The organism is Colwellia piezophila ATCC BAA-637, from assembly GCF_000378625.1.
GTDB classification, from domain to species: domain Bacteria; phylum Pseudomonadota; class Gammaproteobacteria; order Enterobacterales; family Alteromonadaceae; genus Colwellia; species Colwellia piezophila.
Window position 1 is genome coordinate 230686 of sequence record NZ_KB905167.1, and the last position, 57671, is coordinate 288356.

Genomic DNA, 57671 nt, shown 5'->3' on the forward strand with positions numbered 1-57671 from the left:
TATCCCGAAATTGATGACAACATAGAAATTGATATCAACCCCGCAGATTTACGCATTGATACTTACCGTGCATCGGGCGCAGGTGGTCAGCATGTCAATAAAACTGACTCAGCCATTCGTATCACCCATGTTCCTACGGGCGCAGTGGTGCAATGCCAAGCCGATCGCTCTCAGCACAAAAACCGTGCGACGGCAATGAAGCTTTTAAAAGCTAAGTTGTATGAATTAGAAATGCAGAAGCAAAATGCCGACAAACAAGTATTAGAAGATGGTAAGTCTGATATCGGTTGGGGCAGTCAAATTCGCTCTTATGTTTTAGACGATAGCCGTATTAAAGATTTACGCACTGGTGTTGAAAACAGAAATACTCAAGCCGTATTAGACGGCGATATAGACAAGTTTTTAGAAGCCAGTTTAAAGTCTGGTTTGTAGATACCTTTCAGCAGCCACGTTGAAAATAACGGTAATATAAAATAAGCAAGCCGTGTTCAAACTGTGTGACACGGTGATAGATACACGTTTTTAGCAGCCAGTTTGAAGTCTGCTTTGTAGGCATAAATAGAGATTAACCAACATTGAGGTAAGCGCCTTTGCGTGTTTACGTCATTGCCGAAGTATATTGTCGGGAATCCATTAATACTTTATGGGTTCCTAGCTAATATCGGCATGACGCAGTTACCTCGATAAGGTGTGAATCACACATTAAAAAATTAAAGATAACCACGAGAAATAAAATGACAGATAAAGCCAAGAATACACCCGTAGCACAAGATGAAAATAAACTGATTGCTGAGCGCCGTGTAAAGCTTGAAAAGATTCGCTCTAATTGTTCAGCTAATGGTTTTCCTAACGATTTTAATCGTGAACATTTAGCCGCTGACATTCAAGCTGAACATGGTGAAAAAACCAAAGAAGAACTTGAAGAACTACAGGTTACTTACGCTATCGCCGGTCGTGTTATGGCAAAACGTGGACCATTTTTAGTGATACAAGACGCGTCAGGTCGTATTCAAGGTTATGCTGAAAAAACCGTACAGAAAGAAATAAGAGCTAAATGGGGTTCGTTAGATATTGGTGACATCATTGGTATTAGAGGTATTTTACATAAATCAGGTAAAGGCGATCTTTACGTGAATATGAATGAATACTCATTGTTGACTAAATCACTACGTCCATTACCTGAAAAGTTTCATGGTTTATCAGATCAAGAAACTAAATATCGTCAGCGTTATATTGATTTGATTATCAATGAAGAGACCCGTAATACCTTTAAAATGCGTTCAAAAATTATTTCAGGGATTCGACAGTTTTTAGTTGAACGTGATTTTATGGAAGTAGAAACACCGATGCTGCAAATCATACCAGGTGGCGCAACCGCTAAACCGTTTATGACGCATCACAATACTTTTGATCTTGATATGTATTTACGTATTGCGCCAGAGCTTAACTTAAAACGTTTAGTGGTCGGCGGTTTCGAACGTGTATTTGAAATTAACCGTAGTTTCCGTAATGAAGGTATTTCAACACGTCATAACCCTGAATTCACCATGATTGAATTTTATCAAGCTTATGCTGATTTCAATGACATGATGAACCTTACAGAAGAAATGTTACGCACTGTTGCCCAAGATGTACTTGGTACAACAATGATTCGTAATACCGTTAAAAATGCTGATGGTGAAGTAGTGGAAGAGAAATTCTACGATTTTGGCCAGCCATTTGTACGTTTATCTATGGTAGATGCCATTTTAACTTATGGTAAAGATCATCGCGCCGCTGAGCACCTTGATGAAGCCGTATTACGTGACCCAGAAAATAACTTTGATGCAATTAAAGCGATGGCGAAAGCGGTTGGTGTTAAAGAAAACAGTGCGTCTAAAGTATGGGGACCAGGTAAATACATTTGTGAAATTTTTGAAGAAGTTGCCGAGCACTTATTGGATCAACCTACCTTTATCACCGAGTACCCGTGGGAAGTTTCACCACTAGCACGCCGTAACGATAATAATTCATTTATTACCGACAGATTTGAATTCTTTGTTGGTGGTCGTGAATTAGCCAATGGTTTCTCTGAGCTTAACGATGCAGAAGACCAAGCAGCACGTTTTAAGAAACAAGTTGAAGAAAAAGATGCTGGAGATGATGAAGCTATGCATTACGATGCGGATTACATAACAGCCTTAGAATACGGTTTACCACCAACGGCTGGTGAAGGCATTGGTATCGACCGTTTAGTGATGTTGTTTACTGATTCACCCACAATTAAAGATGTTATTTTATTCCCGCATATGCGCCCTGAAGCAGAGTAATAAACGCGTTTTGAATAAAACCGTTATTTGAAAATAGTCAAATAAGCATGATGAAGCCCGTAGTTATTAGCATAAAATCGCTAGTAACTACGGGCTTTTTTTTTGGTATTTTAAAAGGATGTAAGGCAGGTTTTATTACATACTCTCACTGTGAGTGGTCAAGTTCTGTTTTACATAATATTAACAATGCAGTAGGCTAAACTCGAAAATTTTTTTGTTCAGTTACCTACAACGAAATTGGCAAAAATAATAAATAAAAATTAACGCAAGGAATAATAATGTTAACAATAAAAAATTTATCCAAGACTTACGATAACGGAGTAAAAGCTCTTGATAACGTCAACCTAGTAATCCCTAAAGGGGTGTTTGGGTTACTGGGTCCAAATGGTGCTGGAAAGTCATCCTTAATGCGCACGATTGCAACGTTACAAGATGCAGACAGCGGTAGTATTGACTTTGATGGTGTTGATGTACTCAATGATCCCCAAGCTTTAAGGCAACGTTTAGGTTACTTACCGCAAGATTTTGGCGTTTACCCCCGCATCAGCGCTTATGAACTACTTGACCACCTCGCTATTTTAAAAGGCTTGAAAAATAAAGCTGAGCGCAAAGAAGCTGTCGAAGGCTTATTGGCACAAACCAACCTATATCAACACAGAAAAAATGCAGTGAGTGGTTTTTCAGGCGGTATGCGACAGCGTTTTGGTATTGCTCAAGCATTATTAGGCGATCCAGATTTACTTATTGTTGATGAACCAACGGCAGGTTTAGATCCTGAAGAACGTAACCGCTTTCATAACTTATTAGTAAGCTTAGGTGAAGAAAAAGCCATTATTTTATCGACCCATATCGTTGATGACGTGAGTGAACTTTGTCCTAATATGGCGGTGTTAGCGTCAGGTAAAATTATATTACAAGGTAATCCCATTGAGTTAACCAATAAATTAAATGGTCAAATTTGGCGTAAAGCCATTCCACAAGCTGAGGTTGAGGCAATAGAGCAAGACTTTAATGTTATCTCCAAACGTTTATTTGCCGGGCAAACCATCATTCATGTTATTGATGAGAATGCTCCCTTTGGATTTGAGGCGGCCCCAGCGAATTTAGAAGATGTTTATTTCTCTACCCTAAATGATCATCGTGCCAATAACCAAGATGCAGTGACAGTAAGTCAAGTCGCTTAATTGCCTAACAAAGCATAAGGAACCTCTCATGTTAATGAAAATGTTCGCCTTTGAATGGCGCTATTTTACTCGACAACCCTCTTTTTACGTTACCAGTTTAATATTTTTTTTACTGACTTTTTTTGCGACCGTTAGTGAAAATATACAAATAGGTGGTGGTGGTAATGTTTTATATAACGGTCCGTTTTCAATTGCGCAAACGTTATTGATTATGGGCTTGTTTGCCATGTTTTTGGTGGTGAATTTTGTCGGCAGTACGGCAACAAGAAATGACACTAGCCAAATGTCGGAACTGCTTTATAGTAAACCTATTAACCCATTGAGTTATCAGCTTGGGCGGTTTTTAGGCTCATTTGCCGTGGTGGCAACAGTCTTTGCTTTTGTTCCATTAGCAATTTTATGTGGTACCTTGCTTGGTGGTTTAGTTGGCTGGGTTGATCCTGAACGCATAGGGCCAACCAATCTTAGTCATTACTTTACCGCCTATTTTTACCTGTCGTTACCGACACTGTTAGTGCTGTCTTGTTTTTTCTACGCTATTGCCATTAAATTCCGCTCAATGATGGCGGTGTATCTCTCTGCTGTAGGTTTGTTTATTTTATATTCTATTTCAGGGCAGTTTTTGAATGAGCCTGAATATCGTGTTATGGCGGCATTACTTGATCCATTTGCTTTTAATACCTTTGGTGAAGTAACCCGTTATTGGACTATGTTTGATAAAAACAATAGCTCAATTGAACTCAGCGGTCTTTTGCTTGAAAACCGCTTACTTTGGTTAGCCATCTCTGTGGTTATTATGGCTGTGTTTGGAGGTTTTCGTGCGAAAGTGCGTCTGTCGCCAGCTAAAGTGAAAAAGCAGACTAAAAAAGCACAACACAAAGCGGAGCAACAAGAACAGTTGCAAACGATGAAAATCCCGCAACTTTTGCATAATAATATTTCTACCAAAAGCTCAGGAATTCAAACCGCGGCACATTTACGTTTACGCATCTTATTTGAAATAAAGCAGGTGATATTCAGTGCACCATTTATGGTGTTAGCGGTGTTAACGGTTTTCTTGCTCGTTGCGCCCTTGGTTGATCCCCAAGGCATGTTTGGAACACCTAACTGGCCATTTACTCAAGCAATGGTTTCCCTCATTGCTAACTCGACCGGCTTATTAATGATGATAGTGCTGGCTTATTACAGTGCTGAAATTGTCTGGCGTGAGCGTAACTCCGGTATGGGTGATATTGTTGATTCAATGCCAGTAAATAATATTACTTTTTGGCTATCAAAAATTATCGCTATTAGCTTAGTGCTCGTTTTGCTTTATGTCTTTGGAATTGGGGTTACGGTACTAAATCAAATAATGCGTGGTCATGAACATATAGAGTTCTCACAATATATTATTCGGTTAGGTTACATTAATTTATTACCCTTAATTTTAACCGCGGTATTGGCATTTTTCTTACAGGTGATTAGTTCAAACAAATATGTAGGTATGTTGCTATTTGTGCTTTATATCATCAGTACCATCACGTTAAGTAATTTTGGCTTTAGCCATAACATGTTTCAATTTGCTAGCGTACCACAAGTTTTTTATTCTGATATTAATGGTTATGGTACATTTTTAGCCAGTCATCATTGGTATATGCTTTACTGGACTGGTTTAACCTTGGTACTGGCAAGTTTAGCTTATGCTTTATGGCATCGAGGGCCAGCTCAAGGCTTGAAAGCTCGTCTAGCTAAGGTGGGGTATTATTTGGCAGTACCTGGAAAGTTAACGATTATGGCGGGTTTAGTGATCTTTATTGGTGCGGGTAGCGTAATTCATTACAACACCCGTATTGTGAATGAGTATATTATTGCTGACGATTTAGAAGACCTTCAAGCTGAATATGAACACAAGTATGTTGAGCATTTAAATGCCACGATTCCTACCATTATCAAGACACACGCTAAAGTTGATATTTACCCGAAGCAACGCCGCATAGAAGCGGTAGCTGAGCTAAGTTTAACCAACACCTCAGATAAACCGATCGAGAAGTTTTTAGTGTCTAAACCTAGGTTTAGTAAAACATGGCAAGTTGAAATTGAAGGTGGCGAGTTAGGCGCATTAGATGAAAAGTATAATACGGCTTGGTTTACTTTTAAGCAGCCTTTAATGCCAGGTGAAGTACGCCAGGGTAAGTTAACAGTGACGCGCGAGCATCACGGTTTCTCTGATGGTAATAATGATTTTACCTTACTGGAAAACGGTACTTTTATCGATAACTTCACCTTGTTTCCAACCTTTGGTTATCGCCAAGATTGGCAGTTAACTGATCGTCATGACAGGCGTAATCATGATTTAAAACCACTTCAACGCGCGAACAAGCTCGAAGACAGTCGTTTTTACAATGAAAGTTTTTTTGGTAAAGGCGTAGGTTTTATTGACTTTGAAGCAACTATATCAACGTCGGCTGAACAATTTGCCATAGCGCCTGGGTATTTGCAAAGTGAGCAGCTAATTGATGGCAGAAGAGTGTTCCATTATAAAATGGATGCACCTATGGTGAACTTTTATTCTTTTCTATCGGCAGAGTTAGCGTCGAAAAAAGAGCAATATAAAGGTATTGATATCGAAGTTTATTATCATGAAAATCACAGCATGAATGTTGATCGTATGATTGAATCAGTGCGTGATTCAATTGATTATTTCACTGAAAATTTTGGTCCTTACCAACATAAGCAAATGCGCATTATTGAATTCCCAGGTTATCGTTCATTCGCGCAAAGTTTTGCTAATACGGTGCCATATTCAGAGAAAATAGGTTTTATTAGTGATTTACGTGATCCTGAAAATATTGATCCCGTCTATTATGTTACCGCGCATGAAGTTGCTCACCAATGGTGGGGACATCAAGTGGGTGCCGCTAATGTTCAAGGCAGTGCTATTATTTCAGAAAGTTTGTCGCAATATAGTGCCTTGATGGTCATGGAGAAAAAATACGGTGAAGATAAAATTCGTAAGTTTTTGAAATATGAATTAGACCGTTACCTTCGTGGTAGAAGCGTAGAGTTTTTAGAAGAAATGCCCTTGTATCGTAGTGAAAATCAGCAGTACATTCACTATCGTAAAGGCTCTGTGGTAATGATGTCACTAAAAGATCGTTTAGGAGAGCAAAGGTTAAATTCGGCCTTAGAAAAGTTCTTACAGGACTTTAAATATCAAAGCACACCTTATCCAACCACCTTAGATTTAATGGCTTACCTTAATCAAGATACTAATGAGCAAGAAAAGACCTTTATTAGTAACCTGTTTGAGCATATTAGTTTGTATGATCTAAAAACTACTGATGTAACCGTGTCAGAGGTGGATGGAATGGATGATTTCTATGATGTAACGCTAACTATTGAAGCTGCTTTAAAGAGAGCTGATGGTCAAGGTAAGGAAACCGAAGTAGAGTTTACTGATGAGATTGATATTGGCTTATTTAGTGCTGATCCAGAAGACCTTAGCGCTAAAGATTTTGTTTTATATCTAGCTAAGCATCAAATAAAAACCGGTAGTAATGAAATAAAGATCAGAGTGAAAGGTAAACCTACCTTTGCCGGCGTTGATCCTTTTATCAGACTGGTGGATAGAGATAGTGCTGATAATATTTATCGCTTATAAGCTTTAACGGTAAAAATGCCCAACAAGATTGATTCGCTATTTGTTGGGCATTTTAGTTTATTAGCCATTAATCCTTTTTTTTTGGCCCACTTTTAAGTAGATTAGAGCCATTCTAATAATTATAAAAATCCCTCCCTTATCTAGTGGGGGTTAAAAACATCAACGAGAATAATAAATGAGTGTTTCAAGAGGCGGATTTAGTTCGCGTTTCGGTTTTATTATGGCCGCGTCAGGCTCTGCTGTAGGCTTAGGTAATATTTGGGGTTTTCCAACCCAAACAGCAAGCAATGGTGGTGCTGCCTTTGTTTTAGTGTACTTAGTGTTAGCATTTTGTTTAGCTTATCCCGCGTTTATGGCTGAGTTGTTAATTGGTCGTTATGGTCAAGCCAATGCGGTGACCAGTATGCAAAAAATGTCACGTAATTTATGGCAAAAACGTTTTGCCTTTGTTATCGGCTTTGGCGGCATTATTTGCGCGGCACTTATTTTAAGTTTTTATGGTATTTTAGCTGGCTGGATGATGGCCTATGCCGTTGAGCCCATCAGCCAATTACTTGGTTTTCAGCAAGCTTCAAGTTGGTTAACGGTACAGTCTGTGCCTCGAGACTTAATATTCAGCGCATTGTTTATGATGTTAACCATAGGGATAATTCGCCGTGGTGTTGAACAGGGTATTGAAAAATGGTCAAAACGTTTGATGCCAATGTTGATCGGTTTACTTATTTTATTGATCATCTATGTCTTTACCTTAGACGGTTCACGTGAAGGTTTCGCCGCGTATTTAAATCCAGATATTTCGCGTATTTTTGAGCCAGAACTACTGATAAGCGCCTTAGGGCAAGCATTTTTCTCGCTGTCGTTAGGCACCAGTGTCATGATCATTTATGGCTCTTATATTTCTAAAAAAGAAAACTTAGTAACCTTAGGCGCGCAAGTGACCTTAATTGATGTTTCTATTGCCTTTTTAGCGGGCTTACTTATTATTCCTGCCATGTATGTTGCGCAGGCGCAAGGTGTCGAAATTTTTGCCGATGATGGCAGTTTAATATCAGGCCCTAACTTAGTCTTTGATGTATTACCTAGCTTATTTACTGGTATGGGTGATATTGGTGTATTTGTTGCCTTTGCCTTTTTTGTTTTAATGTCTATAGCGGCATTAACATCATCAATTTCTATGTTAGAGGGACCCGTATCTTTTGTGGTTGAACGTCATCATATTGAACGTAAAAAAGCCACTACAGTGATAGGTATAGCTATTTTACTCTTAAGCGCATTAATCGTGGTAAATTTTGAATTGTTATTTGGTTTAGTGATCAGTATTTCTACGGTATACGGCCAACCTATTATTGCTATGTTATGTTGTGTTTTTGTTGGTTGGATTTGGTATAGAAATGAAATTTTAGCGGAAATCAAGCAAGGTAATGAAGATGTCGAGCACAGTTTCTTCTGGAAAATCTGGCCTTGGTATACTAAGTTCGTTTGTCCGACAGCGATAGCTTTAGTTTTTTTGCATTCTTTATAGCTAGTTATCAATACGGCCGTAGCCTTGGTGCTTTTGTTACTTACGATGAGTTCATTTGTCCGACAGCGATAGCTCTAGTATTTTGGCACTCGTTATAGATAATTGCGCGATTAGTTTATATTCAAGATAAGCCGCCTACGATTTATTGATAACCTGTAGGCGGGAACTTGTTCGCGCTAAAGCCTTGGCCAGTTTAACAGCCAAGGTTTTTTTATTGCTGCTAATTGCTTATGAACTTCATTATTTAAGTAATAATGCCCGTTACTCGGCAGTGAAGTAAACTCAAAAGACTTGCCTAAATAACTAAACTTGAGTGCATAGGCATGTAGGTAACCTCTATCGACTTTCGATGTCGTGTAATAAAGTGGGTCGCCAACGATGGGGGTGCCAATGCTAGCAAGTGCGACGCGTAATTGGTGGGTTTTACCCGAATGCGGTTTAAGTAGGTATAAGCGTTGCTTATTCGCAATGCTATAGGAAAAAAACTGGGTAATTGCGGGGTTTTCCATGCTGCGTAATAACTTGAACATACCACGGCGACTTTTCGCCATATCACCCTTGATTAAGCCCTGTTTTTTACTTGGTTTTTTATCGCCAATGGCAAGATAGTACTTTTCAATGTCATGATCATTAAATAGCTGACCAAAGGTTTGCGCACCCACTAAGGTTTTAGCAAAAATAACTAAACCTGAAGTCATCTTATCTAATCGATGTATAGGATAGAGTTCTGCTGACTTATTCTGGTTTTGTATATGTCTTTTAACGAGCGAGAAAAGCCCCGAGCCGATATCACCTTCATCATGAAAATTTGTGCCTGCCTCTTTATCAACCACAATAAAATCAGCATGTTCTGCAATAGTTTTAAACATTAAAATTAACCGAAAAGTATTTATGTTTGCTATGATAATTGAAACTTCAATATTTTACTCATTTTACAGGATGTTATTTTGCTAAAATCCCCTAAGAATCACCTTTCTACCCAGATATTAGGTAAATTTAAATCTACATTTAAAGTCACGGCAATTGCCGCAAGCACGGCCTTATTATTTGCTTGTAGTAGCCAAGAAACGACAACGTTACCTTCGGGGGTTAGTTTGGTTGAGACTGTTGTAGCTCAGCAAGGTACGCTTAATATACCTTTTAAAAAGTATAAGCTAGCGAATGGCTTAACGGTGATCTTACATCAAGATAATTCAGATCCGCTAGTGCATGTTGATGTTACTTATCATGTTGGCTCGGCTCGCGAGCAATTGGGTAAATCAGGCTTTGCCCACTTCTTTGAACATATGATGTTTCAAGGTTCACTAAATGTTGCTGATGAACAGCACTTTAAAGTTGTCACCCAAAGTGGTGGTAACCTCAATGGTACGACTAACTCCGACCGAACTAACTATTTTGAAACGGTGCCGAACAATCAGCTAGAAAAAATGTTATGGCTTGAGTCAGACCGCATGGGCTTTTTACTCGAAGCCATTACGGCTGAAAAATTTGAGATCCAACGTGCGACCGTAAAAAATGAGCGTGGTCAAAATGTTGATAATCGCCCTTATGGCCGATTAAATGAAACCGTTAATCAAATGATTTTCCCACGTGAACATCCATATTCATGGCCGACAATTGGTTATATATCAGATTTAGACCGTGGCACAGTAACAGACTTAAAAGAATTTTTCTCTCGTTGGTACGGACCTAATAATGCAGTGCTTACTATTGGTGGTGATATCGATGAAGCGCAAACACTTGCTTGGGTAAATAAATATTTTGGCGAATTAAGCCGAGGCCCAGCGGTAGAAAATATTGCTAAAACCTCGGTAACCTTGAGTGAGAACCGTTATTACTCATTTACCGATAATGTATCTTTGCCACTACTTTATATCAGCTTTCCAACTGTTTATGGTATGCATGAAGATGAGCCAGCTTTAGATGTATTAGCGAATATTTTAGGTGGTGGTCCAACATCACTGCTGTATAAAAACTTAGTTAAATCCGGTGTCGCTGTGCAAGCCGGTGTTAGCCACCCATGCCGTGAGCTAGCCTGTGGTATGAACTTTTTTGCTTTACCAAACCCGCAACAAGGTTTGTCATTAGCAAAAATTGAACAAGTGATTAATGAGACTTTAGTTGAGTTTGAGCAACGTGGTGTCAATGCCGATGACTTATTAAAAACCAAAGTGGGTATTGAAACCGGTACCATTTATGGTCTGCAAAGTGTGTCAGGAAAAGTCTCTAACTTAGCCCATTTTCAAACTATGTTGGGCAATGCGAATTACACTGAGCAACAAGTGGCTCGTTATAATAACGTGACCAAAGCGGATGTAATGCGAGTCTTCAAGCAATATATTCAAGGCAAAGGTGCTGCGATATTATCGATTGTACCCCATGGGCAAGAAGCCTTAGTGGCAAAGGCGAATAACTTTACCTTACCGGATGTAAGTAATCCGCCAACACTGGCGCAACTTGATACGCCATTGATGAAAAATACCAGTAACTTTGATCGTAGTATTATGCCGGCCTCAGGTGTTAATCCTCAAATAAAAGTACCTAGCTTATGGCGTGAAAAGTTTACTAATGGCATTGATATCATTGCCACTAAAAACAGCGAAACGCCAACAATAAGCTTGTTATTAAGTATTGATGGCGGTGTATTGCTTGATTCAGTCGATAAAGCCGGTTTAGCGAGCTTAACTGCCAGTTTGATGAACGAAGGAACTACAGTTCATAGTAAAGAAGAGTTATCGAATGAATTGGCCATACTCGGCAGTGATATATCTATTGGTGCTGGTGGACGTAATACCTATATCAAAGTGAATAGTTTGGTGAAAAACCTCGATGCCACACTCGCGTTAATGAATGAAATGATGTTTAAACCTGCCTTTAAGCAAGAAGATTTTGACCGCGTTAAAAATCAGTTAATTCAAGGGTTAGAGCAAGGTAATAAAGACGCTCGCACGTTAGCAAGTAATGCCTTAAAGCAAGTGACTTACGGTAAAGGTAATCGTTTTGGATTACCCGATAGCGGCACCATAGCAACGGTATCAGCCATATCTCTTGCAGATGTTAAAGGTTTTTATCAAGCATATTTCTCACCAGCTAAAGCGAGTTTAGTTGTCGTTGGCGATATTGAAAAAACTGAATTGTTAGCGAAATTAGATACATTGAAAGCCTGGCAGGGGAAAGATTACCAGATTCATGGTGATTATCAGTTCCCACAAGTAACGCCAAATAAACTTTATTTTGTTGATTTACCTGATGCCACCCAGTCGGTAATTAAATTATCTCGTCGAGCAATGACTTATGATGCAACAGGTGAACACTTTAAAGCGACCTTGATGAATTACCCGTTAGGTAGCGCTTTTAATAGCCGTATCAATTTAAATTTACGTGAAGATAAAGGTTATACCTATGGTGCATCCAGTTACTTCTCAGCGGGCAAAACGTTAGGTCGTTTTAGTGCCGGCGCTAGTGTTAAAGCAGAACATACTTATGACGCTATGGTAGAAATTGAAACAGAGCTGAAAAACTACCAACAGCATGGTTTAACGGCAGATGAAGTGACCTTTATGCGCCAAGCCATTTCACAAAATGAAGCCTTAAGTTTTGAGACCCCGAGTCAAAAAAGTGGTTTTTTAAGACAGTTACTGCAATTTAATTTGCCGGTAAATTATGGTGAAGAACAAAGCCATATAATAAATAACATCACTCTTGAGCAGCTAAACAGTATCGCGGCAAAAGAATTAGCAAAACCTATGCAATGGATTGTGGTTGGTGACGGTCTAGTAGTTAAGCCACAATTAAAGGCCCTTAATATTGAGGTGGTTGAACTGGAATTGGCCAAATAATACTATTTCGCAGAATAAATAAAGCGGAATTTATATAACAAGGTATTGAAAATCATTGAAAGACCCCTTATTTATATCATTATCTAAGGGGTCTTTTGTTTTAAGTCTTCTACGCGTAAGAATATCCAGTGGGGCAATTGCTTAACTGAGTATAAATAGGAATTATTTTGACACTATCGTTAACTGATTATATTGGCGCTTTTAGCCAAAGTGAAAATTTGGCTGCCGTAGCAGGCATTGGCCGCGGTATTGAGCGGGAAGCATTACGAATATTACCTGAAGGTAAATTATCTGAGCATGGTCATTACCACCAGCTTGGCTCAGCACTAACCCATGGACAGATAACTACCGATTATTCAGAAACATTACTTGAATTCATTACCCCCGTTAGTCATTCTCCAGAGCAAGCTATTGCTCAGCTTCAAGATATACAAAAATTTACTTTTGAGAATATTGAAGGGGAACTACTGTGGCCTATGAGTATGCCATGTTTTGTTAGCGATGCTGAAAAAATACCGCTGGCGCAATACGGTAGCTCAAACATAGGTAAAATGAAGACAGTGTACCGTCAGGGTTTGAAAAATCGTTATGGCTCGATGATGCAAGTTATCTCGGGTATTCATTTTAACTTTTCATTTTCGCAAGATTTCTGGCAAGTACAGCAACAACTGCATGACTCGGTAAAAATAAAGTCGCCAGGTGAGCAGTCATTACCTCTTGATGACTTCATTTCAGCACGATATTTTTCTATTTTAAGAAACTATAAACGTTTTTGCTGGTTAATTCCTTACCTATACGGTAGCTCTCCGGCAATCTGTGGTTCGTTTTTACAAGGTAAAGAACAAAAGTTGCCTTTTAAAAAGACTAAACATGGCGCCTTGTACCTTGAACATGCAACGTCACTGCGCATGAGTGACCTGGGTTATACCAGCTCTGAGCAGTCAGCATTAAAAATTTGCTATAACAACTTGGCCGATTATGTTGATGGTGTACAGCAAGCGATCAAACTAAAATCGAAAGATTTCGCTGATATTGGCATTAAAGTTAATGGTCAATACCAACAGCTTAACGATAACGTGCTACAGATTGAAAATGAATTATATGCACCCATACGCCCTAAACGCGTTGCTAAATCTGGAGAGAAACCTTCAGTTGCATTAGGAGAACGTGGGGTCGAGTACATAGAAGTAAGAGCACTTGATGTTAATCCTTTTTCAGATACTGGTATTAGCATCGAACAAGTTCATTTCTTAGATATATTCCTGACCTTTTGCGCTTTTGTTGATAATGAAGAGTTTGATTGTTCGGCACAAAAAATTCATGAGTCGAATATGAATGAGGTAGTAATGCGGGGTCGAGATCCAAAATTATTACTGTCTGATACTAATAGCGAGGGTGAAGTCGAACTTAAATCTATTTCTACCTGGGGTAATGAACTGTTTGCAGAAATGCAGCAAGTGGCCGTTCTGTTAGATCGCGCTTATCAAACGACTAATTACAGCGAAGCTATTATTCGTGAGCAAGCTAAGATCAATGATGCTAGTTTAACACCCTCAGCGCAGTTACTAGCCATTATAAAAGAGCAAAGCTTATCGCAATATGCTTTGGATATAGCGAGCCAATATCAGCAGGAGGCTAAAGACCGTGCCTACCAGTTTTATCAACAAGATTTTTTTGATGCGAGTGTGCCAGCATCACATCAAGCACAAGCTGAAATTGAAGCGAATGATAAACTGAACTTCGATGATTTTTTATCTGATTATTTCGCCTAAAATCTCGAGTGAAAGTTTACCTGACTAAGGGGATTGGTAAGAGCTGAAAAAAAGGTAAAAAAAAGCGCGTCTAGTTGACGCGCCGTATATGTTAAGTAAAGCTAATTAAATAGTTACTTAAACTAAATGAAAGCAATCCAGGGAAGGAACTTTCATATGTTATGACTTACAGTCAAACAATAAGTTCACTTTATTTAAAAATAAGTTATTTATTCACTGCTCTTTATTGTGATAACCCCACCAAAAGCAACCTCAATGGCTAATGTTAGCTATTAAATCTCAATAAAATTATCGTATAAATTGCGACATCGTTATTAAGCCATCTCTTAGCTCGTTACCTCGAGCGGAATAACATCTTGGTTATGTTATTTAAACAAAGCTCATCACTTCATAGACAAAAAAATACGCTCACCTAAAAGGTATGCGCATAAAACATGAAACGTATCTGAAGAGAGCGGAGTAACATTATGGATTTGTTATTTAAACTAAGCTCATCACATCAAAGACAAAAAAAATGCGCTCACCTAAAAAGGTATGCGCATAAAATAAAACACTAGGGAATAACATAACTATTAAGTCAGAGTACCGTTTCTTTGTTTAGTTCAAATTAATTTATCTAAAAGAGCGGAATAACATCACGGTTATGCTGTTTAATAAACACTAGACAAAAAAGACAAAAAAGACAAAAAAAATGCGCTCACCGAAAAAGGTATGCGCATAAAACATAAAACGTATCTAAAGAGAGCGGAATAACATCACGGTTATGCTGTTTAATAAACACTAGACAAAAAAGACAAAAAAAATGCGCTCACCGAAAAAGGTATGCGCATAAAACATAAAACGTATCTAAAGAGAGCGGAATAACATCACGGTTATGCTGTTTAATAAACACTAGACAAAAAAGACAAAAAAAATGCGCTCACCGAAAAAGGTATGCGCATAAAATAAAACACTAAGGGAATAACATAACTATTAAATCAGAGTACAGTTTCTTTGTTTAGTTCAAATTAATTTAACTAAAAGAGCGGAATAACATCATTATTATGGCACTTATTAAATTTTAGATAAAAAAATGCGCTTACCTATAAAGGTATGCGCATAAAACACTAAGGGAATAACATAACTGTTAAGTGAGAGTGCTGTTTCTTTAGTTAGTTCAAATTATTTTCATTTATAATCAAACTTTATTGAAATAGTGTCGTTCGATTAAAAATTTTCAGCAATGAGTGCCATTAATACAGGCTTTCTGGCATGATAAAGCCAGATTTAAGTAACTGTTAATTGTTTATGCCTTCAAGTAAAACTGTATTGGTCGCCGCAATGAGTGTTTTAATGCTTGCTAGTTGTGCAACTCCCCCTCCGAAAAACCCTGAGAATATTTGTGAGATATTTCGAGAACATCGTGATTGGTACTTTGCTGCCAAAGATGTCCGTGAGCGCTGGGGAGTCCCTATTCATGTACCGATGAGTATGATGTATCAAGAGAGCTCTTTTCGTCACGATGCTATTCCACCAATGGATTACCTCTTTGGTTTTATACCTTGGGGTAGGGTGAGTAGTGCCTATGGTTACGCTCAGGCTAAAACCATGACTTGGAAAGACTACGTTAGGGAAACAGGTAACTCAGGTGCTGATCGCGATGATTTTGAAGACGCTATCGACTTTATGGGCTGGTTTATTTTTAAAACCCAAAAAGTGAATGGTGTTTCTAAGTGGGACGCCTATAGCCAGTACTTAAACTACCATGAAGGTTGGGGTGGTTTTAAGAATAAAAGTTACAAGAAGAAGCCGTGGCTAGTGAAAGTTTCGCGTAAAGTTGATAACCGTGCACGACGTTACAGTAGCCAGCTAAAAAGCTGTGAAGAAGACCTCAATCATGGTTGGCTATGGCGATTATTCTTTGAGTGAAACAGTTACAGGCATAAAAACAATAATGGCAAATTCTATCCGGTAAATAAATGTAATTAATAATTTCTTCATCCGCATAAAGCCTGCCATATTGTTCTTTTTAAAATAAAAAATTGTTTAGCCTAGCTGTGGTGACTGCTGCAGTAATAGCTAGCCTTTTCATCACCAAACAGAAAAAAAAAGACGGTGATATTGTTAAATAGTTGTTGAAATAACTAAAGGCTGCTACTGATAGGGTTGGCAAATGTTATCCACAGAAATTGTGGAAAGCTTAATAAGGATATTCGAAAGCTTAACTCTGTGGATAACTTTGTGATTAACTTTGTAACTGTTTAATTATTCGTCTTCTGGGTTATTATTAATATAATACTCGGGCATCACCCGCACCGTTTTAATCATATTGTCTGCAACATCAATGATCTCGATAGGGTAGCCGGCAACACGAAGACTAATGTTATTGTGCGGAATCACTTCTAAGTACTCTATTATCAAGCCGTTTAACGTCTTAGGGCCATCTGTGGGTAATTTCCATGACATTTCTTTATTAATATCACGAATACTGGCGCTACCATCGACTAAGTAGCTGCCATCAGGCTGCAGATTAACTTCATCACGGGTTGTTGGCGTCATGGTTGTGGTAAAATCACCAACAATTTCTTCAAGAATATCTTCTAAAGTGACTAAGCCTTGAATATCACCATATTCATCAACCACTAATCCTAAACGTTCTTTAGCATGTTGAAACTTAAGCAGTTGAATATTAAGAGGTGTACCTTCTGGAACAAAGTACAGTTCACGCACAGCTCGCAGCAATGTTGCTTTAGTAAATTGCTTTTTCGATAACAGTTTTAGTGCATCCCTTGCATGAATGTAACCAACAACATCATCAATGCTATCGCGGTAAAGCAGCACGCGTGTGTGATTCGCTTGGGTGAGTTGCTTTTGAATTTTGCTCCAATCATCATTAACATCTATGCCTACTAAATCACTGCGAGGTATCATGATATCTTCAACGACGACTTTCTCTAAGTCTAAGATACCGACGAGCATATCTTGATCGCGTGGATGTAACAAAGCGCCGGATTCATTTACTACGGTTCTTAATTCTTCACTGCTAAGGCTATGTTGCTCCCTTTGTTCGGCATTAATACCTAAAAGCATTAAGATGCCATTGGTTATCCAGTTAACGGTAACTACAAAAGGCAACATGACTTTTAATAACAGTGATAAAAGAATTGAACTAGGAAAGGCTATTTTCTCTGGGTATAAGGCTGCCAGGGTTTTCGGGGTAACTTCAGCAAAAATAAGGATGACTAGGGTTAATATAATGGTGGCAGTTAATACCCCCACATCTGCTGAGATGCCCATCTCGTTAGAAATACGCAAAGCAATGATAGTAGCAATTGCAGAAGCTGCAATATTAACGAGGTTATTACCAATAAGGATTAAACCAATAAGACGGTCTGGTCGACTAAGCAACTTGCTTACCCGCATAGCGCCCTTATGTTTTTGCTTTTCAAGGTGGCGTAAGCGATAACGATTGAGTGACATCATGCCTGTTTCAGAGCTTGAGAAATAGGCGGAAATAAAGATTAAGATGCCAAGAGTGGTAAAGAGCATCTGGGTGGATATACTGTCCAAGAAAGGATTTCCTTTATTTAAAAAAAAGAGTTTAAAGTTAGAGTTTAAAGTAAAAGTCTAAAGTAAAATTTAACACTAAAATAATTAAATAACACCGCTGAGCTATAGTGGTGTTATGGCGACAATAACAGGCTTGTTTAGCCGTTATTTATAAAATGAATTCTTTAACCAAGCGACTGCCAAAATAGGCAAGGGTAAGTAAGCCACTAGCACTGACCATTAACACTAAAACTCGATGGCCGCGCCAACCCCGGCCAAAATGTCCCAAAAGAATCAGGCTGTAAATAATAAAGGCGAGTAATGACAGTACCGTTTTATGAGCGTTCTCCTTAGCGAGAAAACCCTCTAAAAAAGCAAAGCCGATGACTTCACTAATAAATAAGATTAACGTCCCTACGGCTAAAATCTTGAAAAGCTGCTTTTCCACTTGCATAAGTGGTGGTAAATGAGCGACCGCAGTTAGGTTTTTGCTTTTAAGCTTAAAGTTAATATAAGTGACTTGAAAGGCAAATAATGTCGCAATAATTAATACGCAATAAGCTATTAGAGCAAAACTGATATGACTTAATAGCACAACTTTCTCAATCACTAGCGGGATTGAATCAACAGGGGGAAGAAATATCATAACCAACTGCCATAAACCGGTGAAGCCATAGACAACAGGGAGTAATAAATTGACTTTAAAGCGTAAAGCGACCGATGTGACTACCAAGGTGATTACTAAGCTGACTAAGGAAATTACATTGGGTAAATTAAAGTTTATTTTGTCTTGAGAGAAGAATAGTACAGCATCATTAAAACCGTGCACTATCATAGCCGCGGTAGCTAAACTTAATACTAAGGTGATATTCGGCCCTTTAGGATGAAACAACCGTGTGACGATTGCCAATGTAGCAAGTATATAAAGCAAAAAAGATAAACTTGAACCTAATACCAAAAAATCCACTAAAATCCCCTAAAACAGCTGACAGTATCGATTAAAAACTGATTCTATCAGATAAACACTTCAGCGCCATGTGATTAGCACAAAGTATTGACTTAAATTAAGGGAAACCAAGCGCCGTTGTTTTCACCAAGGCTAAAGTTTTCTGATAGGTAGCAAGAATAACTGTGTTTTTCAGTACCCAATGATGGTGAAAGGATTAAATAAATTTAGTTCGATTATACGATGATTTTCATAGGTGATAGGCCATCACAGTGAATAATATAACGTCAAAATGTTACACGATATTTTATGCTGTCGCATATTTTCGATATTTGGGTATAATAGCAGCATTAACCTTATCAATATTTCGCTGTTAGAGTATTCCATGTTTGACAATCTTTCCGAACGCTTAAGCAAAACGCTTAAAAATATAAGTGGCCGCGGCCGTTTAACCGAAGACAATATCAAAGAAACCTTACGCGAAGTGCGTATGGCCTTACTTGAAGCAGATGTCGCCTTACCTGTTATTCGTGAATTTGTTGCCAAAGTAAAAGAGCAGGCAGTGGGTACAGATGTTTCTAAAAGCCTCACCCCAGGCCAAGTTTTTGTCAAAATAGTACAAAAAGAACTTGAATCAGCCATGGGTGACGTTAACGAAACCCTTGATTTAAAAGCCGCGCCACCAGCCGTTATTTTAATGGCAGGCCTACAAGGTGCAGGTAAAACAACTTCAGTAGCCAAGTTAGCCAAATTTTTAACCGAGCGTGAAAAGAAAAAAGTATTGGTTGTTAGTGTCGATGTTTATCGTCCTGCGGCGATTAAACAACTTGAGACTTTAGCGAATGAAATTAATGTTGGCTTCTTTCCAAGTGATATTAAACAAAAGCCAATTGATATTGCAACGGCTGCTATTGATCACGCTAAGAAAAACTTTTTCGATGTCTTAATTGTAGATACCGCCGGCCGTTTACATGTCGATGAAGGCATGATGGCCGAAATCCAGCAACTTCATAGCGCTATTAATCCGGTAGAAACTCTTTTTACTGTCGATGCTATGACGGGGCAGGATGCGGCGAATACGGCTAAAGCCTTTAATGATGCCTTGCCACTGACAGGTATAATCTTAACGAAAACCGATGGTGACGCTCGTGGCGGTGCTGCTTTATCAATTCGCCATATCACCGGCAAGCCTATTAAATTTATGGGTGTTGGTGAAAAAATTGAAGCCTTAGAGCCATTCCACCCAGATCGAATTGCCTCACGTATCTTAGGCATGGGTGATGTACTCTCACTTGTTGAAGAAATTGAACAAAAAATTGATAAAAAACAAGCCGAGAAATTAGCGAAGAAAGTTAAAAGTGGTAAAGGTTTTAGCTTAGAAGATTTCCGTGACCAACTTGTCCAGATGAAAAGTATGGGCGGCATGATGGGTATAATGGATAAGCTGCCGGGCATGGGTAACATGTCTGATAAAATCAAAGATCAAATGGGTGATAAAATCACCGTGCAAATGGAAGCTATCATTAATTCTATGACACCCGGTGAACGCGAACGTCCTGATATTATTAAAGGATCACGCAAACGTCGTATTGCAGCTGGCTCAGGTACTCAAATCCAAGATGTAAATAAGCTACTTAAGCAATTTACCCAGATGCAAAAAATGATGAAAAAAATGTCAGGCAAAGGCGGCATGAAAAAAATGATGCGCGGCATGCAAGGCATGATGCCACCAGGCGGCATGGGTGGCGGCGGCGGTATGTTCGGTCGTTAAATATCACTATTTTCAAACTCACACTGTTCAATAAAGGTCGCATTAGCGGCCTTTTTTATTTTTTGCAGGTGAAGTCGGTACTTATGAGACTTAGCTTTTTGGAGAGGCGCATCACACCTCGTATGATGCGCAATACAGACCTAGGGGCATTGGTATGGGCGGTGGCGGTATGTTCGGTCGATAACTACCACTGTATTCAAACTCACACTGTTCAATAAAGGTCGCATTAGCGGCCTTTTTTATTTTTATCTTATGAGGGAGGCACATGCCTTTGTATTACATTTGTTACTTTAAGTCGATGTTGGTAACAATAACTCACATCTTTATGAGATTTATTCGCATTCGTGTTTAAAGTTGTGTACTATGTTGGCAATTAAAATAATACAAAATAGCTCTAGCCTACATAATATATTATCTCTTTGTTTAGTCGTTGAGGTAACAATGTAAGGCAATAATGAGCACTATTGGAGTAATAGATGAAATTTCAAAGAAAAGCACTAGCAATTGCCGTAATGGTAGCTATATCAACATTAACTGCTTGTGGTTCAAGTAGTAGTGATCCAGAGCCTGAGGTTGTTAATACTGCACCAACAGATATTTCATTATCAAGTAATAGTTTCGATGAAAATGCAAAAGGCATTGTGATAGGTACGCTAACAGCAACGGATGCTGATGCAAATGATACTTTTACTTTTGGTACCTCCATTAGCAGTAATAGTATTATGGTGACAAACGGAAATCAGCTAAGTGTCGGTGCAGACTTTATGTTTGATTATGAACAAACTAAGTCAGTGACATTAGACATTATTGTAACGGATAGCGCTGGCGCGAGTTTCACTAAAGAATTCACCTTGAATGTAAATGACTTACTTGATTATTACGGCTTTATGAGCAAAGTAGGCGATGTTAATAATTCAAGCGTATCTTACGGCGGTCAATCTGCGCGTCATGCATTAATTGCTGAGCTTAAGCATTACATTGGTAAGGGTGGTTTAGAAGCTGATTTAGTGAGTAGAAAGTTAACTTCGAAAGCAGATGTTATTACAAAACTAAATACTTATTTTGATGGTCAGAGCTCAGACTGGGAAGACGGTGCTTTCCCAATAACTTTCACTGAAGCCAAGCAAAAAACCTTTAGTGATATTTCATCAAGTCTAAAAACTTTAAAAGGTAAAGTTGCAGGTAATGATGCTGGTGGCCAACATAAGTTATGGAATGATGGTGACTTTGCTGGCTGGGGCGTCAAAGGTTCAATTACCCCAACAGGCTTAATTGAAAGTTTCTTCGATCAGCTAGCTGATAATGCTATAGCTGTTTTTAATAACGAGGAGCACAACGACCCTATTACCAATAAAGAAATTCCATTCTATGTGACTCAAACTGGTACTGATTTAAATCAGCTAATCCAAAAATTCTTGTTAATGTCTATTACTTATTCCCAAGCGACAGATGACTATTTAGATGAAAATAAAGGTCTAGCTGCAGATAACATAACTGGCGATAAGGATGGTACTAAAGATTACACTTCGTTAGAGCACCAATTTGATGAAGGTTTTGGTTATTTTGGCGCAGCTCGTGATTACTTAGCGTATAACGATAATGAAATCTCAGGTAAAGTTTCCTCTGCAGAAGACGGTCGTGAAGATTGGAATGGTCAACACGATACTGATGGTCAAGATGGTATCGACTTAACTAGCGAGTTTAACTTTGGAAACTCTGTAAATGCCGCTAAACGAGATCGTGGTTCAAAACTATTACCTGATGGCAGTGCAAACCCGGCAGCAACGGATTACACCAAACAAGCGATGGAAGCATTCTTAAATGGTCGTAAACTAATTAATGATAGAGCAGGCTTTGACTTAACTGACGCTGAAATGCTTGAATTAGTTGGATACCGCGATACTGCTGTTGATGCTTGGGAGCGTGCTGTTGTTGCAACAGTTATTCATTACATAAATGATTTACGTAGTGATTTAGAGCCCCTTGAAACAGCTACAGGTGAGTTTGATTTTGTAACAGCTGCTAAGCACTTCTCTGAGCTTAAAGGTTTTGCTTTAGGTTTACAATTTAACCCTTATTCTCCAATTTCTGGTGAAGCAGAAACAAAATTTGTTGCTGAAGGTAATGAAGCTAAGTTTGTTACATTACATAAATTATTAAAAGATGCACCTGTATTAGATGCTGCGAATGTTGCAGCCTATCGCACAGACCTAGCTTCAGCTAGTGAGTTATTACGAATTGCATACAACTTTGACGCTGATAACGTTGCTAATTGGTAAACGTTTATTGTTAGTCCAGGTCACTAAAACCTAGGGCTAACAAGCTAAAATTTTAAACAAAGCTTGAACAAATATGTTGTTCGAGCTTTGTTGCGTTTAAAGCCTAGCTAATAAGTAGAACAATATCAGGGCTACTTATTGAAAGATAAAAGTAAAGGTAACAGAAATCATGAAGTTTATAAGCACACCTTCTTTAAATAAAAAATTATTGCCATTAGTAATAGTCTCAGCCTTGATTTTAAGCGCTTGTGGTGAAGAAGCCACTAGTACAAGTGGTGATGGTTTTAATAGCGATCAAGACACCAATACCGGTTTTGACCAAGCTAAGTTAATTACTAGCATTGTTGATAAGGTTATCACCCCTACTTATCAAGAGTTCTCAACTTTAGCTGCTGCTCAGCAACAAGCTGTTAGTGACTATTGCCAGCAAGAGATTGCATTTGGTAAAAATAATGGCAGCGAAGTCCTCGTGACAGATGCCAAAGTATTAGCGAAAGAAAGCTGGCGTAATGCCATGAATACTTGGCAACAAGCTGAGATGATGCAATTATCACCACTTTTAATTGTTGAAGGTGCCTTGCGTGATAGTATCTACTCATGGCCAAAGCAAAACACTTGTAATGTAGACCTTGATGTTACTTACTTTAAGGGCGGCTATGTGGATGGTAACGTTGACCATCCTTATAATATTGCTACGCGCCCGGTGACACGTAAAAGTATGGTTGCCTTAGAGTACCTATTATTTAATGATAATTTTGAGCACACTTGTACTGGTACAAAAAAACCTGAAAGCTGGAACAATCAAACCGAGCAATATCGTAAAATCGCCCGTTGTGAATATGCTGGCGAAGTGGCAAGTGATATTGAAAACAATGCTAATGAACTATTAACCGCCTGGTTAGGTAGTGATGGACAAAGCGGTTACGCGGCTAAGCTTAAATCAGCCGGAACGGTAGGCAGTGACTTTGCGAGTGAACATGATGCGGTTAATGAATTAAGTGACGCTATTTTTTACTTAGATAATTTCACCAAAGATGACAAGTTAGCCAAACCACTGGGTTTATTTGCCAATGAATGTGGTGCACAAGCCTGCCCTGAGTCGGTTGAATCAAAATACGCCAACCACTCCATTGTAAACATCAGAAATAACTTACAAGCGCTGAAAATGTTTATGCAAGGTAGTTTGACTGCCGGTGAAGCGGATGCGTTAGGTTTTAGTCATTATTTAACCGATGTCGGTGATGAGATAACCGCTGATAATATAAATGACCATATAGCCCTGGCGATTGCCGCAACCGATAACTACCAAGCCTCCCTTGCTACAACGTTGACTACAGACCCTGATAAGGTTTTAGCAACTCACGGCGAGGTAAAAAATATAACCGATAAACTGAAAAGTGATTTCATCACTAGCCTAGCTTTAGAGTTACCTAAAACTTCAGCTGGAGATAATGACTAATGATTAACTACGCGCCTAAGAACTTTACGCTATCACTTACCGCTATTGCCTTATCAACAGTGCTTTCAACCAGTTTTTTACCACTATCAACCGCTATAGCTGCAGATGAACATGTTCAATCAAGTGCTAATACCGGTAGCAGCAATGCTGCGAAAAGCCCAGATGGCATGAATAAGAAAATTGATTTTGTTGAACGTATACAAATTATTGGTCATGGTAATAAATTAAGAACTGAAGCCGGTTCTGCCACCCTAATTGGCGAAGCTGAATTAGAAAAATTCAAATTTGATGATATTAATCGCATACTTTACAACGTACCAGGCGTTAATATTCGCGAGGAAGACGGTTACGGCTTAAGACCTAACATTGGTTTTCGCGGCGCAACCCCAGAGCGCAGTAAAAAAATTACCGTGATGGAAGATGGTATTTTAATCGGTCCTGCGCCTTATTCAGCTCCTGCGGCTTATTATTTCCCTATGATGTCAAAAATGACCTCTCTTGAAGTATTTAAAGGACCTGCAGCAATAAAGTACGGTCCAAATACTGTTGCTGGCGCCTTAAATATGACAACCCGTGCCGTACCTGATGGCCAAGAAGGTATGATAGATGTTGCGGCGGGCAGTGATGGTTATAGCAAGGTGCATGGTTATTACGGCACTAAAATTGGCAATCTCGGCGTATTGATTGAAGCCATAAATATGCAAGCGGATGGTTTTAAAGAGCTTGATGGTGGTGGCTCTACCCTTTACGGCAAGGGCGATGGTAATACCGGTTTTGATAAAAATGACATCATGGCTAAGTTTCGTTATGACTTAATAACAGGCAGTATTGAGCATACCTTTGGCTTAAAAATATCTTATGCCGATGAGAAGTCGAATGAAACCTATCTTGGCTTAACCGACGACGACTTTTATGCCAACCCAGATCGCCGTTATGCTGCCAGTGAATTGGATAACATGGATTGGCAACACGAACAGTTCCAATTTAGCCACTTTATGCAAACCAATAGTTTTGATATCACTACCCGTATTTATCGCAATAACTTTGAACGTTCATGGTTTAAAATTAATGGTTTTGATAATGGTCCGGACTTACAGGATATATTAGCTAACCCATACGATGAAGATCAAGATGGTACAAACGCTCGCTATTACCAAGTATTAACCGGACAGGCCGATAGTAACAACCAAAATGAACACATTATTGTTGGTGATAATGCTCGTGAGTATTACTCCCAAGGTATTCAAACCGAACTGTATTTTGATCAACAGCTCTTTGGCTTAAACCATAAATTCAATGTCGGTGCTCGTTTTCATCAAGATCAAATTGAGCGAAATCACACTGAAGATAGCTTTAGCATGACCTCAGGTCACTTAGTGGCTGATGGTAGTGAACAAGTAAAAACAACCACTAACCGTGAAAAAACTGATGCCATCGCTGTTTTCTTTAAAGACACCATTAAATATGGTGCCCTTGATATCACCTTAGGTTTACGTGGTGAGTTTATTGATTCTACCTATCAAAACCGAGTTGCGGGTAAAGAAGATGATTGGCAAAAGAAAAGCTCTCATATTTGGCTACCGAGTTTAAGTTTGTTTTATACGGTCAATGAAAACCTTGGTTTACTCTTTGGTGTGCATGAAGGTTTTATTCCAACTAGCCCGAAAGAAGGCCCTGAAACTGAAATTGAAAATAGCGTCAACTATGAATTTGGTGGCCGTTTTTATCAGGGAGATCTGCAGGGTGAAGCAATATTTTTCTACAATGATATGAGTAACTTAAAAGAAAGTTGCTCATTTTCTACCGCATCCTCTTGTGGTGATAGTTTAGACAAAGAGTTTAACGGTGGTGAAGTCGATGTTTACGGTTTAGAGTTTTCGACCAGTTATACTTTTACGCTCAGTGATACCTTAGATGTACCTATGTCACTGGTTTACACCTATTCAGATTCAGAGTTTAAAAATAGTTTTGTTTCTGGTTTCAGTATGTGGGGCTCAATAACTGAGGGTGATAGCTTGCCTTATTTAGCGGAGCATCAATTAACGCTTAATTTAGGTCTTACCGCCGAACAATGGGATATTAACTTGATTGCCCGTTATGTCGGTGAAATGCAGGAAGTGTCTGGTAAAGCAACAACACCAGAAGGAGACCCTGTTGAAAAAATATATTTAGAAGGTGCAACAACCGAAGCTTATATAGTGGTCGATCTGTCGGCCAGTTATTATCTTGGCCAGTACGGTAAAGTGTATATCAAAGCGGATAACATCTTGGATAGCCAAGAGATTGTTAGTCGCAGACCTTACGGCGCTAGACCAAGTAAACCGCAGATGTTTTTTGTCGGTTATCAATACAGCTTCTAATTAAAATCTGCATAATCGGTATAACAGTGGTGCTAAATCAAGAGAGTTAAAGCTATTTTTATTTAGCACCTTCGCTTAAAATTGATACCTTAGCAGTATTTATTGTTAGTTAAGATGGTATCACTGCTAACATGGAGGTCGTAATCACAGTAACTATTGCCAAAATTAAATAGCAATATAAAGTGGAGCTCATGTGTTTGATTTTTTATCTGTTAATTTTACCGAGTTAACGCAATACCTTTTTGATGCGAATAAGCGTATCTTTTGGCTTTACCTTGTTGCAGCGCTGTTACTGGCGATACCCGTTTTTTGGCAAAAATATGCCCGTTTTTCCCTATTAGCCTTCTTGAAATTTGCTTTACCTAAAAGAGTCTATACTCACCCGTCAGCACGTCACGACTACGCCTTGTTAGTGATTAATAAATTCATTAAGGCGGCGCTGTTCCCATTGGTTGTCATTACCATGGCCCCCGTTGCCATGGGTGTTTCATCAGCAATAGAATACCTATTCGGTTACCTTGAGCCCATTGCTTTCTCTACTACCGCAATCATCGCCATATTTACCGTACTGCTCTTCTTGTTTGATGACTTTACTCGTTTTATTTTGCATTACCTTTTGCACAAAATTCCCGTGTTATGGGAATTTCATAAAGTACATCATAGCGCTAAAGTATTAACCCCATTTACCATATACCGTAGTCATCCTGTAGAGAGTTTACTGTACGCTTTTAGAATGACGTTAACGCAAGGTTTTGTCGTTGGACTTTGTTATTACCTCTTTGGTCCGACATTGAAGATGTACGATATTTTAGGGGCGAATGCTTTGGTCTTCTTGTTCAACTTCTGTGGCTCAAACTTACGCCACAGCCACATCTGGTTAAGTTGGGGGGATAAGATTGAAAAATACTTTATTAGCCCCGCGCAACATCAAATTCACCATAGTGATAACCCAAAACATTTTGATACTAACTTTGGCTCGGCATTAGCGGTATGGGACCGAATATTTTCTTGTCATATTAAGGCATCGCAAGTGGGTAAAATAACCTATGGCATTAGTGTTCATCATCAAGGACACAATAGTTTGCTGCAAATCTACTTAGAGCCTTTCAAAAAGGCAGCCATAAGCCTGCTACCTAAACGCTAGTATATAAATAGCAGCTTTAGCACCGCACTCACTATTTCCTACTATGCTAGCTATACTCTTAATCAATCAGTTAATTTATTAACTTTATCAAGCCTAAATACTTACCTGATTAATATGATCAAACGGCATTAAATTCTTTCTGTCTAGGTAATTAGGCGGTACTGGTTAATTGAGGTAAATCACGCTATGGCTAACAGTAAAGTGCGAAAAAGCAAAGCGGACAAGAATGTTATTCGCACGCCAGCGGAAAAACTTGAAAAGCCGGGCTTTTTGAAGCGTTTTGCTTTTGTCTTTGAAAGTCTCTTTATCCTAGCGATAACTGCAGCATTACTCTGGTCTACTTTTATTATTGATGTGCCCGAGCAGATCATTAAGTTTGCGAGTCAACAACAGGACTGGCGTTTAGCTGATATTATTACCTTAACCAGTATTTCAGTGTTGGGTTTGTTGGTGTTATTCATTCGCTACAGCGTATATTTACGTAAAAAGATGAAGCTGCAATTTATTGCCGAAGAAGAAATTAAGCGGCTAGCTTTTTTTGATAATCTGACCAATCTACCTAACCAAGCACTTTGTCATAATCGCTTAGACCATGCTTTAGCGCGAGCTGCTAGAAATAATACTTCAGTTGCACTGTTGTTTATCGGCATTGATAATTTTAAAGCGGTGAATGATAAGCAAGGTCATGAGGGCGGTGATAAGTTGTTGCAACAAGTCGCCAAACGTTTATCTAGTGAATTACGCTCGGGAGATACTTTAGCGAGGATTACGGGAGTAGAATTTATAGTCATATTAGAGACCATCACCCCGCAACAAGACATAAGTATTCTTGCCGATAAACTCTTAGTAAAACTGACTAAATGTTATCGCATTGACATGCAGGAGGTTTATATCACCGGGAATTTAGGTGTCGCTATGTATCCAAGTGATGGTGAACACACTAAAGAGCTCATTAAGCATGCCGATACGGCAATGCGTTTTGCTAAAGATAAGGGCAGGAACAGTTTAGCCTTCTTCTCTAAAGAGCTACAAGAGCAAGTGACTGCTAAGAAAGCAATAGCCGAGCAATTACGCGGTGCCATGGACAGAGATGAATTTATTCTTCATTTTCAACCCATTATGGCGAGCCAGTCACATGAGATTATAGCCGTTGAGGCATTACTACGTTGGCATAATGAAGTATTGGGCAATGTGGCGCCAGATGTCTTCATCCCCATTGCTGAGCAGATCGGCATCATCTCAAAACTCGGTGATTGGGTACTTGTGCAGGCTTGTCAGCAGAATAAAGCGTGGCAGGAGCAGGGCTACCCAAGCATAGTGATAGCTATTAATATGTCAGTCATGCAACTAGGTATTAAAAACTATGCCGACACGGTAGCAACCACTCTAGAGCAAACTCATTTAGCTCCCCAATACCTAGAATTAGAGTTTACTGAAAATACCCTGATGAAAGATGCAAAACAGTCGATTGTACAACTTAGAGAACTGAGTGCTTTAGGGGTTTCTATCTCGCTGGATGATTTTGGTACCGGATATTCATCTATAAAATATTTGTCTAAGTTTAAACTTAATAAGTTAAAGATTGATGGTAGTTTCATCAAAAACATCACCACGAATCGCAGCGATATAATGGCTACCCGCGCTATTATTGCCCTAGCCAAACAATTAAAGCTACATATAACGGCAGAGGGCGTAGAGACAATTGAGCAGAGTGAATTTATGGCGGCTAATCAGGTTGACTCTATGCAGGGCTATTACTTTAGTCGACCGGTGGATGCCAAGGCCTTTGAAAAATTATTGCAGCATGAAACGTTGCAGGAAAGGTGATGAAATATTAGTCTGCTTATGGTGTCTTATGCCACAGTTATCTTTTAAAAGTGGCAGCGTCAATCACCGTCAATCTTGGGTAATAGATAAATAAACCTTGTAAAAAATTACTAGAAGCGTAAAATACGCGAGCTTTTCTGTCGCTTGTCGACGGGAAGTGTCTGGAAAATCCGTTTTAACACTTAACATATATAGAGGACGATATGGTTACCATTCGTTTAGCTCGTGGCGGCGCTAAAAAGCGTCCATTCTATCAGGTTGTTGTTGCAGATAGCCGTAACTCTCGCGATGGTCGTTTCATCGAGAAAGTTGGTTTCTTCAACCCAACAGCACAAGGTCAAGCTGAAAAATTACGCTTAGATCTAGACCGTATTACCCATTGGGTAGGTCAAGGTGCGACAGTATCTGATCGTGTGGCTAAGTTAGTTAAAGACGCAACTGCGGCTTAATTACTTAGTAGGTAGAAGGAGAATTTTGTGAGTAAAGAACAACAAATAACCTTGGGTAAAGTAGGCGCTGTTTATGGCATCAAGGGTTGGTTGAAAGTTCATTCATTCACTGATGAAACTGATGCCATACTTGACTATTTCCCTTGGTCATTAAAATTAGGGAACAATACAAAAACAGTTGAAATAACTGATTGGCGCAAGCATAACAAAGGCCTAATTGTGAAAGTGGCGGGTATTGATGACAGAGACGAAGCGCAAGCATTAGTCGGCTCAGAAATACAAACCAGTGAAGCAGCGTTACCAGAATTATCGCAAGATGATTTTTACTGGCGCGATTTAATAGGCATGTCTGTTGTGACTACCCAAGGTTACGACCTGGGTGTAGTTTCAGACATGATGGAAACTGGCGCTAATGATGTATTGGTTGTGAAAGCTAACTTAAATGATGGTTTTAGTAAAAAAGAACGGTTAATTCCTTATCTTTTTGAACAAGTTGTTGAATCTGTTAGCATTGAAAATAAACAAATTTGTGTTGACTGGGATCCGGGTTTTTAACTTGTGACTAGCACTACCTCTATTAAAGAGAAAAACAAAATGTGGATTGGGGTTATAAGCCTTTTTCCCGAAATGTTTAATGCTATCACGGAGTACGGGGTAACCGGCCGAGCGATTCGTAATGGGTTAATTGAATTTCAGCAATGGAATCCAAGAGACTTTACCCATGATAAGCATCGTACCGTTGATGATCGTCCTTATGGCGGTGGTCCGGGCATGTTAATGATGGTGCAACCATTACGTGATGCTATAGCTGAAGCGCGTAAAGCGGCAGAAGCTGATGGCGGCAAAGCTAAAGTTATCTATTTGTCTCCGCAAGGACGAAAGCTTGATCAACAGGGCGTACGTGAATTAGCACAACATAGCCGACTAGTATTTATTGCTGGCCGTTATGAAGGCATAGACGAGCGATTAATCGCGTCAGATATTGACGAGGAATGGTCGGTTGGCGATTACATTTTAAGTGGTGGTGAACTCCCTGCGATGAGTGTGATTGATGCTGTAGCACGCTTAGTGCCAGGCGTTTTAGGACATAAAGAATCAGCAGAGCAGGACTCCTTCTCTAACGGTTTATTAGACTGTCCTCATTACACCAGGCCAGAAGTAATGACTACTCCTCACGGAGAAGAAATGTCAGTACCGAAAGTGTTGCTTAGTGGTAATCATGAACATATACGCTTATGGCGACAAGAGCAATCTTTGCTAAGAACGTGGACTAGAAGACCAGAACTATTAACTAACCTAGCTCTGACAGCTGAGCAGGAAAAAGCACTCGCTTTAATTAAAAAACAAGCGAAGCAAACCACTTAGACTGTGCAAACTAGGAAGAAGGTATTATGAGTAAAATTCTTGATATGCTCGAACAAGAGCAATTAAAAACTGATCTACCAGCATTCGCTCCAGGCGATACTGTTGTAGTTCAAGTAAAAGTAACAGAAGGTGAAAAATCACGTCTTCAAGCATTTGAAGGTGTTATTCTTGCTGTTAAAAACCGTGGCTTACATTCTGCTTTCACTGTTCGTAAAATTTCGAACGGTGTTGGTGTAGAACGTGTATTCCAGACACATAGCCCGATTGTTGACTCAATTGAAGTGAAACGTCGCGGTGACGTACGTCAAGCTAAACTTTACTACTTGCGCGAGCTATCTGGCCGTAAAGCACGTATCAAAGAAAAATTGGCTAAGAAATAGAAATATTTTTTGTACAATTTTCTGTAAAGAAAGTTTGATAAAAAGCCTGAATAAGCAATTATTCAGGCTTTTTTGTTTTTGTCGCTAAGGTAAAAGCAACGATTAGATAAATGATATAAAGCCCAAATACATTCAAAAATATGTATGGCTTAGTTTTTCTTCAGCAAATGTCCGATTAAGTTAACGTGCTATTAAGTTAATGTTCTGTTAAATAACTCAACGGACATACCATATACTCTTAGTGCAAGCTGAGGATCGTAGCGCTCACCTTCATCACGCATAAACGCATGTGAAGCATTAAATTCATGCCATGCGAATACATTACCCGAGGCAAGTAAATTCTGGTGAATTAACATACGGCCTTCATCTGGAATATGTGGATCTTGCTTACCCCAAACCATCATTAATTCGGCTTTAATGTCCTTAGTACGTGTGAGCGTGTCGTTACCCTCGTTACTGGGTAAATCGCCGGAATGAATATCAGTGGCATACAGACAAGCCGCGGCTGATATATGCTCATTTAGTGCGGCGCGATAAGCTAAGTGACCGCCAATACAAACCCCCATAGAGCCTATTTTACCGGTACAATAATCTTGTTGTTGAATGAAATCCACTAACGCTTGGGTATCGCTATCGTGATGCTCTAACGATTTAGCCCACTTATCTTGGTTACCTTTATCTTTACCGGCATCGTCATAACCTAATACGGTGCCTATCGGATTTAATTCATGGAACACTTCAGGTACTAGCACTACAAAACCGTGGCCAGCCATGAGTGCTGCAGTTCTAGCTATGGGCGCTGTTTGTTGAAAAATTTCTGAGTAAAAAATAACAGTGGGGAATTTACCTTGCGCTTTTGGCCGATAAACATAGGTACGCATAATGCCGGTTGGCGTTTCAATATCACAGCTGTGTTGTTGAATGATCATGATTAATAAAAAATCCTGGTGAAAATTAAGGCGGTATGGTGCTAGTCCACGTTTTGAATAGTATGAAAATAGCGTTATTAGGTACTTTTGTATATAGGCAGTAAACCGTTAACGTAAATAACCTGAGCTCTGGATAATAAATATTACACAACAAAGCTATTTTAACCGCTATCAGCGTTATTTCTCCTACCAATAGCCAGCTATTGGGTATGTAAAAATGCCTTGATAACGACTAAACTAACATCGTTGTGTATAACGTGTAATTTACTATATAAATTTCATAGTGTTATAACATTCATTAACCAGAGTTCAGGTTAAATAAGCTTTAGCAGGGTGAATTTTTCTAGAGCTTAGCTATATTTTCGGTATAATAAATGAGCGTTATGTTAACGTTATGAAAAAAGTATTAAGGATATATGATGAGTAAAAATATCAAGCCAATGGCGAAAGCTGGCAATAATGAAACAGAGTTGGGTCGAGGAATAATTAAAGGGAATTTTTTAGCCGCATTGGTTACCTCAAAGGTATATAAAATGCAGGTGGTTAAAGCGAAAAAAGGTAAAGGCTCCTATCAGCGTAGAGCTAAAAACGTCAGGGGAGAGTCTTATTTAATGGCGGCTTAGCAAGTAGTTGCTAGCCCTTATTAAATAAGACTTTTCTTTTAACGATTTACTACTCTAGGGTTATTTTAAGCTTTGAAAGCTTTGTTTATAAAACCTTTAGCCAATCTTTGGGGCTAAGGTAATCGGCTAATTTAGCCTCGTTACTTCCTTCCTCTGCTTGGAAGTTATACTCCCAACGTACAAGAGGTGGCATAGACATTAAAATAGACTCAGTTCTGCCGCCAGACTGTAAACCAAATAGTGTGCCTCTATCGAATACCAAGTTAAATTCTACATAACGACCGCGGCGATATAGCTGAAATTGACGTTCTTGCTCACCATAAGTTACCTCTTTACCGCGCTGCATAATAGGTATATAAGCATCAATAAAACCTTGACCAACGGCTTTAACATAATCAAAACAAGTATCGAAATCCCATTGATTTAAATCATCAAAAAATAAACCACCAACACCGCGGGTTTCATCACGATGTTTTAAATAAAAGTACTCATCACACCATTTCTTATGATCGTTATAGACGTTATCACCAAATGGCTGACATAAATCAAAAGCTGTTTGGTGCCAGTGTTTTATATCTTCATCATTAGGATAAAAAGGCGTTAAATCAAAACCACCGCCAAACCACCATACCGGTTTCTCACCTTCTTTTTCGGCAATAAAAAAGCGAACGTTAGCGTGTGAAGTGGGAATGTTTGGATTTTTAGGATGAATAACCAGTGACACACCACAAGCTTGCCAAGTTCTCCCAGCCAGCTCAGGGCGATGTGCTGTCGCTGAAGGCGGTAATTTATCACCAGAGACTACAGAAAAATTCACTCCGCCTTGCTCAACAATAGTGCCATTAGTCATGACACGGGTTCTACCTCCGCCGCCTTCTTTGCGCAGCCAGTTATCTTCAACAAATTTTCCTGAGCCGTCAGCTTCCTCTAAGGCCTGACAAATTATATCTTGTAAGCTTTTGAAAAATTCAATAATTGGTGTGATTTCAATTTGTGCTGTCGAGCTTATTTGTGAGTCCATTTTCTTACCATAGGTTAACCATAACTGTATGGCAGCCATTGTAGGTAATGACTATCCGGGTAGCAAGTTAAGCCAATAGAAAAGTGCAGCTTAATTGTTAAAGTTTTTAACTACCTAGCTTGTATTGTTAGCATTTAGCGGAGTATTACTAGGTTACTAACTATCAGTCTAATAGACTTGCTCAATGCTTTGAGTCACTCGTAGAAACCCTTGTTGTTGCCGAGACTTAAATACTCACTGTACTTAAATACAGTTGTATTGCAGTATATAACTATTACTCATCGAAAAAATAGAGTGTCTGACGAATAACCATGGCTGAACTTTTAAAAAATCTATACAACAAAAACTTCTATTTAATGTTAGCTAAACACCTCAATGGTTGTTTAGGCAATTCTTATGATCAAGAGTTTGATGAGCAAGAGTTTATGAGTCTTATCTTTTGCGATAACTTTGAAAAATTAGAGTTGAAAGAGCGTATGAGTCATACCAAAGCCGTAATGCATCACTTTATGCCAACAGATTTTAGCCAAGCAGCAGATGTTTTAGTTAAGTTAATTGCTCGTTTAACCAAAGCAGGTATTTCTGAAGGCAGTGTTGAATATATGTTCTTGCCGGAATACCTCGAAACCTATGGCATAAATCATTTTCAAAAATCTATTGAAGTCATGGAGCAAGTCACTCAATTTACCAGTGGTGAGTTTGCCGTAAGGCCCTTTTTGATTAAATACCCCAAGCAGATGTTGGCGCAGATGATTTTATGGAGTCAGCATGAACACCCTATGGTTAGGCGCTTAGCCAGTGAGGGGAGTAGGCCACGTTTACCTTGGGCTATGGCGTTACCGCAATATAAACAAAACCCCGTTGATATCCTGCCTATTTTGCATCAATTGATTAATGATCCTAGTGAAATTGTTCGCCGCAGTGTTGCCAATAATTTAAATGATATTGCCAAAGATAATGCTCAAGTTGTCATTGGTTTTGTAAAAAAATATTTAGGTACAAGTGAGCCGCTTGATAAAACTCTTAAACATGCTTCTCGGACCTTATTAAAGCAAGCTTGCCCACAAGCGATGGCACTTTTTGGTTATGACAGTACTGACATTGAACTCACAGAGTTTGAAGTCATAACCGAGATTGTTAATGTTGGCGCGCATGCACAATTTAGTTTCGCCTTAAAAAATAACTCAACCAGTAATAAGAAAATACGCTTGGAATACGGTTTATATTTTTTGAAAAAAAATGGTCAGTTATCTAAAAAGGTTTTTAAAATAAGTGAGCGAACCTTGGCTGCCAATGAGGTTCATAAAGTGCTGCGTAAGCAAAGCTTCAAAGCAATTAGTACGCGAGTATATTATCCAGGTAAACATCAGGTATCAATAATACTTAATGGCAAAGAGTTCAAAGCGAAAGATTTTGAGTTAGTGGTTTAGAATAGCCGTAATTAAGAACTGTTGTGGGCACTTGGTCTAATAAAGATAACAAGGGTGGTGTGCCAATAAAAACATTAGTGACCGAAAAGCATGATGCATTTAAAAGAGGCTCTCTTTCCAGAACGATTGCCCACGAACTTGGCCACGTTCTTAATCCTCGCCACAAAAAGTGCGACATTAACTGCCTGATGGGGGGGAAACGTCAGGGTTATTTACTCACTAATAAGCAAATAGAAAAATCTCGTACCGCCGCTAAAAATCGTCAATAACGCGAGAGATTCGTGGCTTTTCACCTTTTCTGTCAGTTAAACTGAAAAGACAAAAATGTATCTCCGTGACCGTTGAAGTTATAGTATGAGCTTATTTGTGATAGCAATTGGGAAAGTTTATGGAAATGGATGAATCAATAAATGTTTTTGGTGAAGAATTAATTACTTGTGGGGGCGATCCCGTCACTGGATTTTTTCGAGATAATAAATGTAATACCTGTGAGCAAGATGTCGGTTCGCATACTATTTGTATTGAAGCCAGTCAGCAGTTTTTAGAGTTCTCTCGTTTTAAAGGTAATGATTTATCAACACCAGTACCAGAAGTTGATTTTAAAGGGATAAAGCCCGGTGATACTTGGTGTCTATGTGCGATGCGATGGTTAGAAGCTTATCAAAGTGATAGAGCGCCAAGAGTTCACTTAAGAAAAACCCATATTAAAGCGTTGGAAATAGTACCTATAGAGATATTAAAAAAGTACGCACTTGATCTAAGTTAACAGCGTTAGCCAAATTATTAATAAGCTAAAGGGAGCCTTAAGGTAAAAGAGGCATAACTAAAAATAATGAGACATATATAATGAATGAGTTTTACCCTGAGATAACTCCCTTTAATGACTTCTTGCTTGATGTTGATGGTCAACATCAGATTTATGTAGAACAATGTGGTAATCCAAAAGGGCAACCCGTGCTCTTTATTCATGGCGGACCTGGCGGCGGCTGCTCAATTAACGACAGACGGTTTTTTGATCCTGATTTATACCATATCATTTTATTTGATCAACGTGGCTGTGGTCGTTCACTGCCTCATGGCTGTTTAGATAACAATGAAACAAGCTTTTTAGTTGCTGACATAGAAAAAATTCGTCAGCATTTAACTATTAAAAAATGGCATGTTTTCGGTGGTTCTTGGGGCTCAACACTTTCGCTAGTCTATGCACAAACACATCCGGTAAGTGTTAGCAGTTTAGTATTGCGCGGCATTTTCTTAGGCCGTGATGTGGATACCAATTGGACATTCTCTGGTGGTGGCGCTACGCGTATATTCCCAGATTATTGGCAGGAATATTTAGCTGTATTACCCCAAGGTAAAGCACAAGCCAATGTTAAATCTGCATACGAGATGTTAGTGGGCGAAGATAAAAAACTCGCGCAGAAAGTTGCCACTGCTTGGAGTATTTGGGAGATTCGTTGTTGTACCTTAATACCCGATCAAGCATTTGTTGATGCAGCTACAGGCGATGATAAAGCTTGGACATTGGCTCGTCATGAAGCGCATTTTATGGTGAATGATTGTTTTTTAACAGACAATCAAATTTTAGCAAACTGCGATAAAATAAAAGATATTCCAACGGCAATTATTCATGGCCGATACGATATTGTTTGCCCTGCGGATAATGCGTGGTTGTTGCACCAAAACTTGCCTAAATCAACCTTAGTGCTAAGTGAGGCTTCCGGTCATGCGTCTGTAGAGCCTAATACTAAGCATCACTTAATTGCAGCGACCACGGCAATGTTATCGATATAATGTTATTGGTATCAGTTAAGGCGTTAAAGTTATCACGATAAAATGACAATATTGGTAGCAGCAAGATGTTTTTTACTTGTGTTACCATCACTATCTCGCTACTTAGACGAAAGTAACGTAAAATAGCCGACATTAACTAATTTACACCTATTATTATTGCCTTAAAGGCGAGCAATTATAGCCATTGACTTAAGGCCAACCATGAAAAAAACATTTGAATTAACCCATGAAAAAGTAAAACTTGAAAGACGCGTTGATGCGGTAAAAAATGAGGTTAAAAAATACCTTAAAAGAGAACGTAACAAGAAATTACCAGCGGGCGCTGATTACTGGGATTTTGATTGCCAATTTGGTAATACCAAAGAAGAAGCTGTGCCAGTGCAATTGTCAGACATTAATAAGCGCATCGATCAAACTCAAGTTGAAGGTTTAACTTCATTTTATATTGAGATCATCGCAAAAGAAGGCGTTAGAGTCTTTACGCCAAGAGATGAAAACGATATTGAATTTGATGAAGAGTAGTTAGCCTTATACTCTTCATGATAAAACCGAGCCAAGCGCTCGGTTTTTTTATGTCTGAACTTTAGTAAATCTTGTTTCTATGTGCTCTATAGATTATTTAAATAGGTTAAAAACAGCCAGGATAACGGTGTAATATTTTTTGTATTCCCTATCAATACTGGCTAATGACAGCGTTGTCACTGTGGGTTTTCAATGTTATGGTAATTGGAACGCTCATTTTATTCATAGTTTCTAATAAAAAATATAGAGTAAAAACGTAAATTAAGACTAAAGCCGTATATAAAAAGCGGATTAAAAATTCTAGCATGTTAGTTATCAAATAATCTCTAGCTGTATCGCACATGAAAACTTTATTGCTGGAAATAGAGCAAGCAATACGTTAAAACTATGCTCAGAGAGTGTTTAACTAACACCCAAAGAATGTTTAGCATTGAATAAATAAAAAGTTAAAGCACTAAATATAAGAGCAAATAATACACATATAAAAATACTTCAAGCTATACCAAGCGGTTTAACCCTCGCTATGTGAACATTTATTTAAACCGATTGGTATTGATAACCTCAAGTTAAGTCCGAAGGAAAAGCGAATGAAAGAATTAAAACTACGTTATCCAGTTTCAGAGAAAGCCAAAGCGCATACTTATATTGATGCCGCTAAATACGATGCCATGTACAAACAATCTATCGAGCAACCTGATGAATTTTGGGGCGAGCAAGCGAAAGAGTTTATTGATTGGTACAAACCATGGGATAGCGTCAGCAAAGTTGATTTAAAAAACTCTGAAATTAGCTGGTTCGCTGGCGCAAAACTTAACGTTAGTTATAACTGTATCGATCGCCACTTAGCTAAAAAAGCCAATGATACCGCCATCATCTTTGAAGGTGATGATCCTAACGATGATTCAAAAATTACTTATCAAGAACTACACGACCATGTCTGTCGTTTAGCTAACTTATTAAAAGAGCGTGGCGTTAAAAAAGGCGACCGTGTTTGTATCTACATGCCGATGATCCCTGAAGTGGGTTATGCCATGTTAGCCTGTGCCCGTATTGGCGCAATTCATTCAGTAGTTTTTGGTGGTTTCTCAACTGAATCTATTAAAGCTCGTGTTTTAGATGCTGATTGTAAAGTTATTATCACCGCCGATGAAAGTCTTCGTGGCGGTAAGCGCATTCCATTGAAAGCTAATGTTGATGCAGCCGTTGTAGATTGTCCAAATGTACATTCAGTGATTGTTGTTGCCCGTACCGGCGGTGATGTTGCTTGGAATGAAAAAGTTGATATTAACTACGCTGATGCAGTCGCTAAACAATCAGCGATATGTGAACCTGAAATTATGGACGCAGAAGATCCATTATTTATTCTTTATACCTCAGGTTCAACAGGTACGCCTAAAGGTGTAGTACATACCTGTGGCGGTTATATCCTTTACGCAGCTATGACCCATAAATATGTTTTCGATTATAAAGAAGGCGAAATTTATTGGTGTACGGCGGATGCTGGTTGGATCACTGGTCACTCTTATATTTTCTACGGCCCGTTAGCTAATGGTGCAACGACTTTAGTATTTGAAGGTGTGCCAACGTATCCTGATGCGGGTCGTTTTTGGCAAGTATGTGAAAAACATAAAGTTAATATATTCTACACCGCGCCAACCGCTATTCGTGCCTTAATGAGCATTGGTGATGATTTAGTTAATGCATCTGATTTATCTTCTTTACGCTTGTTAGGTACGGTAGGTGAGCCAATTAACCCTGAAGCATGGCATTGGTATTATGAAGTGGTTGGTAAGAGTAATTGTCCAGTTGTTGATACCTGGTGGCAAACAGAAACTGGCGGTATTTTAATTACCTCGTTACCTGGCGCGGTTGATATGAAACCGGGTTGTGCTGGCAAGCCATTCTTTGGCGTACAACCAGCGTTATTTGATAAAGAGGGCAATACCCTTGAAGGTGAGAACGCCGGTTTATTAGTGATGACGGCTAGCTGGCCGGGACAATTACGTACTGTTTATGGCGATCATAAGCGTTTCTATCAAACGTATTTAGGTCAATATCCGGGTAACTACTTTACCGGTGATGGCGCTAAACGTGATAAAGATGGTTTCTATTGGATCACAGGTCGTGTTGATGACGTGCTTAACGTATCAGGTCACAGATTAGGTACTGCTGAAATTGAAAGTGCTTTAGTACTGCACCCGGCAGTTGCTGAAGCTGCGGTTGTTGGTTATCCACATGAAATTAAAGGCCAAGGCGTATATTGTTACGTGACCTTAATGGGTAATGCGACTGAGTCTGACGAGTTAAATGTTGAACTACGTGAGTTTGTTGCCAAAGAGTTAGGCCGTTTTGCTAAGCCTGATTACATTCAATGGGCACCAGGTTTACCGAAAACACGTTCAGGTAAAATCATGCGTCGTATTCTACGTAAGATTGCTGAAAATGATGTTGATAGCTTAGGTGATACTTCAACATTGGCAGACCCAAGTGTTGTTGAAAATTTGATTGATAAACGCATTATTCACGGTAGTTAATCTCTAGCAGCTAAGTAATAAATAATCGAAATAAAAAGCGCCGCAAGGCGCTTTTTTTATGGCTGATTTTAAAATACTTAAGTGTGCCTACATTATGAGACCAAGTACATTAATTAATTGACCACTTAGCGAGAATTAAAAGGCATAGAGGCAAGGCATTGATTGAAGAGAATGGTTATTCAGGAGAATATGCTCAGGATAATGTGCTCCTGCATTATCTAATAAGGTACGTCCTGTACCGTCTGCATTCTCTAAGAACACCATCCATGTAGCGTCCTTCTCGAAATCAATAACGACGCATGTAAGCCTTTGCCTTTTATTAGGTACTCGCCCTTTGGGAGTTTATTAGCAAACTGATAACGGCACAAAATTAAAGAAATATAGAATAACTATGTTTAAGTCATTTTGCTTGTTCTAAGCTCGCTAATATAACTCTAAGTTGATCAATATATTAGTGTAATTGGTATTATTTAAGTTTTTACTCAATTATTAGCATTTAACACTATACATCAGTAAAAAAGAGTGTAATTATAATGATACAAATCGCGTAATTAAATCTTTACGATTTCTTGTTTTTGTTTTTGGTAGTGCTGTAGCCCTTATTTTAAGCTGTTATCCCTCCTTGAATTTCACATGTTTAATCTTTTCATTTAGCTAGCGTAAACCGACTTTAGCGATATTTTAAAATTAATTTATAGTTTATCTACAGATTATCTAAAGTCTCTCTAACGATAATATTGATGCTCCACTTTGTGGGCAAAGAAAAACTAAGGAAACATAATGACAACAGCCAGCAAATTATCAACTAGCTCAAATAACATCCATGTTAATGCCGAGCATGTATTAATTACCCCAGAAGCGTTACGTGCTGAATTACCACTTTCTGAAAAAGGTCGTGAATTTGTCCAGCAGTCACGTAAAATTATTTCAGATATTATCCACAAACGTGACCCTCGTCTGCTCGTTATTTCAGGACCTTGTTCAGTTCATGATGTTGAAGCCGCTAAAGATTACGCTCGTCAGTTAAAAGCGTTACACAATAAACACCAAGGGTCACTGTTTGTGGTGATGCGTGTTTACTTTGAAAAACCACGTACTACGGTGGGTTGGAAAGGTTTAATAAACGACCCGCATATGGATGGCTCGTTTGATGTTGAAACAGGTCTTCGAAAGGCTCGTGAATTGATTCTTTACCTAACTGAGCTTGGTCTCCCATTAGCAACAGAGGCCCTTGATCCTATCAGTCCGCAATACTTGGCTGAAGCATTTAGCTGGTCAGCGATTGGCGCCCGTACTACCGAGTCACAAACTCACCGAGAAATGGCCAGTGGTTTATCTATGCCTATTGGTTTTAAAAATGGCACTAATGGTAGTTTATGTGTAGCCGTTAATGCATTACAATCAGCCGCTTCCCCGCATCACTTTATGGGGATAAACCGTCAAGGGCAGGTTGCCTTGATTCAAACGCGTGGTAACCCGGATGGTCATGTTATTTTACGTGGCGGTGAAATGCCTAATTACGATGCTGCGAGTATTGCTGAGTGCGAACAAATTTTAGCTAAACAAGGTCTTGAGCCCGGTATTATCGTAGATTGTAGCCATGGTAATTCTAATAAAGATTACACCCGTCAGCCAGTGGTTGCCAAAGATGTTGTTGCGCAAATTTGTGCGGGTAATAAATCAATTATTGGTATAATGTTAGAGAGTAATATTAATGCCGGAAACCAAAGCAGTGATTTAGCGAAAGCAGATTTAGCTTACGGTGTATCAGTTACCGATGCTTGTATTAATTTTGCTGACACTGAGAAGCTACTAGCAGAAATCGAGGCACAACTTTCAGGTTGTTTAACCGCGCGTATTGTCTAATACGTGTTGGTGAGAACTATCAGTGAAACGCGACTTCTGTCGCGTTTTCTATTTACAATATTTTCAGTGAAATGCACTTTATCTAGGCTTTTAATAAGAGAAATAAATGACCCATTCAGATGCCGATTTTGATAAAAAATTAACCCTATTACGGGACGAGATTGATGAAATTGATAGTGATTTAGTCAAGCTATTACAAAGGCGACTAAGTGTGACCGGTAAAGTGGGAAAATTAAAAAGTAGTGTCGGTAAGCCCATTTACGATCCCGAGCGTGAGGCAATTTTATTTGCGAAAAAACGCCAACAAGCCAGTGACGCTGGTTTATCTCCTGATTTAATTGAAGATATCTTACGCCGGTTAATGCGTGACTCCTATGTTAGTCAAGATGCTAGTGGCTATCACTGCGTTAATCCTGAGTGTAACAAAGTTGTCGTTGTAGGCGGTAAAGGGCAGTTAGGCGCTGTTTTTGTTGACTTATTTAAGCGTTCGAGTTACCAAGTTGCAATTATTGAACAAGACGATTGGCCAAACAGCGAAGCCATTTTAGCGGATGCCAGTTTAGTTATCGTCGCAGTGCCTATTCGTCTAACGACTATGGTTATTCATCATCTGAACAACTTACCTCAAGATTGTATTTTGGCCGATTTAACCAGTATCAAAGAGTCGCCTTTATTTGAAATGAAAAAGGCACATGCAGGTCCTGTGGTTGGTTTACATCCTATGTTTGGTCCTGATGTGACTGGTTTGATTAAGCAAACTATCATCAGCTGTGAAGGTAGATATCCGGAACAATATCAATGGTTGATTGAGCAGTTTGAGGTATGGGGCGCTAAAATTTATCCAGTACCAGCCCATGAACATGACCAAGCTATGTCGATGGTGCAAGTGATGCGACATTTTTCTACCATTGCCTACGGTTATCATTTGATGGCTGAAGGCGCAGATATTGAAAAACTGGTGGCGATGAGCTCACCTATTTACCGATTAGAGTTGATAATGGTCGGTCGATTATTTGCCCAAGATCCCGTTCTCTATGCTGACATCATCTTTGCTAACAAAGACAATATCGGCATGATGAAACGTTTTGCTTATCGATTTTTAGAGTTACTCGAAGATGTTAGTCTTGATGATAAAGATGCCTTTGTTGGTATGTTTAACCATGTTTCCGATTGGTTTGGTCATTATGCCGGTGACTTCCTCGAAGAAAGTAAATCCATGTTGTTAAAAGCCAATGAGTTGAAAAAGCACTAAGCTAGTCTTTCTTTTTCAGCCGATGTTCACGCTACTACTCTCTTTATTAATGGTACTTTCACTAGTACCTTCTTGAGGAAAGTATTAGCGTGAATCATCTCTGTTATTTCGTCATCTATCAAATTATTATCCTAGCTTCTGGCTACAAAGGTTTAGTTTAACGCGGTATCTGCTTGCGTTTTTTTAGCAAGAAAGTCGCTAAAACTTCTCACTTTTACAGAGGGAAATTTATCTTCTCTATGCACTATATTAATGGGCTTAATAGGATGTTCAAATCTCTCTAAGACAATTTTAAGTTGATTGTCTATAAGCTCATCAGCAACTTGATATGAAATAACTCGAGTAATACTTAAATCTTGTTTTGCAGCATTAATTGCCGCTTGATCTGGTTTTGATTTTCACCGTTTGGCTTTGTTTGTTAATCAAAAACTGCCAATCGGGATTCAGGCTACCGGCATTGGCAGCGATAAGAGTATGCTGCGCTTACTGTTGACAATCTTGTGGAATTTCATGTTTCGCTAAATATTCAGGGAAGCAACTAAAACTAAGCTCACATGAGCAACTTATTTAGCGAGTATACAAGGCCATTAGGCAATAAATTAACTTTATATCCAGCAGGTGAAGGTAAAAAAACTGAATTTAGCCAAACTATTACAGACATCGCCATCTGATGCGCACTTTTACTTTTGCGGCCCGAAAAAAATGATAAATGCGTTACTCAGTATTACCCAGCCGCCAAGCACATTCCCACTAGTAATGAAACATTGCATAATCCCTTAGATAAGCTATAAAATATATTCAATCCTTAAACTAAGTTAAGCGTGTTTAAAGCTTTAGATAAGGAGATTAAAAACTCTTTAGTAGTCATGTAAACAGGGGCAGTTCATCTATGATTAATTATTTAAAGTTTTGCTTTTTTTCTACCTGCTTATGCCTGTTCACCTCAACGGTGGCCGCTGAAAATGATGATTTAAGTTCCATGGTTATTGTTACAGGTCCTTATCCACCAGCTATCAATGAAGAAAATGAGGATAAAGGTTACGTATCTAGACTTATTTCCGATGCTTTTTCGCTAGAAGGTATTAAGGTGACCTTTATCTTTGTGCCCTGGGCCCGAGGCTTGCGAATGGTAAGGTTGGGTCATGAAGCTTGTATTATGTATTACGGAAAAACACCTGATAGAGTTAAATCTTTTATTTTTAGTGAACCACTGTTTGAAGAAGAGTGGCTTTTTTTCCATTTAAAAAGTACCCCTGTTAAGTGGCAAAAATTAACTGATTTATCTCGATATATCATAGGGGCAACATTGAGCTACACCTATAGCGAAGAATTTCATAAACTGGCTGACGAGAAAGAATTAAGTGTGCACTGGGTTGCCAGAGATAAGCAAAACTGGAAAATGCTCATGGCAGGTAAAATTGATCTTTTTCCCAGTGTAAAAACTGGTTGGTATCAATTGCGGGAAATTTATAGTGAAGCAGCAATCAAGCAGATCACCACCCACCCTAAACCACTAAAAACACAGTTAAACTATTTACTCTGCTCTAGGGAACATCCCAATGCCGAGTACTTCAGAGACAAGTTTAATCAAGGCTTCGCTAAGTTAAAAAAATTGCGTCCAATCTCGTATTATATTCCTGATAGTAACGGCGAAACGTGGCCAGTTGAAATCAACTAAATCATTTAAATCAACTCAATTAATAAAATAAATAAGCATAAAAACTATAAGTTTTTGTAACTAAAAATCATTTTATTGAAAGTAATTAGGTAGATATTATGAAAAACTTAACAATGTTTTTACTCGCCTTATGTTTTTCTCAGACATGCTTTTCTGCCGAAAAAGAAAGCCTAAGTAACAGAGTAAAGCAACTTGAAATAGAAATACAGCAACTAAAAAAGGCAGTAAATACAGCGGATAACAATACTTCAGATAACAATACTGCAGATAGCAAAGCCGCTGAAAAAGAAGATACCGGTATTACTTTAGGCGGAGCTGTGCGTTTTCAATATGTGTATGAAGATTATAATGATAACAACTCCAGCCGTGGTGGCGACTTCGACTTTGATGTTTTTCGCCTTGATTTAAATGGCGAGATTGGCGGGGTGATATTATCAGCGCAATATCGTTGGTTTCAATATATGAATGTCATTCATCACGCTTGGGTTGGTTATGACTTTGATGAACAGTGGCAAGGACAAATGGGCATAACCCGCGTGCCCTTTGGCAATTTAAACTACAACTCTCACAACTATTTTTTTAGTAGTAATTATTATGTCGGCCTAGAAGATGATTATGATGCAGGCATTAAATTTATAAGAAAAAGTGATCAACATGATTTACGGATTGCCTTCTTCTTCACCGATGAAATGGGCGGCATAGATGGCTATGTTGATAATCGGTCGGATAGATATTCTTACGATATTGTTGGCGTTCGTGCAATTGACGAGGGCATATATGATCAACCTAACTTAGAAGCGGCTGAGCACAATACCTTAAGTTTACGTTATGCCTATCAGTTAGATAATGTTGAGCTAGGCTTTTCTTGGTTATCGGGAGACTTACGAGATGCGACTTCATCAATTGGTACACGAAGCGCTTTTGCGGTACATACTGATGCGCAATTCAATCGTTGGAATATAAAGTTGCAATATACCGACTACGAATATGATTTCGATGAGTACTCGCCCATGATAGCGGTAGGAGCTTATAGTTTTTATGACTCCATTCCCAGTGAAGCTAAGCTTTACACGGTTAATGTTGCTTACTTAAAACCGGTAAGTTTTGGTCCAATCACCTCATTAAATTTTTATAATAACTATAATTTAATGACTGATAAATCAGGTGACTTTACTAACGACACTATTATGAATGTATTAGGGGTCGCTATTTCAGCGGGGGCACTTTATACCTATGTCGACTTAGTCAGCGCAAAAAATCAACCTTTCGTTGGCGGTACTATGGCAGGCGATAGTGATGACTGGCAAACAAGATTTAATATCAACTTTGGTTATTATTTTTAAAAGCTTTTTAAGCTATTTTAAAATTGTGTAAAGAAAAAGTATTTACTGTATGAATATTCGAATGAAAATACAATTAAGTGTATTGTCTGCCGTCGTTATTCCCGGCATTGTCATTTCAGTTATATTAGCCATGTTTGTTACCGATAAAGCTTATGAACAATTTTATGATGTCTCTGAATGAGAAATCAGACAAGTCGAAAATGGCATGAAAATATTCTTTCGAGGTATAGAGGATAACGTTCAGTACCTGATAAATAACCCCAAGATCATTTCCGCTAATAAAGATATTACCAGTTATAAAGCGAATGCCAACAGCGTGTTAATGACCCCCTCACAAAATGGAGGCTTAGAGTCTTCAATATACACTATGTTTGAAAACTTTGGTGATAGCCATGAAAACCTGGCCTATGTTTATTTTGCTAATAGTGAAGGCGGTTATTTACAATGGCCTGCAGGAAATATTGGCGCTAATTATGATCCTAGAGAAAGGCCTTTTTACCAGACGGCGATGAAAAATAGCGGTGAAATCACTAAAACGAATGCTTATTATTTTGCTTTAGACGACGCCTCAATTATTAGTACAGTTGCTAAGGTTAATGATGAAAATGGCAATGTTATTGAGGTGCAAGGCATGGATGTGGGCTTAAAAGGTTTAACTGAAATTGTCAGGGAAATTAAACTTGGCGAGCAAGGTTATATCATGCTGTTACAAGAGGATGGCACTATTTTAGTCGATCCCAATAATACTCAAAACACCTTCAGAAATATCAACAGCTTATCCTGAGATGCTTTTAACGAAATAGCAAAATTACATTCAGGGCAACTCAGTATATTATTAGGCGATGTTGATTATGAAGTTAATATCATCACTTCAGCAGGCATTGATAGGGCATGATTCAAACCAGTACCCTAGCTCTGCTATTTATGCTCAAGGTGAAAGTTAGTTTTTTGAGGGCAGCATTCGCGTTAACTTCCGCTAGCTTGTGCAAGCGTATTTAGCTTTTGCAAGAGTAACCTTAGCAACTCTCCGCCTAATTGATTACTGACTAAACCATCTTTATTACCAATACTGCCTAATTCAACATTATGGAAACGTTTAGTGATGACGTTATTATTGTTAATAACGGTTAGGGTCAATTCATCAATAAACACAGCGCTGATTTTTATGCGGGTTTGTGCTTTACCTAATAAACGTTTTTTCTGCTTAGCCTTTTTGGACGCTATTATCGCTTGATTGATTTCAATTTTTTGGGGCTCTGGTCTGCTATCTAAGGCTTCTAAGGCCAAAGTTTCGCTACGTTCAGGGTGTTTTTTCGCATATAACTCAGCGCTCATATGCGGGTATAAGGCGGGATAATCAGTAGCGAGTTTAGTGTTAACTTCTTTAATCAAAACGTCTAAATTGCTTTGACCACTTTTCATTGTTTCTGACCAAACGCGTAAATTACTAAAACGAATTTCGCTAACATGCACTAAGCTAGTGGTTCTTTTTTCTATGCTAGGCGAGTCGAACTCGGTGGTTGGCACTTTTGCCAACTGCACTATAATTTTATCAGCGGTCATCAACTGAGGTTGAGTTAAGCCATCAATATTTGTTAAAGAAAAACCAGTAAAGCTAGTGAGGCCGGTATTACTTGAAAAATCTGTGCTGAGTAGTTGTGATTGTTGGCCACTATAATATTGACTTTGTAATAGGACCTGACTTTTGAGGTAATCATTTAACGAGCCGTTAGCGAGATACCACAACATGGTACTTAAAAATAATAATAGGGCAAAGGCTAGTATGGCTAATTTATTCAAGGATTTTTCTCTTTTTCGTTGATTTGCGTTAAGTGGCTAATATTTTAAGCTAAGTTGCTGGCCAGGTAAATGTTATTAAATGGTCTATAGGTTATAGTGCTTGTATATAATTATGCAAAAAAACGTACTTTTTCACCACACCACTCCTATGTTATTAGAGAACCTCTTTATGCCAAATAAGTCTGAGCCTACCACGACTTCAAACACGTCAGCTTTCACAAGCCGTTTACCCTTATTTATTCTAGTTGCCATTTTGGTGGCCTTAATTACTTATTTACAATGGCCAGAAGCGGAGCAAGAAAAAAGTAAATACCAGCGTGTAGTGACGGTGAAAATGGTGCCAGTAGTACTTGCTGAATTTATTGAAAGTGTCGAAGCAGTTGGTACTGCAAGGGCTAATGAGCAAGTAGTGATCACCAGTAAGTATTCTGATCTGATTGAACATATTTACTTTGAAGATGGTCAAAAAGTGAAAAAAGGGGCGGTATTAGTTAAACTGAATAACCAAGAAGAACTTGCAAAGGTTAATGAACTAAAAGCGAATCTGTCAGAGTCAAAGGCGCATTTAAAGCGTTTAACTGAATTATTAGCCAGTCGTGCTACATCAAAATCATTGGTCGAGCAACAAGAAGCGAAAACGAACGCTATTGAAGCGCAGTTAACCAGTGCCCGTGCCAAATTAAACGACTTGACCATTCGTGCGCCATTTTCTGGTGTATTAGGTTTTCGTGAAGTAAGTAAAGGGGCTTATGTTGACTCGGGTGATATCATTACTAGCTTAGATGATCTGAGTATGATCAAAGTAGACTTTTACTTACCAGAGCGTCTATTGACCCATATTCACGTAGGTCAAAAAGTGAGTGCTGCCAATACCGCTTATCGAAACAAAGAATTTATTGGCGAAATTACCGCTATTGATAGTCGTATTGACTCAAGTACTCGTAGTATCAAAGTGCGCGCAACTATAAACAACAAATCATTGCAATTATATCCGGGTATGTTGCTTAATATCAGCGTGTTATTACAAGTAGAAAATATACTGCAATTACCTGAAAGCAGTATCATTCCTATTGAGAATAGCCATTTCGTTTTCCTTGAAAAGGATGGTAAAGCTGTTCGTAAAGCAATAAAAATTGGTCGCCGTCATCCTGGTGTAGTAGAGGTTATCTCTGGCTTAGTCGAAGGTGAACAAGTCGTCGTAGAGGGCGCACTTAAGCTTCGCGATGGCTCTGCGCTAAGTATTATTGGTCAAGAAATAGAAGCTGATAAAATTGAAGACAAATCAGTTACTGCTGACCATGGGAGCAAAACCTAGTGATATTATCTGATTTATCGGTAAAAAGACCCGTTTTTGCTACGGTAATTAACTTACTTATTATTACCTTTGGTATTGTCGCTTTTTTGATGCTGCCATTAAGAGAATATCCTGATATTGATCCGCCTATCGTCAATATCAGTACTTCATACCCTGGCGCTTCTGCGGCCATTGTTGAAACCAAAATAACTCAATTACTTGAAGACCGAATTAGTGGTATAGAGGGGGTTAAAACAATTAACTCTAGTAGTCGTGTTGGTCGCTCAAGTATTACCATCGAATTTAATTTAGATCGCGATATTGATGCCGCGACCAATGATGTCCGTGACCGAATATCACGGGCATTAAATAACTTACCAGAGCAGGCTGATCCTCCTGAAGTATCTAAAGCGAATGACGATGAAAACGTTATTGTTTGGTTTGTTTTACAAAGTGAAACCATGAGCACGCTAGAGCTTACTGATTACGCAAATCGTTATATTGTTGACCGTTTTGCTGTGGTTGATGGTGTTGCTCGTGTCCAAGTGGGCGGTGGTCGTACTTATGCAATGAAAATACGCCTGAACCGCATTTCTATGGCAGCCCGTAATGTTACCGTGCAAGATATTGAAAAGACCTTACGCGATGAGAATGTTGAGTTACCTGCCGGGCGAATTGAGTCGATTGATAGAGATTTCTCTATTCGGGTAGAGCGTAGTTATTTATCAGCACAAGATTTTGCCAACATGGTTATTACTCACTCTGAAAGTAGCTCAGTGGTGCGCTTAGGCGATGTTGCTGAAGTGTTTGTCGGTGCACAAGATGATGAAAACATGTTCCGTGGCAACGGTAAAAACATGGTCGGTCTTGGTGTTATCAAACAATCTAAAGGCAATACCCTTGACGTAGTCAAATCCGCTAGAAAAGAAATGATTAATATCCGCAGTACTTTACCGGTAGGCACTACGATCACCAACAGTTATGACAGCTCTGTCTTTATTCAAGGCTCTATTGATGAGGTATATAACACTCTAATTATTGCTATGATAATGGTAGTTTTGGTTATCTTTTTATTCCTAGGTAATGTACGCGCCACCTTAATTCCTGCTGTAACAGTGCCGGTCGCTTTGATTGGCTCAATGATGGTTTTGTCATGGTTTGGTTTCTCTATTAACTTATTAACGCTACTGGCTTTAGTACTCGCCATCGGTTTAGTTGTCGATGATGCCATTGTTGTTCTAGAAAATATTTATCGTCGTATCGAAAATGGTCAAGCACCCTTAATGGCCGCTTATGAAGGCGGCAGAGAAGTAGCCTTTGCGGTTATTGCCACCACCTTAGTTTTAGTTTCCGTGTTTGTGCCCCTGGTGTTTTTATCGGGCAACATGGGCCGACTATTTACCGAGTTCGCTATCGCTATCGCCGCGGCTGTAATCTTCTCAAGCCTAACGGCTTTGTCATTAACGCCGATGATGTGCTCAAAAATGTTGAAGCACAGAGAGCGTAGTTCATCGTTTGGTCAAAAGCTTGATCGCACTTTTGCTCGCTTTGAAGCCGCCTATGGTAGAGCACTGAAAAACAGTATCCATCAACCCATGCTTATTGTCTTAGTACTGGCATTATCGTTAGCTGCGGTGTTTTTATTATTTAATAAATTACCTTCTGAATACACCCCTAAAGAAGATCGCGGTAACTTCTTCTTAATTATGAAAAGTGCGGAAGGCGCGAGTTATGAAAATAATGTTAAAAACATGCATAAAATAGAAGAAAAACTTTTAGGCTACCAAGAAGCGGGCGAGTTAGACCGCGTTATTGTCCGGGTTCCTGGTTTTGGTGGTACCGGTGGTATTGCTATTGTTGGTTTACCTGACTGGGATAAACGCAGTATTGATACCTTCAGTTTTATTAAAAAAATAAATGCTGATGTGCAAAGTGTTACTGATGTGCGCTCTTTTGCCATTATGCGTCGTGGTATCGGTGGCGGTGGGGCGGGTGATACCCCTATTTCCTTTGTCCTACAAGGTAATACCTTTGCAGAACTCGCCGAGTGGCGTGACATTTTAATTAAAGAAGCGCAAAAAAACCCTAAGCTGTCGAATATTAATAGCGACTATAAAGAAACCTACCCGCAATTATTAGTTCAAATTGATAGGGAACGTGCTTATGATTTGGGTGTTCCAGTAGGTGATATTGCCGAAACGTTAGAAGCGATGTTAGGGCAGCGCCGCGTTACCACCTTTGTTGACCGGGGTGAAGAATACGACGTTATTGTCGAAGGTGATAAAAAACAATATCAAAGTCCGACCGATATCGACAACCTGTATGTTCGCTCACGCACGACCAATAAATTAATCCCGTTGGCTAACCTATTAAATATCGCTGAAAATGCCACTTCATCGAGGCTTAATCGCTATAACCGTTTACGTAGTATCACCATTACCGCGAGCTTAGCTGATGGTTACGCTTTAGGTGATGCACTCGATTTCTTAGTCGATATCACTAAAAATAAACTGCCTGAGCATGTGCAAGTTGATTACAAAGGTGAGTCGTTATTATTGAAAGAATCAGGCAACTCAATTTTGTTTGTTTTCTTACTTGCCCTGTTAATTACTTATTTAGTCTTAGCTGCTCAGTTTGAAAGCTTTATTCATCCCTTTGTTATATTACTGACCGTACCACTGGCGCTAGTAGGTGCGCTCGCTGGGCTTGAACTCATGGGCATGAGTTTAAATATCTACAGCCAAATTGGTATTGTTATGCTCATTGGTTTAGCAGCAAAAAATGGTATTTTAATTGTCGAATTTGCTAACCAATTACGTGATAAAGGTGTTGCCTTTGAAGATGCCTTAATTAACGCTTCAAAGCAGCGTTTACGCCCGATTGTGATGACAACATTTACCACGGTATTCAGTGCTATTCCATTAGTGCTAGCGGTTGGTCCTGGCGCAGAAAGTCGTATGGTTATTGGTGTAGTTATTTTTGCCGGCGTATCCTTAGCCAGTGTTTTTACCTTGTTTATTGTCCCAGGTGCCTATTACTGGTTATGTCGTAATACCGGTTCACCCCAGGCGATTGCCAATGAAATCGAACAGGCTGAAAAGCTAAACAACTAGTCATAAACTGCTAACCCGTATTGTAAAAACCCTAGCAGACGAGAGTCGCTAGGTTTTTTTTTGTCATATAAGTACATTCAATCGGCAATGTTAAAGACTATTTTGTGTCTATTGCAGGCATTAGACTGAATTCACCCACCTGTTATTAGCTTTACTCAAATCAAAGAGAAGTAGAAATTCAACGTTGACAATAGTGCCATCCATAATTGGCAGTAGTAGGGTTACTATCAATCCGACATTAAATTTCTGGACACTTAGCTTGGTATTAAAATAATTTTTGTTATTCCTTTTCTAATTGAAGTAAGTTAAATTAAGATAAATGCATGTAAACAAGGACGAATTACATCAATACCACCTCAACACTTATCAACTCCCTTGGTAGCTTGACCAGAGATATGTATAAAGCCGATACAATAGATTCAATGATTGTATCACTACAAACTGAAATGGAGCTGTTATTTGGCTTTAATCTGACTTGGTTGTATGCCTTGGAAGACAACTGCAAAAAGACTTCTCAACTCATTTCTGTCGTTGGAAAAAAGCAGAAAGAAGTTGAAGCTAAATATCCGACTATCAATATTACTAACGATAAAATGATGGAACAAATCTTTAATAGTGATGCCCCTGTCTATGTTGAAGATGCTCGAATTGATCCTAGAACTGATAAAGAAATAGTTAGTGCACTGGACTATAGAACACTTATAAACTGCCAATTATCTTTGCATGGAGAAAGTATTGGTTTAATAGGGGCAGGGACATTTGGTTCTCAAGGTGTTCGAGTAATGTCGATTGATGAAATAGCTTACTTTTCCGCCTTGTCAAATGTTGTGTCAATCACCTTAGATCGTATTAGTTATCGTGAAAAGTCATTGCTTGACCCTCTCACGGGGTTAAAGAATAAACGTGGACTTGAAGTTAATGCTGAAACGTTATTGGCACTTGCACGGCGAAATAATCAAAGTGTCGCGGTTATCTTCATTGATATAGATAACTTTAAGCCCATTAACGATCAGTTTGGACATGATGTAGGTGACCAAGCTTTAATCACTTTTTCTCAATGTTTGAAAAACATATTGCGGCGTTCTGATTTTATAGCAAGAGTTGGTGGCGATGAGTTTGTTTTATTACTCTCAGATGTTGATGATGAAAGTTGTATTGATAAATTAATTGCTCAAATCAATGCAGAATACACTCTAATAAAGCCTCATAAAAACAACTTAAATATAACTTTTTCTGCCGGCTATGCTATTTTTCCTGAAGATGGCACTCAGTTGAATAAGTTAATTAATTTAGCTGATAAAAGAATGTATCAGGTAAAATCATTTCAAAAGAAATTGCTGTGAATTATCAATTTCATCAGCAGCCATTTTAATCTAAGTATAAGCAAGGAATATATGAAGTATAGGGGGGTATGTATACCCGTACCACTTGAAGATGCTCGTTTCAGGAAACCTGAGTGAATTATAATCGAGGCACATTTTTTGTTAATGGTTGTTCCCTTAAAAACAAATGTAACGACGAGTATGTTTTGCTCAGTTTTCCCCCAAGGGCTGGTTTATAAACGCTTTATGCTACGTTATTGATTTCGACAAGGGAACAACCATTCTCTTCAATCAATGCCTTGCCTAAAGGCGTTTATAATTCCAGCTGAATCCTGCATCTTCAGGTGGAACGGGTATATAACCCCTATTTTACTATTCGTTGATTAATCTAAAAAATTGTAAGTTAGCGCTTAAAAGAGTTCGTCGTTAATCGAATGACAAAGTGTTTTTCTACCTGTCAGTATCAAAATCCAAGTCATTCATTTTTTAAATTAATTCAATAGGGTTATTAGTTTCATATTGTTGGCCAAATTTACCTATGGCCATTCACTTAAAGTGCTAAAAGTAATTTTTGTTTAGAAATCAAATTGAACATAGACGGTATTATAGTTACTACCCCCTTTAATACGGCCAAACTGAGACGCTTTTTCAAAAATTGATGAACGGTGGTGCATGCTATAGCCGAGCCAAGTTTCATTGAGTGCACGAACATTAAAAATATCCCCTAGGTTAATATCAAAGCTGATATCAATAAAATTCATTAATTCACTGGGGCGATAACCTTTTTCTATCATCTCAGTCTCTTCAATATAAGTTACATTAGAAACATAAGACAAACCTTCAGCCACACCGATACGCCAGCGCACCGGCCAAGGAATGGTGTAATACGCTTTAATGGCCAACACAATTTCTTGCTCAGAGTCTTGTACTGCTGAATTCCAGTGCCAAATAAACCCCGGTGTTAAATAAATATCCAGTGGTAATGAAAATAACTCATCAGTTAATGGCAAGCCATAAAAAATGGAGCTGAGTTGATTATTATATTCATCTTTTAGGGAGTCGCCCCTGAGAATATCGCCCATATTTGATGGCGTCGCCCACCCATGGGCTAAGCGTAAATAACCATGATTATTAAGGTCAGCTTTGTTTGGGGTACTGATATCATTAAAGAAGGCAAAGCCTAAATAAGCTTCACTTTGCCAACGTTGATTTACCGCCTCACTTTGGTAAGCATTTTTATCAAGCATGGTCGCGTTGACAGAAGCGAGTAAATAAAAGTTACTGGCAACATGATAGCGTGTTTCTACACCAGCACTCACTTCAATACCCGCACCAATTTTTTCATCGGTAATTTCACCTAACGCGTAATAATGGCTATTAAAACTAGCACTTTTATAGCGAGCACTCACTTTGGGCATAAACTCCCAACTATCGTGCTGAAAGTACCAACTTTGGCTTACGTTAGCATAAGGATTACCTTCAAGATCGCTAAAGAGTTCAACATCAAAAAAACTATCATCTCCAAAGGACTTCCTCGCCTGAAAACCTAGGTCGATGGTGTCACCTTGTACCTGATTTTGATACTCAGCAGGAATATCAAAAAAGCGCATACGTGCCATGGCATTAAACTGCCAATCGCTGTTTTGATACAGATGAGCCCCGCCTTCAATACCACGAATAAAAAAAGTTTCTCCTTGGTAAAACATCATAGGAACAAAGCTAGTGACATTATCCGCTTGGGTATCGAAGGGGATTTCAGCATTCCGAAATAACACCCCTAAACCCCAGGTTTGCTCTTGAAATACTTTGTTGCTTGTTGAAGGTTCTGAGGCATTTTCACTCTTGGTGTGAGTACTTATTTGGGGTTTTGTTTGCGCACTTTTCTGAATGCTTTTTTCTGCATTCATAGCCGTAATGGTTTCAGCTAAGGGGCTTGCTGACAATAATAAGGTGAAGACAAGAGATATCGTTGCACAGTAACGCATTGTGATCCTTGGTAACTTTGTAGGCAAAGTAGTGTTAATTTTCCTTAGTGTAACATTTGTCAATTGTGGCGATATGGTTATTTTTAGCCTTATAGTTTTGATCGTTTTTCTCTAAATCTATGCAGGAATAGTTTTTAATCATATTCAAAAAATCGACTAATTTACTGATTTTTAGGATGGTTATGATTTATTGGTAAAAGTTATATGTTATAAATGTCGGGTTACAAGTATTAACAATTTCATTTCCTAAGAAGAAAGTCGTTATCATTATAAAGGTCAACATAAATGTTTATTAATAAATCTAAACTGACTAAGGCATTAACCCTAGCACTAGTTACTTCAGGTCTTGCATTATCAGGTTGTGAGCAAGCAACCACTACAACCCAAGTTGATAGCTCATCATCAGCCAGTAGCAGTATTGTTCGTATGAAAAGCGAATCTCTCAATGCTACTTACGCAGAAATGCGAGCTAAACAAATAAGCGATGTGAGCTACGACTTACACGTAACAATAGATAACAAAAGTGAAAATTTTTCGGGTTCAACAACACTAAACTTTGAATTAACCGAAAATAACCAAAATGATTTAACGATAGATTTTGATGAAGGCACAATAAAATCATTAACTGTTAATGGTAAAGAAGTTAAGTTTAGCTATGAAAAGTGGTTTATTACCATTCCAGCCGCAGAGTTAACCGCAGGCAAGCAGACGATTACTATTGATTACGAACGTGCTTATTCGACCGACGGCTCTGGTTTTCATCGCTTTGTAGATCCTAAAAACGGTGAAGTTTATTTATACACTGATTTTGAACCTTATGATGCAAATCGCTTATTTCCTCATTTTGATCAACCGGACTTAAAAGCCAGTTACAAAATTGAAGTGACTGCACCAGCTCATTGGCAAATCATTAGTGCAACACGCGAAACCAGTATTAGTGATAATGGTGATACTAAAGTTTGGTCATTCCCCGCGTCTGCAAAATTCTCTTCTTATGTCTTTTCTCTTCATGCAGGTAACTACGCTGTTTGGGAAGATGATTTTGAAGGTATGAAGTTACGTTTATTTGCTCGGCAAAGCTTGGCTGAATACGTAAAAACAGATGAGTGGTTTATTCCAACTAAACAAAGTTTTGCATTCTTCAATAAATACTTTGACGTGCCATATCCTTTTGGAAAATACGATCAAATTGTAGCACCTGATTTCAACGCAGGTGCAATGGAAAACGTTGCTGCGGTTACGTTCAGTGAAGGTTATATTGCACGTGGTGAAAAGTCGACCAGTGCTCGAATGAGCTTAGCGAACGTTATTGCTCATGAAATGGCACATATGTGGTTTGGTGATTTAGTCACCATGCGTTGGTGGAATGGTTTATGGTTAAATGAAAGTTT

At 38.8% G+C, this 57671-nt stretch carries 41 protein-coding genes (2 of these 41 only partly in view); 34 read left to right on the plus strand and 7 right to left on the minus strand.

Annotated elements, in window-relative coordinates:
* The 5 genes from prfB to F580_RS0114905 form a co-directional block, all read left to right on the plus strand.
* Nucleotides 1-432 (plus strand): peptide chain release factor 2 gene (prfB, locus tag F580_RS24620; protein ID WP_169338312.1) (it extends 667 nt beyond the left edge of the window). Within the gene, nt 1-432 belong to an annotated coding region that runs on past the window's edge; the region does not span the whole gene.
* A gap of 302 nt (nt 433-734) precedes the next feature.
* Nucleotides 735-2309: a lysine--tRNA ligase gene (lysS, locus tag F580_RS0114890; protein ID WP_019028540.1), complete on the plus strand. Its 1575-nt coding sequence runs from the start codon at nt 735-737 to the stop codon at nt 2307-2309.
* Between the two features lie 278 nt (nt 2310-2587).
* The gene (locus F580_RS0114895) at nt 2588-3493 is read left to right on the plus strand and encodes an ABC transporter ATP-binding protein (protein ID WP_019028541.1); all 906 of its coding nucleotides are present in this window, start codon (nt 2588-2590) and stop codon (nt 3491-3493) included.
* A 28-nt stretch (nt 3494-3521) separates the two neighbouring features.
* The gene (locus tag F580_RS0114900) at nt 3522-7133 is read left to right on the plus strand and encodes an ABC transporter permease/M1 family aminopeptidase (RefSeq protein ID WP_019028542.1); all 3612 of its coding nucleotides are present in this window, start codon (nt 3522-3524) and stop codon (nt 7131-7133) included.
* Nucleotides 7134-7308: 175 nt separating this feature from the next.
* Nucleotides 7309-8655: a sodium-dependent transporter gene (locus F580_RS0114905; RefSeq protein WP_026301461.1), complete on the plus strand. Its 1347-nt coding sequence runs from the start codon at nt 7309-7311 to the stop codon at nt 8653-8655.
* A 176-nt stretch (nt 8656-8831) separates the two neighbouring features.
* Here the strand turns inward: F580_RS0114905 and F580_RS0114910 are convergent, their stop codons facing one another.
* Nucleotides 8832-9524, minus strand: a complete 693-nt coding sequence (locus F580_RS0114910) for a TIGR01621 family pseudouridine synthase (RefSeq protein ID WP_019028544.1) — start codon at nt 9522-9524, stop codon at nt 8832-8834.
* A 78-nt stretch (nt 9525-9602) separates the two neighbouring features.
* Between F580_RS0114910 and F580_RS0114915 the strand changes: the two genes are divergently transcribed.
* From F580_RS0114915 to F580_RS0114930, 3 genes are all read left to right on the plus strand, one after another.
* Nucleotides 9603-12494, plus strand: coding sequence for a M16 family metallopeptidase (locus tag F580_RS0114915; protein WP_019028545.1), 2892 nt, complete (start codon nt 9603-9605; stop codon nt 12492-12494).
* 167 nt (nt 12495-12661) lie between these two features.
* A complete protein-coding gene (gene gshA / locus F580_RS0114920) occupies nt 12662-14266 on the plus strand; it encodes a glutamate--cysteine ligase (protein ID WP_019028546.1) in 1605 nt (534 codons plus the stop codon).
* A gap of 1287 nt (nt 14267-15553) precedes the next feature.
* On the plus strand, nt 15554-16174 hold the full coding sequence (locus F580_RS0114930) for a transglycosylase SLT domain-containing protein (protein WP_019028547.1): 621 nt from the start codon (nt 15554-15556) through the stop codon (nt 16172-16174).
* 336 nt (nt 16175-16510) lie between these two features.
* Here the strand turns inward: F580_RS0114930 and F580_RS0114935 are convergent, their stop codons facing one another.
* Entirely contained in the window at nt 16511-17815 is a 1305-nt protein-coding gene (locus tag F580_RS0114935; protein WP_040357407.1) for an HlyC/CorC family transporter, read from the minus strand.
* A gap of 148 nt (nt 17816-17963) precedes the next feature.
* Nucleotides 17964-18761, minus strand: a complete 798-nt coding sequence (locus F580_RS0114940; protein WP_019028549.1) for a cytochrome C assembly family protein — start codon at nt 18759-18761, stop codon at nt 17964-17966.
* Between the two features lie 364 nt (nt 18762-19125).
* Here F580_RS0114940 and ffh point away from each other — a divergent pair, with 364 nt between their 5' ends.
* From ffh to rplS, 10 genes are all read left to right on the plus strand, one after another.
* Nucleotides 19126-20511, plus strand: coding sequence for a signal recognition particle protein (gene ffh, locus F580_RS0114945; protein ID WP_019028550.1), 1386 nt, complete (start codon nt 19126-19128; stop codon nt 20509-20511).
* Nucleotides 20512-20987: 476 nt separating this feature from the next.
* Complete coding sequence (locus F580_RS0114950) at nt 20988-22790, plus strand: DUF4856 domain-containing protein (RefSeq protein WP_019028551.1); 1803 nt, start codon at nt 20988-20990, stop codon at nt 22788-22790.
* A gap of 169 nt (nt 22791-22959) precedes the next feature.
* Complete coding sequence (locus F580_RS0114955; RefSeq protein ID WP_019028552.1) at nt 22960-24249, plus strand: imelysin family protein; 1290 nt, start codon at nt 22960-22962, stop codon at nt 24247-24249.
* Nucleotides 24249-26609: a TonB-dependent receptor family protein gene (locus F580_RS0114960; RefSeq protein ID WP_019028553.1), complete on the plus strand. Its 2361-nt coding sequence runs from the start codon at nt 24249-24251 to the stop codon at nt 26607-26609. The genes F580_RS0114955 and F580_RS0114960 overlap by 1 nt, the downstream gene beginning before the upstream one ends.
* A gap of 193 nt (nt 26610-26802) precedes the next feature.
* The gene (locus F580_RS0114965; RefSeq protein ID WP_019028554.1) at nt 26803-27753 is read left to right on the plus strand and encodes a sterol desaturase family protein; all 951 of its coding nucleotides are present in this window, start codon (nt 26803-26805) and stop codon (nt 27751-27753) included.
* A gap of 186 nt (nt 27754-27939) precedes the next feature.
* Nucleotides 27940-29580 (plus strand): putative bifunctional diguanylate cyclase/phosphodiesterase, encoded by a 1641-nt coding sequence (locus tag F580_RS0114970; RefSeq protein ID WP_019028555.1) that lies wholly within the window; start codon nt 27940-27942, stop codon nt 29578-29580.
* A gap of 203 nt (nt 29581-29783) precedes the next feature.
* Complete coding sequence (gene rpsP, locus F580_RS0114975) at nt 29784-30029, plus strand: 30S ribosomal protein S16 (protein ID WP_011044805.1); 246 nt, start codon at nt 29784-29786, stop codon at nt 30027-30029.
* Nucleotides 30030-30056: 27 nt separating this feature from the next.
* On the plus strand, nt 30057-30584 hold the full coding sequence (gene rimM, locus F580_RS0114980) for a ribosome maturation factor RimM (protein ID WP_019028556.1): 528 nt from the start codon (nt 30057-30059) through the stop codon (nt 30582-30584).
* Nucleotides 30585-30623: 39 nt separating this feature from the next.
* Nucleotides 30624-31394 carry a tRNA (guanosine(37)-N1)-methyltransferase TrmD gene (gene trmD, locus F580_RS0114985; RefSeq protein WP_019028557.1) on the plus strand — a complete coding sequence of 257 codons (771 nt, stop codon included), beginning with the start codon at nt 30624-30626 and terminating at the stop codon, nt 31392-31394.
* Nucleotides 31395-31420: 26 nt separating this feature from the next.
* A complete protein-coding gene (gene rplS / locus F580_RS0114990) occupies nt 31421-31774 on the plus strand; it encodes a 50S ribosomal protein L19 (RefSeq protein WP_019028558.1) in 354 nt (117 codons plus the stop codon).
* Nucleotides 31775-31965: 191 nt separating this feature from the next.
* Here the strand turns inward: rplS and F580_RS0114995 are convergent, their stop codons facing one another.
* On the minus strand, nt 31966-32703 hold the full coding sequence (locus F580_RS0114995; protein WP_019028559.1) for a dienelactone hydrolase family protein: 738 nt from the start codon (nt 32701-32703) through the stop codon (nt 31966-31968).
* A 419-nt stretch (nt 32704-33122) separates the two neighbouring features.
* Here F580_RS0114995 and arfA point away from each other — a divergent pair, with 419 nt between their 5' ends.
* Nucleotides 33123-33326, plus strand: coding sequence for an alternative ribosome rescue factor ArfA (gene arfA / locus F580_RS0115000; RefSeq protein WP_019028560.1), 204 nt, complete (start codon nt 33123-33125; stop codon nt 33324-33326).
* 85 nt (nt 33327-33411) lie between these two features.
* On the opposite strand, the gene hemF is transcribed toward arfA, so the two are convergent.
* A complete protein-coding gene (gene hemF, locus F580_RS0115005; RefSeq protein WP_026301463.1) occupies nt 33412-34347 on the minus strand; it encodes an oxygen-dependent coproporphyrinogen oxidase in 936 nt (311 codons plus the stop codon).
* Nucleotides 34348-34658: 311 nt separating this feature from the next.
* On the opposite strand from hemF, the gene F580_RS0115010 reads away from it, so the two are divergent.
* The 11 genes from F580_RS0115010 to F580_RS0115070 all read left to right on the plus strand — a co-directional run bounded on the left by F580_RS0115010 (nt 34659) and on the right by F580_RS0115070 (nt 47550).
* Nucleotides 34659-35777, plus strand: coding sequence for a DNA alkylation repair protein (locus F580_RS0115010; RefSeq protein ID WP_019028562.1), 1119 nt, complete (start codon nt 34659-34661; stop codon nt 35775-35777).
* A gap of 23 nt (nt 35778-35800) precedes the next feature.
* Nucleotides 35801-36046 (plus strand): hypothetical protein, encoded by a 246-nt coding sequence (locus tag F580_RS0115015; protein ID WP_019028563.1) that lies wholly within the window; start codon nt 35801-35803, stop codon nt 36044-36046.
* Between the two features lie 119 nt (nt 36047-36165).
* Entirely contained in the window at nt 36166-36543 is a 378-nt protein-coding gene (locus F580_RS0115020; protein ID WP_019028564.1) for a DUF2237 family protein, read from the plus strand.
* An 80-nt stretch (nt 36544-36623) separates the two neighbouring features.
* Nucleotides 36624-37571: a prolyl aminopeptidase gene (pip, locus tag F580_RS0115025; RefSeq protein ID WP_019028565.1), complete on the plus strand. Its 948-nt coding sequence runs from the start codon at nt 36624-36626 to the stop codon at nt 37569-37571.
* Between the two features lie 201 nt (nt 37572-37772).
* The gene (locus F580_RS0115030; RefSeq protein WP_019028566.1) at nt 37773-38093 is read left to right on the plus strand and encodes a DUF6172 family protein; all 321 of its coding nucleotides are present in this window, start codon (nt 37773-37775) and stop codon (nt 38091-38093) included.
* Nucleotides 38094-38680: 587 nt separating this feature from the next.
* A complete protein-coding gene (gene acs / locus F580_RS0115035; RefSeq protein ID WP_019028567.1) occupies nt 38681-40627 on the plus strand; it encodes an acetate--CoA ligase in 1947 nt (648 codons plus the stop codon).
* Nucleotides 40628-41407: 780 nt separating this feature from the next.
* Complete coding sequence (locus F580_RS0115040; protein ID WP_019028568.1) at nt 41408-42493, plus strand: 3-deoxy-7-phosphoheptulonate synthase; 1086 nt, start codon at nt 41408-41410, stop codon at nt 42491-42493.
* A 106-nt stretch (nt 42494-42599) separates the two neighbouring features.
* The gene (gene tyrA / locus F580_RS0115045) at nt 42600-43745 is read left to right on the plus strand and encodes a bifunctional chorismate mutase/prephenate dehydrogenase (RefSeq protein ID WP_019028569.1); all 1146 of its coding nucleotides are present in this window, start codon (nt 42600-42602) and stop codon (nt 43743-43745) included.
* A gap of 889 nt (nt 43746-44634) precedes the next feature.
* Entirely contained in the window at nt 44635-45423 is a 789-nt protein-coding gene (locus F580_RS0115055; protein WP_019028571.1) for a substrate-binding periplasmic protein, read from the plus strand.
* 98 nt (nt 45424-45521) lie between these two features.
* Entirely contained in the window at nt 45522-46766 is a 1245-nt protein-coding gene (locus F580_RS0115060) for a porin family protein (protein WP_019028572.1), read from the plus strand.
* Nucleotides 46767-46971: 205 nt separating this feature from the next.
* Entirely contained in the window at nt 46972-47550 is a 579-nt protein-coding gene (locus tag F580_RS0115070; RefSeq protein ID WP_019028574.1) for a cache domain-containing protein, read from the plus strand.
* Between the two features lie 182 nt (nt 47551-47732).
* Here F580_RS0115070 and F580_RS0115080 read toward each other — a convergent pair whose 3' ends face one another.
* Entirely contained in the window at nt 47733-48566 is an 834-nt protein-coding gene (locus F580_RS0115080; protein ID WP_019028576.1) for a hypothetical protein, read from the minus strand.
* A gap of 112 nt (nt 48567-48678) precedes the next feature.
* Here F580_RS0115080 and F580_RS24625 point away from each other — a divergent pair, with 112 nt between their 5' ends.
* The 3 genes from F580_RS24625 (at nt 48679) to F580_RS0115095 (ending at nt 54316) form a co-directional block, all read left to right on the plus strand.
* Nucleotides 48679-49881 (plus strand): efflux RND transporter periplasmic adaptor subunit, encoded by a 1203-nt coding sequence (locus F580_RS24625; RefSeq protein WP_019028577.1) that lies wholly within the window; start codon nt 48679-48681, stop codon nt 49879-49881.
* Nucleotides 49881-52973, plus strand: a complete 3093-nt coding sequence (locus tag F580_RS0115090; protein ID WP_019028578.1) for an efflux RND transporter permease subunit — start codon at nt 49881-49883, stop codon at nt 52971-52973. Before F580_RS24625 ends, F580_RS0115090 begins: the two co-directional genes overlap by 1 nt.
* Before the next feature lie 395 nt (nt 52974-53368).
* Nucleotides 53369-54316, plus strand: a complete 948-nt coding sequence (locus tag F580_RS0115095; protein WP_019028579.1) for a sensor domain-containing diguanylate cyclase — start codon at nt 53369-53371, stop codon at nt 54314-54316.
* 554 nt (nt 54317-54870) lie between these two features.
* On the opposite strand, the gene F580_RS0115100 is transcribed toward F580_RS0115095, so the two are convergent.
* A complete protein-coding gene (locus F580_RS0115100) occupies nt 54871-56280 on the minus strand; it encodes a MipA/OmpV family protein (protein WP_019028580.1) in 1410 nt (469 codons plus the stop codon).
* 285 nt (nt 56281-56565) lie between these two features.
* Between F580_RS0115100 and pepN the strand changes: the two genes are divergently transcribed.
* Nucleotides 56566-57671, plus strand: the start of a protein-coding gene (pepN, locus tag F580_RS0115105; RefSeq protein ID WP_019028581.1) for an aminopeptidase N. It continues 1609 nt past the right edge of the window; 1106 of the gene's 2715 nt are visible here — the first part of the coding sequence; its start codon is at nt 56566-56568; the stop codon falls past the right edge of the window.

Bases quoted from the DNA above. Each gene is read 5' to 3' on its own strand.
- lysS (WP_019028540.1), top strand. From the start codon at position 735: ATGACAGATAAAGCCAAGAATACACCCGTAGCACAAGATGAAAATAAA.
- F580_RS0114895 (WP_019028541.1), top strand. From the start codon at position 2,588: ATGTTAACAATAAAAAATTTATCCAAGACTTACGATAACGGAGTAAAA.
- F580_RS0114900 (WP_019028542.1), top strand. From the start codon at position 3,522: ATGTTAATGAAAATGTTCGCCTTTGAATGGCGCTATTTTACTCGACAA.
- F580_RS0114905 (WP_026301461.1), top strand. From the start codon at position 7,309: ATGAGTGTTTCAAGAGGCGGATTTAGTTCGCGTTTCGGTTTTATTATG.
- F580_RS0114910 (WP_019028544.1), bottom strand. From the start codon at position 9,524: ATGTTTAAAACTATTGCAGAACATGCTGATTTTATTGTGGTTGATAAA.
- F580_RS0114930 (WP_019028547.1), top strand. From the start codon at position 15,554: ATGCCTTCAAGTAAAACTGTATTGGTCGCCGCAATGAGTGTTTTAATG.
- ffh (WP_019028550.1), top strand. From the start codon at position 19,126: ATGTTTGACAATCTTTCCGAACGCTTAAGCAAAACGCTTAAAAATATA.
- F580_RS0114950 (WP_019028551.1), top strand. From the start codon at position 20,988: ATGAAATTTCAAAGAAAAGCACTAGCAATTGCCGTAATGGTAGCTATA.
- F580_RS0114955 (WP_019028552.1), top strand. From the start codon at position 22,960: ATGAAGTTTATAAGCACACCTTCTTTAAATAAAAAATTATTGCCATTA.
- F580_RS0114960 (WP_019028553.1), top strand. From the start codon at position 24,249: ATGATTAACTACGCGCCTAAGAACTTTACGCTATCACTTACCGCTATT.
- F580_RS0114970 (WP_019028555.1), top strand. From the start codon at position 27,940: ATGGCTAACAGTAAAGTGCGAAAAAGCAAAGCGGACAAGAATGTTATT.
- rpsP (WP_011044805.1), top strand. From the start codon at position 29,784: ATGGTTACCATTCGTTTAGCTCGTGGCGGCGCTAAAAAGCGTCCATTC.
- trmD (WP_019028557.1), top strand. From the start codon at position 30,624: ATGTGGATTGGGGTTATAAGCCTTTTTCCCGAAATGTTTAATGCTATC.
- rplS (WP_019028558.1), top strand. From the start codon at position 31,421: ATGAGTAAAATTCTTGATATGCTCGAACAAGAGCAATTAAAAACTGAT.
- F580_RS0114995 (WP_019028559.1), bottom strand. From the start codon at position 32,703: ATGATCATTCAACAACACAGCTGTGATATTGAAACGCCAACCGGCATT.
- arfA (WP_019028560.1), top strand. From the start codon at position 33,123: ATGAGTAAAAATATCAAGCCAATGGCGAAAGCTGGCAATAATGAAACA.
- hemF (WP_026301463.1), bottom strand. From the start codon at position 34,347: ATGGACTCACAAATAAGCTCGACAGCACAAATTGAAATCACACCAATT.
- F580_RS0115010 (WP_019028562.1), top strand. From the start codon at position 34,659: ATGGCTGAACTTTTAAAAAATCTATACAACAAAAACTTCTATTTAATG.
- F580_RS0115020 (WP_019028564.1), top strand. From the start codon at position 36,166: ATGGAAATGGATGAATCAATAAATGTTTTTGGTGAAGAATTAATTACT.
- pip (WP_019028565.1), top strand. From the start codon at position 36,624: ATGAATGAGTTTTACCCTGAGATAACTCCCTTTAATGACTTCTTGCTT.
- F580_RS0115030 (WP_019028566.1), top strand. From the start codon at position 37,773: ATGAAAAAAACATTTGAATTAACCCATGAAAAAGTAAAACTTGAAAGA.
- acs (WP_019028567.1), top strand. From the start codon at position 38,681: ATGAAAGAATTAAAACTACGTTATCCAGTTTCAGAGAAAGCCAAAGCG.
- F580_RS0115040 (WP_019028568.1), top strand. From the start codon at position 41,408: ATGACAACAGCCAGCAAATTATCAACTAGCTCAAATAACATCCATGTT.
- tyrA (WP_019028569.1), top strand. From the start codon at position 42,600: ATGACCCATTCAGATGCCGATTTTGATAAAAAATTAACCCTATTACGG.
- F580_RS0115055 (WP_019028571.1), top strand. From the start codon at position 44,635: ATGATTAATTATTTAAAGTTTTGCTTTTTTTCTACCTGCTTATGCCTG.
- F580_RS0115060 (WP_019028572.1), top strand. From the start codon at position 45,522: ATGAAAAACTTAACAATGTTTTTACTCGCCTTATGTTTTTCTCAGACA.
- F580_RS0115070 (WP_019028574.1), top strand. From the start codon at position 46,972: ATGAAAATATTCTTTCGAGGTATAGAGGATAACGTTCAGTACCTGATA.
- F580_RS24625 (WP_019028577.1), top strand. From the start codon at position 48,679: ATGCAAAAAAACGTACTTTTTCACCACACCACTCCTATGTTATTAGAG.
- F580_RS0115095 (WP_019028579.1), top strand. From the start codon at position 53,369: ATGTATAAAGCCGATACAATAGATTCAATGATTGTATCACTACAAACT.
- F580_RS0115100 (WP_019028580.1), bottom strand. From the start codon at position 56,280: ATGCGTTACTGTGCAACGATATCTCTTGTCTTCACCTTATTATTGTCA.